Annotated in this window: 49 protein-coding genes (2 of these 49 running past the window's edge); 32 read left to right on the plus strand and 17 right to left on the minus strand. The window is 61.4% G+C overall.

Going from position 1 to position 57,671, the window contains the following annotated elements; translation table 11 throughout:
- The 9 genes from V6R85_RS17740 to V6R85_RS17780 form a co-directional block, all read left to right on the plus strand.
- On the plus strand, positions 1 to 146 hold the end of the coding sequence (locus V6R85_RS17740; RefSeq protein ID WP_111818746.1) for an ABC transporter permease. It extends 664 nt beyond the left edge of the window; 146 of the gene's 810 nt are visible here — the last part of the coding sequence; the start codon falls outside the window, past its left edge; the stop codon is at positions 144 to 146.
- Positions 143 to 895, plus strand: coding sequence for an ATP-binding cassette domain-containing protein (locus V6R85_RS17745; protein WP_336377103.1), 753 nt, complete (start codon positions 143 to 145; stop codon positions 893 to 895). The genes V6R85_RS17740 and V6R85_RS17745 overlap by 4 nt, the downstream gene beginning before the upstream one ends.
- A complete protein-coding gene (locus tag V6R85_RS17750; RefSeq protein ID WP_111817846.1) occupies positions 892 to 2,079 on the plus strand; it encodes an NnrS family protein in 1,188 nt (395 codons plus the stop codon). The genes V6R85_RS17745 and V6R85_RS17750 overlap by 4 nt, the downstream gene beginning before the upstream one ends.
- Positions 2,080 to 2,280: 201 nt before the next feature.
- On the plus strand, positions 2,281 to 2,466 hold the full coding sequence (gene napE, locus V6R85_RS17755; protein ID WP_107676969.1) for a periplasmic nitrate reductase, NapE protein: 186 nt from the start codon (positions 2,281 to 2,283) through the stop codon (positions 2,464 to 2,466).
- 7 nt (positions 2,467 to 2,473) lie between these two features.
- Entirely contained in the window at positions 2,474 to 2,974 is a 501-nt protein-coding gene (locus V6R85_RS17760; RefSeq protein ID WP_111817847.1) for a ferredoxin-type protein NapF, read from the plus strand.
- Positions 2,967 to 3,254, plus strand: coding sequence for a chaperone NapD (locus V6R85_RS17765; protein WP_060724395.1), 288 nt, complete (start codon positions 2,967 to 2,969; stop codon positions 3,252 to 3,254). The genes V6R85_RS17760 and V6R85_RS17765 overlap by 8 nt, the downstream gene beginning before the upstream one ends.
- Positions 3,229 to 5,733 carry a periplasmic nitrate reductase subunit alpha gene (gene napA / locus V6R85_RS17770; RefSeq protein ID WP_129565632.1) on the plus strand — a complete coding sequence of 835 codons (2,505 nt, stop codon included), beginning with the start codon at positions 3,229 to 3,231 and terminating at the stop codon, positions 5,731 to 5,733. Before V6R85_RS17765 ends, napA begins: the two co-directional genes overlap by 26 nt.
- Entirely contained in the window at positions 5,703 to 6,194 is a 492-nt protein-coding gene (locus V6R85_RS17775) for a nitrate reductase cytochrome c-type subunit (RefSeq protein ID WP_080814697.1), read from the plus strand. Before napA ends, V6R85_RS17775 begins: the two co-directional genes overlap by 31 nt.
- Positions 6,195 to 6,196: 2 nt before the next feature.
- Complete coding sequence (locus V6R85_RS17780; RefSeq protein ID WP_272872986.1) at positions 6,197 to 6,892, plus strand: cytochrome c3 family protein; 696 nt, start codon at positions 6,197 to 6,199, stop codon at positions 6,890 to 6,892.
- A gap of 105 nt (positions 6,893 to 6,997) precedes the next feature.
- Here V6R85_RS17780 and V6R85_RS17785 read toward each other — a convergent pair whose 3' ends face one another.
- The 6 genes from V6R85_RS17785 to V6R85_RS17810 form a co-directional block, all read right to left on the minus strand.
- Positions 6,998 to 8,911 (minus strand): PhoX family protein, encoded by a 1,914-nt coding sequence (locus tag V6R85_RS17785; protein WP_060726724.1) that lies wholly within the window; start codon positions 8,909 to 8,911, stop codon positions 6,998 to 7,000.
- 129 nt (positions 8,912 to 9,040) lie between these two features.
- Complete coding sequence (locus tag V6R85_RS17790) at positions 9,041 to 9,754, minus strand: 4'-phosphopantetheinyl transferase family protein (protein WP_111817850.1); 714 nt, start codon at positions 9,752 to 9,754, stop codon at positions 9,041 to 9,043.
- A gap of 30 nt (positions 9,755 to 9,784) precedes the next feature.
- A complete protein-coding gene (dhbA, locus tag V6R85_RS17795; protein WP_129565631.1) occupies positions 9,785 to 10,540 on the minus strand; it encodes a 2,3-dihydro-2,3-dihydroxybenzoate dehydrogenase in 756 nt (251 codons plus the stop codon).
- A gap of 13 nt (positions 10,541 to 10,553) precedes the next feature.
- Entirely contained in the window at positions 10,554 to 11,423 is an 870-nt protein-coding gene (locus tag V6R85_RS17800) for an isochorismatase (protein ID WP_129565630.1), read from the minus strand.
- Positions 11,424 to 11,513: 90 nt separating this feature from the next.
- Positions 11,514 to 13,139, minus strand: a complete 1,626-nt coding sequence (locus tag V6R85_RS17805; protein ID WP_129565629.1) for a (2,3-dihydroxybenzoyl)adenylate synthase — start codon at positions 13,137 to 13,139, stop codon at positions 11,514 to 11,516.
- An 18-nt stretch (positions 13,140 to 13,157) separates the two neighbouring features.
- Positions 13,158 to 14,333 carry an isochorismate synthase gene (locus tag V6R85_RS17810; RefSeq protein ID WP_129565628.1) on the minus strand — a complete coding sequence of 392 codons (1,176 nt, stop codon included), beginning with the start codon at positions 14,331 to 14,333 and terminating at the stop codon, positions 13,158 to 13,160.
- 81 nt (positions 14,334 to 14,414) lie between these two features.
- Here V6R85_RS17810 and V6R85_RS17815 point away from each other — a divergent pair, with 81 nt between their 5' ends.
- Complete coding sequence (locus tag V6R85_RS17815) at positions 14,415 to 18,872, plus strand: amino acid adenylation domain-containing protein (RefSeq protein ID WP_336377104.1); 4,458 nt, start codon at positions 14,415 to 14,417, stop codon at positions 18,870 to 18,872.
- A gap of 61 nt (positions 18,873 to 18,933) precedes the next feature.
- Entirely contained in the window at positions 18,934 to 20,280 is a 1,347-nt protein-coding gene (locus tag V6R85_RS17820; protein ID WP_020809016.1) for a condensation domain-containing protein, read from the plus strand.
- Positions 20,281 to 20,581: 301 nt separating this feature from the next.
- Here the strand turns inward: V6R85_RS17820 and V6R85_RS17825 are convergent, their stop codons facing one another.
- From V6R85_RS17825 to V6R85_RS17855, 7 genes are all read right to left on the minus strand, one after another.
- Positions 20,582 to 23,410, minus strand: a complete 2,829-nt coding sequence (locus tag V6R85_RS17825) for a condensation domain-containing protein (protein ID WP_111821091.1) — start codon at positions 23,408 to 23,410, stop codon at positions 20,582 to 20,584.
- Positions 23,411 to 23,472: 62 nt separating this feature from the next.
- On the minus strand, positions 23,473 to 23,751 hold the full coding sequence (locus tag V6R85_RS17830) for a phosphopantetheine-binding protein (protein ID WP_112357209.1): 279 nt from the start codon (positions 23,749 to 23,751) through the stop codon (positions 23,473 to 23,475).
- Positions 23,744 to 24,583, minus strand: coding sequence for a siderophore-interacting protein (locus V6R85_RS17835; RefSeq protein WP_020809013.1), 840 nt, complete (start codon positions 24,581 to 24,583; stop codon positions 23,744 to 23,746). Before V6R85_RS17835 ends, V6R85_RS17830 begins: the two co-directional genes overlap by 8 nt.
- A gap of 222 nt (positions 24,584 to 24,805) precedes the next feature.
- A complete protein-coding gene (locus tag V6R85_RS17840) occupies positions 24,806 to 25,759 on the minus strand; it encodes an ABC transporter substrate-binding protein (protein WP_020809012.1) in 954 nt (317 codons plus the stop codon).
- Positions 25,760 to 25,782: 23 nt separating this feature from the next.
- Positions 25,783 to 26,847 carry a FecCD family ABC transporter permease gene (locus V6R85_RS17845; protein ID WP_112357207.1) on the minus strand — a complete coding sequence of 355 codons (1,065 nt, stop codon included), beginning with the start codon at positions 26,845 to 26,847 and terminating at the stop codon, positions 25,783 to 25,785.
- The gene (locus tag V6R85_RS17850) at positions 26,844 to 27,857 is read right to left on the minus strand and encodes a FecCD family ABC transporter permease (protein ID WP_020809010.1); all 1,014 of its coding nucleotides are present in this window, start codon (positions 27,855 to 27,857) and stop codon (positions 26,844 to 26,846) included. Before V6R85_RS17850 ends, V6R85_RS17845 begins: the two co-directional genes overlap by 4 nt.
- Positions 27,854 to 28,654 carry an ABC transporter ATP-binding protein gene (locus tag V6R85_RS17855; RefSeq protein ID WP_020809009.1) on the minus strand — a complete coding sequence of 267 codons (801 nt, stop codon included), beginning with the start codon at positions 28,652 to 28,654 and terminating at the stop codon, positions 27,854 to 27,856. Before V6R85_RS17855 ends, V6R85_RS17850 begins: the two co-directional genes overlap by 4 nt.
- Positions 28,655 to 28,868: 214 nt before the next feature.
- Here V6R85_RS17855 and V6R85_RS17860 point away from each other — a divergent pair, with 214 nt between their 5' ends.
- Positions 28,869 to 30,170, plus strand: coding sequence for an NtaA/DmoA family FMN-dependent monooxygenase (locus tag V6R85_RS17860; RefSeq protein WP_020809008.1), 1,302 nt, complete (start codon positions 28,869 to 28,871; stop codon positions 30,168 to 30,170).
- A gap of 2 nt (positions 30,171 to 30,172) precedes the next feature.
- On the opposite strand, the gene V6R85_RS17865 is transcribed toward V6R85_RS17860, so the two are convergent.
- Complete coding sequence (locus V6R85_RS17865) at positions 30,173 to 30,949, minus strand: IclR family transcriptional regulator (protein WP_020809007.1); 777 nt, start codon at positions 30,947 to 30,949, stop codon at positions 30,173 to 30,175.
- Between the two features lie 295 nt (positions 30,950 to 31,244).
- On the opposite strand from V6R85_RS17865, the gene V6R85_RS17870 reads away from it, so the two are divergent.
- On the plus strand, positions 31,245 to 33,311 hold the full coding sequence (locus V6R85_RS17870; RefSeq protein ID WP_077998773.1) for a TonB-dependent receptor: 2,067 nt from the start codon (positions 31,245 to 31,247) through the stop codon (positions 33,309 to 33,311).
- An 82-nt stretch (positions 33,312 to 33,393) separates the two neighbouring features.
- On the opposite strand, the gene V6R85_RS17875 is transcribed toward V6R85_RS17870, so the two are convergent.
- Positions 33,394 to 34,581 carry an acyl-CoA dehydrogenase gene (locus V6R85_RS17875; protein ID WP_087746705.1) on the minus strand — a complete coding sequence of 396 codons (1,188 nt, stop codon included), beginning with the start codon at positions 34,579 to 34,581 and terminating at the stop codon, positions 33,394 to 33,396.
- Positions 34,582 to 34,677: 96 nt separating this feature from the next.
- On the opposite strand from V6R85_RS17875, the gene V6R85_RS17880 reads away from it, so the two are divergent.
- From V6R85_RS17880 to V6R85_RS17915, 8 genes are all read left to right on the plus strand, one after another.
- Complete coding sequence (locus V6R85_RS17880; protein WP_129565621.1) at positions 34,678 to 35,598, plus strand: LysR family transcriptional regulator; 921 nt, start codon at positions 34,678 to 34,680, stop codon at positions 35,596 to 35,598.
- A 134-nt stretch (positions 35,599 to 35,732) separates the two neighbouring features.
- Positions 35,733 to 36,794, plus strand: coding sequence for a LacI family DNA-binding transcriptional regulator (locus tag V6R85_RS17885; RefSeq protein WP_003504734.1), 1,062 nt, complete (start codon positions 35,733 to 35,735; stop codon positions 36,792 to 36,794).
- Positions 36,791 to 37,813, plus strand: coding sequence for an ABC transporter substrate-binding protein (locus V6R85_RS17890; RefSeq protein ID WP_003518109.1), 1,023 nt, complete (start codon positions 36,791 to 36,793; stop codon positions 37,811 to 37,813). Before V6R85_RS17885 ends, V6R85_RS17890 begins: the two co-directional genes overlap by 4 nt.
- Before the next feature lie 169 nt (positions 37,814 to 37,982).
- On the plus strand, positions 37,983 to 38,810 hold the full coding sequence (locus tag V6R85_RS17895) for an ABC transporter permease (protein ID WP_003504739.1): 828 nt from the start codon (positions 37,983 to 37,985) through the stop codon (positions 38,808 to 38,810).
- Positions 38,807 to 39,586: an ABC transporter permease gene (locus V6R85_RS17900; RefSeq protein ID WP_045019321.1), complete on the plus strand. Its 780-nt coding sequence runs from the start codon at positions 38,807 to 38,809 to the stop codon at positions 39,584 to 39,586. The genes V6R85_RS17895 and V6R85_RS17900 overlap by 4 nt, the downstream gene beginning before the upstream one ends.
- A complete protein-coding gene (locus V6R85_RS17905; RefSeq protein WP_129565619.1) occupies positions 39,579 to 40,604 on the plus strand; it encodes an ABC transporter ATP-binding protein in 1,026 nt (341 codons plus the stop codon). Before V6R85_RS17900 ends, V6R85_RS17905 begins: the two co-directional genes overlap by 8 nt.
- A 2-nt stretch (positions 40,605 to 40,606) precedes the next feature.
- A complete protein-coding gene (locus tag V6R85_RS17910; RefSeq protein ID WP_129565618.1) occupies positions 40,607 to 41,527 on the plus strand; it encodes a nucleoside hydrolase in 921 nt (306 codons plus the stop codon).
- The gene (locus tag V6R85_RS17915) at positions 41,524 to 43,317 is read left to right on the plus strand and encodes an adenine deaminase (protein WP_020810853.1); all 1,794 of its coding nucleotides are present in this window, start codon (positions 41,524 to 41,526) and stop codon (positions 43,315 to 43,317) included. The genes V6R85_RS17910 and V6R85_RS17915 overlap by 4 nt, the downstream gene beginning before the upstream one ends.
- A gap of 27 nt (positions 43,318 to 43,344) precedes the next feature.
- On the opposite strand, the gene V6R85_RS17920 is transcribed toward V6R85_RS17915, so the two are convergent.
- Complete coding sequence (locus tag V6R85_RS17920; RefSeq protein WP_003504744.1) at positions 43,345 to 44,268, minus strand: LysR family transcriptional regulator; 924 nt, start codon at positions 44,266 to 44,268, stop codon at positions 43,345 to 43,347.
- Between the two features lie 92 nt (positions 44,269 to 44,360).
- Between V6R85_RS17920 and V6R85_RS17925 the strand changes: the two genes are divergently transcribed.
- Positions 44,361 to 45,608: an MFS transporter gene (locus V6R85_RS17925; RefSeq protein WP_336377105.1), complete on the plus strand. Its 1,248-nt coding sequence runs from the start codon at positions 44,361 to 44,363 to the stop codon at positions 45,606 to 45,608.
- 29 nt (positions 45,609 to 45,637) lie between these two features.
- Here the strand turns inward: V6R85_RS17925 and V6R85_RS17930 are convergent, their stop codons facing one another.
- A complete protein-coding gene (locus tag V6R85_RS17930; RefSeq protein ID WP_031234007.1) occupies positions 45,638 to 46,810 on the minus strand; it encodes a M20 aminoacylase family protein in 1,173 nt (390 codons plus the stop codon).
- Between the two features lie 210 nt (positions 46,811 to 47,020).
- On the opposite strand from V6R85_RS17930, the gene V6R85_RS17935 reads away from it, so the two are divergent.
- The 10 genes from V6R85_RS17935 to V6R85_RS17980 all read left to right on the plus strand — a co-directional run.
- Entirely contained in the window at positions 47,021 to 47,728 is a 708-nt protein-coding gene (locus V6R85_RS17935) for a phosphoribosyltransferase (RefSeq protein WP_020810855.1), read from the plus strand.
- A gap of 207 nt (positions 47,729 to 47,935) precedes the next feature.
- A complete protein-coding gene (locus V6R85_RS17940; RefSeq protein ID WP_060726726.1) occupies positions 47,936 to 48,991 on the plus strand; it encodes a dipeptidase in 1,056 nt (351 codons plus the stop codon).
- 50 nt (positions 48,992 to 49,041) lie between these two features.
- Complete coding sequence (locus V6R85_RS17945; RefSeq protein ID WP_020813230.1) at positions 49,042 to 50,682, plus strand: ABC transporter substrate-binding protein; 1,641 nt, start codon at positions 49,042 to 49,044, stop codon at positions 50,680 to 50,682.
- 18 nt (positions 50,683 to 50,700) lie between these two features.
- A complete protein-coding gene (locus V6R85_RS17950; protein ID WP_003518099.1) occupies positions 50,701 to 51,768 on the plus strand; it encodes an ABC transporter permease in 1,068 nt (355 codons plus the stop codon).
- Positions 51,765 to 52,697, plus strand: coding sequence for an ABC transporter permease (locus V6R85_RS17955; RefSeq protein ID WP_003504757.1), 933 nt, complete (start codon positions 51,765 to 51,767; stop codon positions 52,695 to 52,697). Before V6R85_RS17950 ends, V6R85_RS17955 begins: the two co-directional genes overlap by 4 nt.
- Positions 52,694 to 53,530, plus strand: coding sequence for an ABC transporter ATP-binding protein (locus tag V6R85_RS17960; protein ID WP_003504759.1), 837 nt, complete (start codon positions 52,694 to 52,696; stop codon positions 53,528 to 53,530). Before V6R85_RS17955 ends, V6R85_RS17960 begins: the two co-directional genes overlap by 4 nt.
- Positions 53,527 to 54,276 carry an ABC transporter ATP-binding protein gene (locus tag V6R85_RS17965; protein WP_003504761.1) on the plus strand — a complete coding sequence of 250 codons (750 nt, stop codon included), beginning with the start codon at positions 53,527 to 53,529 and terminating at the stop codon, positions 54,274 to 54,276. The genes V6R85_RS17960 and V6R85_RS17965 overlap by 4 nt, the downstream gene beginning before the upstream one ends.
- Positions 54,277 to 54,437: 161 nt before the next feature.
- Positions 54,438 to 55,340, plus strand: a complete 903-nt coding sequence (locus tag V6R85_RS17970) for a LysR substrate-binding domain-containing protein (protein WP_035212791.1) — start codon at positions 54,438 to 54,440, stop codon at positions 55,338 to 55,340.
- A gap of 183 nt (positions 55,341 to 55,523) precedes the next feature.
- Positions 55,524 to 57,059: an ABC transporter substrate-binding protein gene (locus tag V6R85_RS17975; RefSeq protein ID WP_080865052.1), complete on the plus strand. Its 1,536-nt coding sequence runs from the start codon at positions 55,524 to 55,526 to the stop codon at positions 57,057 to 57,059.
- Between the two features lie 194 nt (positions 57,060 to 57,253).
- Positions 57,254 to 57,671, plus strand: the beginning of a protein-coding gene (locus V6R85_RS17980; RefSeq protein ID WP_080864553.1) for an ABC transporter permease. 533 nt of this gene lie beyond the right edge of the window; the window shows 418 of its 951 coding nt (coding positions 1-418); it begins with the start codon at positions 57,254 to 57,256; its stop codon lies beyond the right edge, outside the window.

Consider the following 57,671-nt stretch of genomic DNA (forward strand, 5'->3'; position numbering starts at 1 on the left):
CGCTGTTCGACATTGCGCAGGTCAGCGCCTGGCTCACCATCACCGTCGCGCTGGCGCTGCTCACCGATTACGGCCTGCTGCATCTGCTGCGCGAAGCACTGGAACGCTGGCGCGCCGCCGGGCTGCCATGGGGTGTCAAACGATGAGCGATGATTCCAGCCTGTGTTTCGAACATGTCGGCCACGCCTTTTTAGGTCGCAGCCTGTTCGAGAATTTCGACCTGAGCATAGCGCCGGGGGAAACCGTGGCGCTGCTTGGCCCTTCTGGCAGCGGCAAGACGACGATCCTGCAGATCGCGGCTGGTATCATCGATCCCGTTCGCGGCCGCGTGCATCGTCGATATCGCCGGCAGGGTCTGGTCTTTCAGGAACCGCGGCTGCTGCCATGGATGACGCTGATCGACAATATCGCCTACGGCCTTGCGGCCACCGGCATGCCGAAACGGGAACGCCGTGAAAGGGCTGGGTGTTTTGCGCTCGAAGTTGGGCTGGAAGAAGCGGATTTAGGCAAATATCCGGTCGAGCTTTCCGGCGGCATGCGCCAGCGCGCCGGTGTGGCGCGGGCGCTGGCGGTGGAGCCGGACATGCTGTTTCTGGACGAACCTTTCAGCGCCGTGGATGTCGGCCTGCGCCGCCATTTGCAGGAGCTTCTGGTGGATGCCACCCGCAGGCGCGGTTTCTCCACCCTTCTTGTCACCCATGATCTTCATGAAGCGCTGATGGTGGCCGACAGGCTGATCGTGCTTTCAGGCATGGACGGCCGCGTGGTTGCGGCTCACAAGCCTTCCGGTTCGCCGGGCGGGCGCATGGCGCGGGCGGTGTTCGATGAAGCGGAACGCCTGGCCGAGAGCCCGGCCTTTGCCGAACTGTTTTCGGCGAGGGAGCGGGTCAGATGAGGCCGCCGCCGATCCTTTCCGAAGCCCTGCGGCTGTTTTTTCCTCTGGCCGCCCTGCATGGCGCAGTCTGGCCGTTTTTGTGGGTGGTTATCGGCGGTTATGGCCTGCCTTTCGCCGATGCCCTGCCTGCCTCGCAATGGCACGCCCATGAGATGATTTTTGGCACCTATGGCATGGCGCTTGCGGGTTTCCTCGGCTCGGCGGTGCCGGAATGGACGGATACGAAACCGGCGCAGGGAAGAGCGCTGGTCCATCTTGCCTGCCTCTGGCTGCCGGGCCGCATCATCGGTTTCTTGGGGGCTGATGCGTGGAGCCTGCTGGCCGGCTTTTTCGATATGGCTTTTCTGCTGGCGCTCTCTGCCCTCATCGGCAGGGCGATGCTGGCGCGGCGTACGGTGAAGCACCTGACATTCCTCATCTGGCTTCTTCTTTTCGCTGCGGCGGAAGCGGGGGTGCGTTATGGCTGGTGGGCCGGCGATCTCGCATTCGCATCCCGCTGTCTGGAGGTGGCGTTGTGCATCTTCACCGTGCTGTTTTCGCTCTCGGCAGCCCGCATCAATGTGGTCGTCATCAATCTGGCGCTCGATCCAAGCGGAGAGACCACGCCTTACCGGCCGCATCCCGGCCGCCAGCATATGGCGGGCGCCATGGTGACGATTTATATGGCGGCGAGGCTCGTCTTTCCGCAAAGTGATGTCTGCGCTTGGCTGGCGCTTGCGGCCGGTGCGGCGTTTTTCGACCGGCTGGCCGAATGGTTCATCGGGCGCGCGGTCTTCAGGACCGAGGTGCTGCTGCTCGGGCTTGGTAATGCTTTTGCCGGCGCGGGTTTTCTGGCGCTCGGGGCGACACGGCTCGGTTTTTCCGTCACGCCCGCCGCAGGGCTGCATCTCCTTTCGGTCGGGGCGCTTGGATGCGCTGTCATGGCGGTTTTCATCATCGCCGGGCTTCGGCACACGGGCCGCAATCTGGCGTCTCTGCCTTGGCAGGCCCATGCGGCGGCGGCCCTGATGGTGGCGGCCGGGCTGATCCGCATCCTGCCTGAGTTCGATTTCGCCGCGATCCTGTCACCCTATCATCATGGCCTCAGTGCAATGTTCTGGGCGGCGAGTTTCGGCATCTGGCTGCAGGGTTTTCTGCCCTTCATGCGCGTGCCGGGCATGGACGATACGGGAGCCTGCGGATGAGAGCGAGATTCCCGCAGCAGGCGCATTCAACCGTTTTTACGTCGACTGTTTATTTTTTCAGCAAAAGCACAATGCGAAATCAGTGACTTAGGCGAGCCGTCTTGATGAATGTTAGTTTTGATAAATAATCAATAAAATCAAGTGGTTGAATATTTCCGTCTTTTAGTCGATGATGACTCGAAACGAATAGGAAACGCGAATATGCCTAAAATAGTCGCGCCTCAACACGCAGATGAAAAGCCTGGCCGGACGAGGGAACTTGTGACCTTCGCCGTTCTGGCCTTTGGAATCTGGCCCGTTCTGGCGGTCGGATTTGTCGGGGCTTATGGCTTTATCGTCTGGATGTTCCAGATCATTTACGGCCCTCCGGGGCCGCCCGGTCATTGAGGGCGCCATGATGATGGAAGCCTCTCTCAGCCGGCGCGATTTGCTGCGCGGCGGGCAAAAACATAGACCACGCATCTGTCCCCCCGGGGTCGCGTTGAGCGACCTCACCGCTTGTAGCGGTTGTGCAAAATGTGTCGAAGCCTGTCCCACCGGCATCATTGCCATGGTGGGCGGCTTGCCTTCGGTGGATTTTTCCAGCGGGGAATGCACCTTTTGCGGCAAATGCGCCGAAGCCTGTCCGGAGCCGGTGTTTGCCGCCCCCGCCGCGCAACGCTTTGATCATGTCATGGCGATCGGCGAGGGCTGTCTCGCCTTCGGCAATATTGATTGTCAGGCCTGCCGCGATGCCTGCCCGACCGAGGCCATCCGGTTTCGTCCCCGCCGCGGCGGTCCCTTCGTGCCTGAACTTATCGAACAAGCCTGCACCGGCTGCGGAGCCTGCGTGTCCGTCTGCCCGGCCGGTGTGATCGAGATCAAGGAAGCAGCCACGGAGATGCAATATGCCTGAAAATACAGGGCGGTATCATGTTTCAAGCGCCGTGGTGGCGGTGATGCCGCAGATGCGCGACGCCGTGCTCGCAACGCTTTTAACGCTCGACAATGTCGAGGTTCATGGCGAGGGCAACGGCAAGATCGTCATCGTCATCGATGGCACGAGCACCGGCATGCTGGGCGATACGCTCACTTATATTTCGACACTCGACGGTGTGATTGCCGCCAACATGGTTTTCGAACACGTCGATACAGAGGAGACAAGCGGCGATGAGCAGCGAACTGACGCGGCGTGATCTATTGAAGGCGCATGCCGCCGGCATTGCGGCGGCGACGGCGGGCATTGCGCTGCCGGCCGCGGCCCAGCCGGTGCCGGGCGGCGTTTCCGCCTTGCAGATCAAATGGTCCAAGGCGCCCTGTCGTTTCTGCGGCACGGGCTGCGGCGTCATGGTCGGCGTCAAGGAAGGTAAGGTCGTCGCCACCCACGGCGACATGCAGGCGGAGGTCAATCGCGGCCTCAACTGCATCAAGGGCTATTTCCTGTCCAAGATCATGTATGGCAAGGACCGCCTGCAGACCCCGCTTCTGCGCAAGAAAAACGGCGTTTACGCGAAGGATGGCGAGTTCGAGCCGGTAAGCTGGGACGAGGCCTTCGACGTCATGGCCGAGCAGTGCAAGCGGGTGCTGAAGGAAAAGGGACCGACGGCGGTGGGCATGTTCGGTTCCGGCCAGTGGACGATCTTCGAGGGTTATGCCGCGACCAAGCTGATGCGCGCCGGCTTCCGCTCCAACAATCTCGATCCCAATGCCCGCCACTGCATGGCGTCTGCTGCCTATGCCTTCATGCGCACCTTCGGCATGGATGAGCCGATGGGCTGTTACGACGATTTCGAACATGCCGATGCCTTTGTGCTCTGGGGTTCGAACATGGCGGAAATGCACCCCATTTTGTGGACGCGCATCGCCGACCGGCGTCTGGGGTTCGACCATGTGAAGGTGGCGGTGCTTTCGACCTTCACCCATCGCAGCATGGACCTTGCCGATATCCCGATGGTCTTCAAACCTGGCACGGATCTCGTCATCCTCAATTACATCGCCAACCACATCATCAAGACCGGGCGCGTCAACGAAGACTTCGTGAAGAACCACACGAAATTTGTGCGCGGCGTCACCGATATCGGTTACGGCCTGCGGCCGGACAATCCGGTGGAGATGAATGCCGCCAATTCCGCTGATCCGACCAAGACCGAAGCGATCGATTTCGAAACCTTCAAGGAATTCGTCTCCGAATACACGCTGGAAAAGACCGCGGCCATGACCGGCGTTGAAGCCGGTTTTCTGGAGGAGCTGGCCGAGCTTTATGCCGACCCGAAACGCAAGGTCATGTCGCTCTGGACCATGGGTTTCAACCAGCATGTTCGCGGCGTCTGGGCCAACCAGATGGTCTATAACATCCATCTGCTGACGGGCAAGATTTCCGAGCCGGGTAACAGCCCGTTCTCGCTCACCGGCCAGCCCTCGGCCTGCGGCACGGCGCGTGAGGTGGGAACCTTCGCCCACCGCCTGCCGGCCGACATGACGGTGACCAACCCCGAGCACCGCAAACATGCGGAAGAAATCTGGCGCATCCCGCACGGCATCATCCCGGAAAAGCCGGGTTATCACGCCGTGCAGCAGGACCGCATGCTGCATGACGGCAAGCTGAATTTCTACTGGGTGCAGGTCAATAACAACGTTCAGGCCGGTCCCAACACCAAGAACGAGACGTATCAGGGCTATCGCAACCCCGAAAACTTCATCGTGGTCTCGGATGCCTATCCGACCATCACGGCCATGAGCGCCGACCTTATTCTGCCCGCCGCCATGTGGGTGGAAAAGGAGGGCGCCTATGGCAATGCCGAGCGGCGCACCCATGTCTGGCACCAGCTGGTCGAGGCCTCGGGTGAGGCGCGTTCCGATCTCTGGCAGCTGGTGGAATTTTCCAAGCGCTTCACCACCGATGAAGTGTGGCCGGCGGAGATACTCGAAGCCAATCCCGCCTATCGCGGCAAGACGCTTTATGAGGTTCTCTTCAAGGACAGCGATGTCGGCAAGTTCCCGCTGAGCGAGATCAACGCGGATTACCAGAACCAGGAATCCAAGGATTTCGGTTTCTATCTGCAGAAGGGCCTCTTCGAGGAATATGCCGCCTTCGGGCGCGGCCACGGCCATGATCTTGCGCCTTACGATGCCTATCACGATGTGCGCGGCATGCGCTGGCCTGTGGTGGACGGCAAGGAAACGCTGTGGCGTTACCGCGAGGGTTACGACCCCTATGTCAAACCCGGCGAGGGCGTGAAGTTCTACGGCAACAAGGACGGCAAGGCGGTCATCATCGCCGTGCCCTATGAGCCGCCGGCCGAATCCCCCGACGACGAATTCGATACCTGGCTGGTGACGGGCCGCGTGCTGGAGCACTGGCATTCCGGTTCCATGACCATGCGCGTGCCGGAACTCTACAAGGCTTTCCCCGGCGCCCGCTGTTTCATGAATGCCGATGATGCGCGCAAGCGCGGGCTCAATCAGGGCGCGGAAATCCGCATCGTCTCGCGCCGTGGCGAAATCCGCTCGCGGGTGGAAACACGCGGCCGCAACCGCATGCCGCCCGGCGTCATCTTCGTTCCCTGGTTCGATGCCAGCCAGCTCATCAACAAGGTGACGCTCGACGCAACCGATCCCATCTCCAAGCAGACGGATTTCAAGAAATGCGCAGTCAAGATAGAGCCAGTCGCATGATCAGGAAACACGGATGGATGGTCGCCACGCTTCTGGTGGTCGCGGTGGCGACGGGTGCCGTTGCGCAGATGGTGCCGGAATTGTCCGGCCCGCGCGGCGACGCCATGCGCACCGAGCCCGCCAAACCTCTGCCGAAATGGGTGATCGACGACTTCAGGCGCATGCGCGCCTATCCGGAACAGCCGCCGGTCATCCCGCATTCGATCGATGGCTACCAGCTTTCGGTCAATGCCAACCGCTGTCTGTCCTGTCACAAGCGCGAATTCACGCAGGATTCCGGCGCGCCGATGATCAGCGTGACGCATTACATGACGCGCGAAGGCCAGATGCTGGCGGATGTTTCGCCGCGCCGTTATTTCTGCACAGCCTGCCATGTGCCGCAGGCTGATACGCGACCGCTCGTGCCCAACACGTTTCAGGACATGAGCGAAATGGGCGTCAAACCGGCGGGTAGCGAATGATGATCGCCCGAGTGAAAAAACTTCTCGCCTGGCTCTGGGCTATTCTGACGACGCCGGCCGGTACGCTCAGCCTTGCCTTCCTGACGCTTGGCGGCTTCGTCGGCGGGGTGATGTTCTGGGGCGCCTTCAACACCGCGCTTGAGATGACCAACAAGGAAGCCTTCTGCATTTCCTGTCATGAGATGCGCGCGAATGTTTATGAGGAACTGACGCGGACGGTGCATTTCTCCAACCGTTCCGGCGTGCGCGCCTCCTGTCCGGATTGCCATGTGCCGCATGAATGGACGGACAAGATCGCCCGCAAGATGCAGGCCTCCAAGGAGGTCTGGGGCAAGATTTTCGGCACCATCGATACGCGCAAGAAGTTCCTCGACAAGCGGCTGGAGCTTGCCCAGCACGAATGGTCGCGCCTGAAGGCCAATGACAGCCTGGAATGCCGCAACTGCCATTCTTCCGCCGCCATGGATTTTACCAAACAGACGCAGCGCGCCGCCGATATCCATTCCAAATATCTGCTGACGGGCAAGGCCACCTGTATCGATTGCCACAAGGGCATCGCCCATGAATTGCCGAATATGGAAGGCATCGACCCCGGCTGGAAAATGCCGCCGGCACTAGACGACCAACCGGGCCCGACGGCCTCTGCTGTGGACGACCTGAGGCGCGCGATGACGGATGTGCATCGGAACGTTTTCTGATCTGTCTGGCAAAACAAAACGCCGTGCAGGCTTCCGGATGCACGGCGTTTCCATTTATTAAACCGGACCGGGGGTTAGCCGCGGCCGGTTTGCTTCAGCCATGCGTCAGCCGATCTTCACATTGTCGTCGCGCTTGATGGCGATGAGGGCCGAGCGTGGCAGCTTGCCTTCCCCATCCGGGAAGGGGGCGTCGGGGTGCTGGATGCCGACGAAGTGGGTGCGCTTGTCGCCGGACCAGGTCTGGCCGGTGACTTCGGAACCCTTCGGGGCAGTCAGGAAGCGCTCGATGCGGCCGGTGGCCGGGTCGCCCGCCAGCATCTGGTTGTTGCCCTGGCCGGCGAAGTTGCCTTCATTGCTATCCTCGCCGTCGGTCTGGATCCAGAGCAGACCAGTGCTATCGAACATCATGCCGTCAGGCGAGTTGAACATGTTGCCTTCGTTGATGTTCGAAGAACCCGCATAGGCGTCCTTGTGGACGGTGGGGTTGCCGGCCATGCAGAACAGGTCCCACTTGAACTTGCCGTCCGCATGGTCGTCATTTTCCGGATACCAGCGCACGATCTGGCCGTATTCGTTCTTCTCGCGCGGGTTGGCGGCATTGGTCGCCATGGCATCGCCGCCGGCATTGGCGCGCAGCTTGCCGTCCTTCATTTCGCCGCGGCGGCTGTTATTGGTCAGCGCGCAATAGGCTTCGATGGCGACCGGGTTGATGGCGACCCATTCCGGGCGGTCCATCGTCGTTGCACCGACCTTGGAAGCGGCCTGTCGGGTGAAGACGCAGATTTCGTCGATCTTCATGCCCGTGGTTTCAGGGGTCAGGGCCAGCCACTCGCCGGCGCCGTCATCGGAGAACTTGGCGACGTAAAGCGTGCCTTCGTCAAGCAGCTTGGAGGTGTCGCCGCCCGGCACGTAGATGCCGTTGGAGACGAATTTATAGAGGAATTCGCCACGCTCGTCGTCACCCATGTAAACAACGACACGGCCGTCACGGGCAATCACCACGGCGGCGTTTTCATGCTTGATGCGGCCAAGCGCGGTGCGCTTGATCGGGGTGGACTTGGCGTCCGAAGGATCGATCTCGACCACATAACCGGCGCGGCGCGGTTCGTTGGGGTTCTTGGCGACGTCGAAACGCTCGTCAAACTTCTCATAGGCATAACGCGTCTCGGCCACGATGCCGTAACGCTTGTAATCATCAGGCAGCTTGAAGGTGGCGTCGGTGGTGCCGAAATAGCCGTTGAAGTTCTCTTCGCAGGTGAGGTAGGTGCCCCACGGTGTGCGGCCGGCGCCGCAATTGTTGAAGGTCCCGAGACAGTCGATACCATCAGGGTCGGCGGCGGTCTTGACGAGATCGGAGCCTGCAGCCGGGCCGGAAAGCTTCATTGGTGTGTTGTGGTGGATACGGCGGTTGAAGGGGCTGTCGAGAACGATCTTCCAGCCGTCCTTGTCTTCCGCAACTTCCATGACGGTGACGCCCTGCATGTTCTGCAGGATCTTCACATCGTCGGCCGTCTTCGGGTTGCCTTTTTCAGCGTGCGGCAGGTTGGTTTCCGGGTTCACATATTCGTGGTTGACGGCGATCAGCTGATGGCTGCCGACCACGAAAAGTTCCATACCGTCGGTGTTTTCGCCGAAGACCTTGTCGGAATTTTCAACGCTGACGCCCTTGGCGGGGTCGAGATCGGGAACGTTGGAGAACAGCGGCTGGCCCCATTTCGCCAGCGGCTTCCAGTTATAGCCTTCCGGGACATGGATGGTGTGGTCGGTTGCGGCGGCAACCGGCTTGAACGGGAAACGGCCGGCGGCGGCTTCCTGCGCCTCCGCCGAAGTGCTGCTCAACAGGTTGCCGAGTGTGCCCATGGCGGCCGCGGCCGAACCGAAGGCCAGCACGCCGCCGAGAAAGCCGCGGCGGGAAATCGCGGTTTCAACCACGCGGTCGAAATCGGTTTCGGCCGGCGGCGGGTTCTGCAGTTCGTCCCACTCGTCCCAGGACAATTTGCTCGTATCGATGTCGGTCATAGTCTGTCTCCACCGTTCAATGTTTGGAATCATTCCAACAGGCTGCGTACCTTCCGAGTGTTTCACTCGGATGACGGGAAGACGGGTTTAAAATATGATCTTCTCAGTTATGAATCTACCATTTTTCCCTCAATGCGGGAGAAGGATGCGAGTGAGCAGCAGGCCTTCGAAGCGGCAGAAGCGGAAGGGAACCTCCGTTCCGCGGCGCCAGTCTTCGCCGAGGTCGGCCGCCAGGCGCAATGATGCGGAGCCGTTTGCGTCGAATCCGGATAATTCGGCCGCCTCGAAAAAGAACAGCCGTTTCACTGTCGGATAAAGCGCCTTGAACAGGCTTTCCTTGGCCGAAAAAATCAACCCGGTCATGAAGGGATCGATATCGTTGCCGAGGTTGTGGCGCTCATTCGCGGTCAAGGCCTGCGGGGCGATATCGCGGGCCTCCTCTTCGGTCAGCAGCCTTTCGATATCGATGCCGATGCCGCGAAATCGCTGGGAAGAGCCGGCGAGCGCAATCGCCCGCCCATGGCTGTGGGAAATCGCGCCGATGACGCCCTCGGGCCAGATCGGGGCGCGATCCTCACCCATACCGGGAAAGACGGCGTAGCCGGTGAGGCGGCGCGTGGCTTCCGCCGCGCATCTGCGGCCGGCGATGAATTCCGCCTTGCGTCTTTGCGCGGCGTTTAAAAGCTGCGGCGGCAAGGGAGGGACCTCGCCGCCGCCGCCTTCTTCGGCGCTGTAACGAAGGGTGAGGCAATGGCAATCGCCGCTGTCGTCCGGCCAAGGCCAGATGGCCTCCGGTGGATCGCCGGAGACGGCTTCGCGATGAAACGCCGTTGCGACGGCCATATTCTTCACCTTCAATCCAACGGCTCGAATTTAAGCCGCAAGCGTGGCGCCGCCATCAACCACGATCTGCTGCATCGTCACATGCCCGGCCTGATCGGAGGCGAGAAACAGCACCGTATCGGCGATATCATCAGGCCTTGCGATCTTGCCGAGCGGAATGCCGAGCTTGAACTGCTCGGGCAGGCCGGCGACCAGCCGTTCCTTGCCGGCGGGATCGCCCAACATGCCGGCAAGCATCGGCGTATCGGTGGAGCCCGGTGAAACGACGTTGCAGCGCACGCCATAGGGTGCAAGCTCAAGGGCGGCGCAATGGCTGAGGCTGACCAGCGCCGCCTTGGAGGCGCAATAGGCCATCATGCCGATGCGTGGCACGACGGCGGCATTGGAGCCGACATTGACGATCGCACCGCGCCGCTGCCGTTTGAAGATGCTGCTCCATTGCCGCAGCATATAAAACGGTCCCGCTGCATTGACGTCCATGCAGGCTTTCCAGTCCGCAGGCGTCAGGCTTTCGCTGTCGCCGAGCCGCAAGATGCCGGCGGCGTTGACCAGGATATCGAGCCCGCCCCATTCGCTTTCGATTGCCTTGCAGGCCGTCTCCACCGCCGTCGCGTCGGTGATGTCGAGCGCGATCTGGCGGAAGGGCGCTTCCGTCGTTCTTGCCAGAAGGTCGAGGCCGATGACCTCGGCCCCTTCCTCGATGAAACGTTCGGCGATGCGGCGGCCGATGCCCTGGGCCGTGCCCGTCACCAGCACACGCCGCCCGGTAAATCTCTGTTGCGTCATCTTTTTCGTCCGCTCAGGCTGCGAGCCGCTTTTCTTCGATCAGCGCCCACCAGGCGGAAAGTGTGGGTACACGCGCAAGCTCGTCAAAACCGACGGTGACACCGCGTTCCTTCAGCTCGCCGGCAAGCTTCATCACCTGCAGCGAATCCAGCCCGTAGAAGATCAGGTTCTCGTCGGGGTCGATATCGCTTTCATCCTCCACCATTTGCAGGACGCGGGCTTTCAGCCATTCGCTGATATCGGTGGCTTCTCCCGCGCCGACAAGGCTTGCGGTGTCGATCACCACGCCGCAGCGTGTCGCCACATATTGCAGCGCCATGCGGTGTTCGGCTTCCGAGAAATCGGCAACGCCGTCACCGATCATGAAGGGCTGAATATCCTTCATGAAGGCTTCCACCGCCGTCATCATGCAGCCGATATGGGCGTAAACGCCACCGACGATGATCTGGTCGCGGCCCCAGCCCTTCATGCGCTCAGTAAGGTCGGAACGCTGGAAGGCGCTGTAGCGCCATTTGGTCAGCACCACGTCGTCAGGCGTCGGGGCGAGCTTATCCACGACCTTCTGCAGTTCGGGGTCGACGACGGTGAGGCCCGGTCCCCACATATCATTGAGGAGCGCACGGTCGCCAGGCGGCTGGTCATGCGGCTGGGCGGTATAGATAACAGGTACGCCGTTCTGAACCGCCCAAGCCTTCACCTTTGCGAGATTGTCGATGAGGGTGGTCATCAGCTTGCCGTCGGCCTCATAAAACCGCAGGAAATAACGCTGCATGTCGTGGATGAGGAGTACGGCGCGTTTCGCATCGGGCTGCCATTTTGTCTTGTTGGCCGGAAAGCTTGCGGCGACCGGCATCGGATAGTCGGAAATGCTGGGGATTGTCATGATGACCTCGGTGGTTTGCTGCGCCAGGGGCGCTTAATCTCGGGTTTCGGGACGCTCTTTTTGAGCGTCCCCCTTTGTTTGTGCCGCGTGTCAGGCGCTGATGGCGGCGGGTGTCACAAGCAGGTCGCGCAGACGTTTCTTGTCGATCTTGCCAACGGCGGTGAGCGGCATGGCCTCGATGAAACGGACGCGATCCGGCAACTTGTAATCGGCGACGCCGAGACCGGCGAGATGCTGGCGGATGGCCGGCGCCTTGAGCGCGGGATTGCGGGAAACGACGAAGACGCAGCTCTTTTCGCCGAGCAGTTCGTCCTGCATCGCCACGAGTGCTGCATGGGTGACGTCCGGATGCCGCAGGATAAGGTTTTCGACCTCCTCCGAAGCGACCTTTTCGCCACCGCGATTGATCTGGTCCTTCACCCGGCCGACGACCCGGAGATAACCTTCGGGCGTGCGCTGCACGACATCGCCGGAATAATAGAACCCATCCCTGTCGAAGACCCGGGCGCTATGTTCGGGCGCGCGGTAATAGCCCCGGAACGTATAGGGGCCACGGGTCGCCAGCATGCCGGCTTCGCCCTCGGGCACGTCGTTGCCGTCCTCGTCGACGATGCGGATCTCGTCATCCGGGCTGATCGGCCTCCCTTGCGTGGTGAAAACGATATGGTCGGGATCACCGGCGCGGGTGTAGTTCACCAGCCCTTCCGCCATGCCGAATACCTGCTGCAGGTCGCAGCCCAGCACTTCTGGCACCTGGCGGGCCAGGGCTTCGGCAAAGCTTGCGCCGCCGACCTGCAGGAGCTTGAGGGATTTCAGCCGTTCACGATGGGCGGGTGCAGCCTGCAGCCACAGCGCCACGGCCGGCGGCACCAGCGGCACCATGTCGATCTCGTGTTTTTCGATGAGATCGAAGCAGGCAAGCGGCTCCGGATTGGCGGCCATGACCACGGTGCCGCCGGCGTGGAAAACGCCGAGCGCGCCGGGCGAGCTCATCGGGTAATTATGCGCCACCGGAATGGCGCAAAGGAAACGGGTCTCAGGCGAGAGTTCGCAAATCTCCGCGCTGGCCCGGGCGCTGTAATCATAGTCGTTGTGCGTCCTCGGGATCAGTTTCGGGGTTCCGGTGCTGCCGCCGGAAAGCTGGAACAACGCCACCTCGTCTGACGCCGAAGGGGCGTAGGCGGGCGGGTTTTCGGCGGAATTGGCAAGCATCCGCTCAAGGCTGCGCTGCGGATCCGCTTCGCCGAGCAGCAGGGTCACCGCAAGCTTCGGGGAGACTGCTTTCAGCGTCTCCACAAATGCGTCATCGGCGAAAAGCTCGTGGCTGCGCGAGGCAATCACCAGCTTCGGTGCAATCTGCTCCGCATAGGAGGTCATTTCCAGCCGGCGATGGCTGAAAAGTGCGTTGACGGGGGCTGCGCCGATTTTCATCAGCGCGAAAAAGACGAGATAAAACTCGGCGATGTTAGGCAATTGCACTAGCGCAGTGTCACCTTTGCCAACGCCCGCGGCGGAGAGATGTCCGGCAAGATTGGAGGATTGCCGGTCGAGATCGGCATAGCTGAAGCGGCGGTCGCCGCAGATCAGCGCCGTCGCATCCGGCCGGCGCTCCACCTGTTCGGTGAGGATGCCGCTCAGCGGCCGGTCGGTCCAGTAGCCGCGTTCGCGGTATCGGCGAACGAAATCCTCGGGCCAGCGTTCAAATTCGATTGTCATGGTTCGTTCCTGGGAAAATTAGGCAGAAAGACCGCAGGCGTTCAGCATGGTCTTGAGTTTGGTCTGCACCTCGGCCCATTCGGATTCGGGCTCCGAGGCCTCCACGATGCCGGCGCCGGCGAAGAGCCGCACTGTTTCCCGCTGCACGGTGCCGCAACGGATGGTCACCACCCATTCGCCATTGCCTTCAGAATCCGTCCAGCCGACCATGCCGGTGAAGAGCCCGCGCTCGAAAGGCTCGACGAAGCAGATGAGGCGATGGGCGCGCTCGGTGGGGAAGCCGCAGACGGCCGGTGTGGGGTGCAGCAGGCAAGCAAGCTGCAGCGCATTGGTCTCGGGATCGGCAAGGCGGCCTTCGATACGCGTTGAAAGATGCCAGAGTGCAGCGGTGTTGATGAGGGAGGGTTTTTCAGGAACATCGAGTTCGACGCAGACCGGTGAAAGCAGCGAGCGGATATCCTCGATCACCAGGCTGTGCTCGTAATGGTCCTTTTCGGATGCCGAGAGCCGATCCGCATTGGCCTTGTCCGCCGCCGGATCAACCATGCGTTTTGCGGATCCCGCCAGCGGGTTCGAGATGATTTTCCCGCCCTGCTTGCGGATCAGGAGTTCCGGGCTGACGCCGATCAGGTCGCCGCCATCGGGAAGCGGAATGCGGAACTGGTAACCTTCGCGGTTCTGCTTGGCGAGGCTCGCCAGCAATCTTTCGACATCCACCTCGGAGGCGAAAGTCAGTTCGCGCATGACCGAAAGCACCGCCTTGCGGACTTCGGAATGACGGAAATTGACGATGGCATGCTCGACGGCACGCTTGAAACCGGTCTCGTCCGGCAGGCTGTTCTGACCGATAAGCGCCGGCATGGCCGAATCGGCGACGATCGGCGCGGCATCCCTTGAATTCCATTCATGGTTGTATGGAATATACAGGCATGAAGGTTCACTGACATCGAAGGGGATTGCGCCGATGGCGATGGGGTTCTGCTCGCCGTCCCGGCGCGCACGCTCGAAGGCGCCGGCCAGTGCCTGCTGCAGCGGGCTCGATATGTCTTCGCCGCCACGGGCGGGAATCGCGATCCTTTCGCGAATGCCCCTGGCGCGTAATTGCCCGCTGCCGGAAGTAAACAGAAATTCTCTATTAAATTCAGTAATTTCGTCGGATTCGACGTCATTCGTCCTGAGTGCTCCCGTTTTCATGGGATGCCTCCTGTGCGAGTGGTTGACGATGGCTTATACTTGAGTATGCTAATCATGTTTTGTCAACCGGTTCAAACTCACATGCTAAATTTAACCCCGATGCAGGTGGCCTATTGGGTCGGCCGCGAGGCGGATGGAATACTCGGGAAAGTTACGCCCCATCTTTACCTCGAATTCGAGGGGCAGGCGGTGGATGCGGAAAAACTGGCCGTTGCCGTCGAAAGTCTCTGCCGGCGTCATCCCATGCTGAGCCTCCGTATCGACGCGGAAGGGCGTCAGTCCGTCGATCCTGTCGGCCGGCCGCTCCGCCTTGATGTGGAAGACATGACCGCGCTTGATTCGGAGGCGCTTGCGCGCCGTCTTGAGACGAAACGCGAGAAGTGGAGCCATCGCGGGGCTGATCTTCGTGCTGCCGCACCGGCGGCGATTTCGCTCAGCCTGTTGCCGGAAGGGCGTTGCCGTCTGCATGTGGACACCGATATGCTGGCCATCGATCCGGCCAGCGTGCGGATCGTGATGGAAGACCTTGCCCGCTTCTACGAGACGGCGGCAGGCGTAGACAAAACACAGACGTTCGAATCAGTCCCCCCGTCGTTTTTCGACTGGGCGGAACGGCTTGCGTCCGATCCTGACTTGAGGGGCCGGCGCGAAAGGGACCGTTTATGGTGGCGGCAACGGCTTGCCGATGTTCCGGACGCTCCGCCGCTGCCGTTTCTGCCCGATGACCCCTCGCGCGCCGTTCGCACGGACCGGCTCGCCACAATGCTCTCAGCGGCTGAGCGCGGCAGTCTGGAGCGGACGGCGCGGCGCTGCTCCGTGACGCCATCGACCCTTCTGCTCGGCGTTTTCGCGGTGGCTCTGTCGCAGGCGGCGGGGGCGGAGAAATTCCGGCTTTCCGTGCCGGGTTTCTGGCGCGCGCCGCTGGTGCAAGGGGTCGATGAGATCGTCGGCGAATTTTCCAACGTGCTCGTGCTCGGCGTGGAAATCAGGCCTGAAGAAAGCGTCGAGGCGCTGCTCGGCCGGCTGTTCGATGAAATGAACGGCCTTCTCGCGCACCAGTCCTATCCGGGCGTCAGCGTCATGCGCGATCTTTCCCGCCAGCGCGGTGATTTGCAGACCTCGCCGGTAGTCTTTACCGCCGGAGTCGATCTTCCGGGCGGAGAGCTGTTTTCGGAACGCGTCGGGCGGTTGTTCGGCCCGATGGTCCACACCGTCTCGCAGGGGCCGGGCGTCGCGCTGGATGCGCAGGTGGCGGCTGTGGATGGCGGCCTGCTGATCAACTGGGACGTGCGGCTCGATGCGCTGCCGGAGAGCTGGCTGCGCGCTTTGTTCGAAACCTACGTCGCTCTTCTCCGCCGGCTCGCGGAAAGCCCCGATCTTACTTCTGCAAGGGTGAAGCGATTGGTCGCACGGCAGCCGGAAGCGGCAGCCGAGGCAAAAGGAAAACCCATGGAACGTCCACTCTCACCCCTGCAACAGGCCTATCTGCTCGGGCGCGGCACCCATCTGCCGCTCAGCGGTGTGGCGATGCAGGAGTTCCGCGAATATCGCGGCAATATCGACCCGGAACTGTTGCAGTCGCGCCTTGCCGCAATGGTCGGGAGACATGAAAGCCTGCGTACCCGCATCGATGAGCGGCGTCTGGTGCAGATCGTCTCCGACGAGCCGAAGATCAATCTCGATCGTGTCGATCTTTCGGCCCTGTCTGTTCCGGAAGCCGAGGCAAGGATCGAGGCGGCGCAACGGGATTTTTCCCATGCACATTTCGATCTCGCAGCCTCGCCATGGCAGGTCACGATCTTCCATATGCCGGATACCGGGACGGCGGGGCATAAAGTTGTCGTCTTCCTGCGTTTCGACGCGCTTATCCTTGATGGGCGGGCCATTGCCAGCCTTGCGGCGGAACTCTTCGATGGCGTCCTGCCGCCAGAAACCGCCGCCACGATCGGAACGCCGAAGGAGGACATCGCGGCGGCCCGCGCCGGGGACGCTGCCTATTGGGCGGACAAGCTGAAAGATGCCGAGGTGCCCTCGCAACTGCCGTGGAAAGCACCGCTCGAAACCATTCCCGCATCGCGTTACAGCCGCCAGAGCCTGCTCGTCGAAAAGCAGCGCTTCATCGCCTTTTCGCGGATCGGCGCGAAAGAGCGGCTGTTCAAGAATTCGGCGCTGACGGCGGTGATCCTCGATGTGCTCTCACTCTGGCTCAATGAGGGCGCTCTTGTCGTCGGCATTCCCGTTGCGCCGCAGGTGGAAGGGGCCTTCGCCAACCGCTCGAGCTTCATCGCCGTCCAATGGGATGCAGCCAAGGGCAGCTTTGCGGAGCGGGCGGCAGGCCTGCAGACGGATGTGCTTGATGGGCTGAACCATCTGGCTTTTTCGGGCATCGATCTCAATCGCGTGCTTCTGAATGCCAATCCGGGCGGGCTTGCTTTGCCCGTCGTGATTACCAACGGCCTTACCTGGCCGACGCTCTCACCCGAATCGGAGATGCGATGGGTGGGTGGGCTTACGCAGACGCCGCAGGTGGCGATGGATTTCCGCTTTTCGCAGAATCCGCAGGGCGATCTTGTCCTCGATATAGACTATGCGGAGCAGGCGATCGATGCGGCGATGGTGGCGGATATTCTCGCAGCCATCGAGCGTGCGATTGCCGGGATCGCGGATAGCGGCGCTTTCTCCTTCAATAGACGCGATATTGTCGACCTGTCCCATTACAGGCTGAATGGTGACGAGCGCAGCTTCGTCTGCCCGCCATTTCTGGAGCGGATTGCCGGCCATCTTTTCGAGGGTGACCCAGCACGCACGGCACTTGTCAGCGGCAAACGGCGCATCGCTTATGGCGAACTCGGTCAGATGGTGGCAGGGGCGATGGCGGGCCTCAAGGCGCGCGGCATCGGCCGGGGCGATGTCGTGGCCGTATGCCTGCCGCGCAGTCCCGAACATACGGCCATCACGCTCGCCGCAGCATTTATGGGAGCGGTCTGGGCGCCGGTCGATGCCGGCTCGCCGGAAGATCGCCTGCGCTACCTGCTGACCAATTGCCGCCCGGCCGTCATCGTCGCCCGCAGCGTCCCGCAAGGTTTCGACGCTGTCGATCCGGCGGAGCTTCTGTCCGTGCCCGCACCGGCTGGTGCGCCAGTTACCATGGCTGACGTAGCAGCACTCTCCGGAAGCGAGGAGCCTGCCTATTATCTCTACACGTCGGGCACGACAGGCAAACCGAAATGCGTCGTGCTTTCCAACCGCGCCACGGCCAATGTCATCGGCAGCACGCTTGCGGAATGGGCGGTGACGGAGGGTGACGTGTTCATGTCAGTCACCCCGCTGCATCACGACATGTCCGTCTTCGATGTTTTCGGCGCGCTTGTCGCCGGGGCGACGCTGGTGCTGCCGGAACCCGGCGAGGAAAAGGATGCGGTGCGCTGGAATGAGTTGGTGGCTGAACATGGCGTCACGCTCTGGTGCTCGGTGCCGGCCATCCTCGAAATGCTTCTCTCCTGCCGCCGTGGTGACCAGCTCTCTTCGCTCCGGCTCGTGGCGCAGGGCGGCGATTACATCAAGCCCGTGATTATCGAAGAGCTTCGCAGGCTGAAGTCCGATCTGCGGCTGATATCGCTCGGCGGGCCGACGGAAACGACGATCTGGAGCATCTGGCACGAGATCGTTGCGGAAGATATCGCGGCCGTGCCCTATGGCCACCCGCTGCCCGCCAATCGATATTTCGTCCTTAACGATCAGGGCGAGCATTGCCCGGCCGGTGTCGTTGGCCGCATCCACACGGCGGGCGTGAATGTGGCGATCGGCTATCTCGAAGATGGCGCGATTACCCAGACGGATTTCGTGACGGTCAACGATCCCGAGGGAAAGCCGGTGCGCGCCTTCCGCACCGGAGACCGTGGCCGCTACCGGCCGGATGGCAAGATCATGTTTGCAAGCCGCGTCAATGGCTACGTCAAGGTGCGCGGCGTGCGCGTTTCGCTGCCGGATGTGGAAAACGAGCTGATCCGCCATCCTTCCATCCAGCGCGTTCTGGTGGTGGATTACGGTGTCGAGCAAAAGGGCGAGGCGGCCATCGGTGTGCTCTACGTCGTTTCGTCCGGCCTCGAGCTCTCCACCGCCGATCTGCGCAATTTTGCCCGGGGCCATCTGCCGGAATCGCATGTGCCCGGCCGGTTTCTCAAGGTCGACGATCTGCCGCTCTCGGCCAATGGCAAGCCGGATCGCCGTCGCGCCCGCGAATTGCTGACCGGCGCGACGGGTGGTGTGGAACCGGCAAAAATCTCCGCCCCTGTGGCTCCCGCCGCCGATCAGGGCGACCGCCGGGTGCTGGATATCTATCTTGGCGTGCTGGGTAAAAAACCGGCGAATGTGGATGCGAACAGCGACCTGCTGGCGCTCGGTCTTTTGCCTTCGCATCTGAAGATCGTTTCGGCTGAAATCCGCACTGCCTTCGGCGTGGAACTGACGCCGCAGCAGCTTCTGCGGTGCCGCAATGCCAGACAGGTGACCTCGCTTTTGGCCGCCCGGGCGGCGTGAACCCAAATCATTTCGGGCGGGATTTCGCGCCCGATAACAGGAATTGTTCAAGGAAAAACAGATGGCGCATATCGATCCTGCCGGCGACTGGCTTCCACTGACGCAGCCGCAACTCGATTTCTGGGAGGAGTTTTCCTTCCATCCCGACGAGCCGGTTTCCACCGTCGCCCATTACATCGATCTTTCCGGTGCGGTGAACGAAAGCGCGCTCCTTCAGGCAATTACACGCACCGTGCGCGAGTCCGAAGTCCTGTCGATCCGTTTTCGTATCGGCGACGATGGCGAGACACCGCAGCAATGCTGCGATCCAAGCCATGCCCCGGTGGTGGAACTAATCGACCTGCGCACCAGTCCCGCTCCCCTGGAAGAGGCGCTGCGGCGCATGAACGCGGATGTGGAAGCAAGGCTTGATCTCAGAACCGACAGGCTCTCTGCGCAGCTGCTCTATCGCATCGCGGATGACCGCTATCTCTGGTACATCCGCGCCCATCATATCGTCGTGGATGGTTATGGCCTGACGCTGGTCGAGCAGCGCTGCGGACAGCTTTACGGGCACTATTGCGGCAAGGGCGAAGCGGGTCCGGATTTCCACCCCTTCGGTGATTTCCTTGCCGAAGAGGATGCCTATAAGCAAAGCCGGCGTTTCGAGAAGGACCGTGATTTCTGGGCGGCCTATCTCGCCGCACCCGCCGATCTGCCGGTGCTGGACAAGGATTGCGAGGACTATGGCGGCGGCGGCCTGCATGCCGATGCGGCCTTGCCGCAGGGGTTCAGCACGCGGTTGCAGCAGGTGGCGGGTGCAATGGAGATCGGCTGGCCGGATCTTCTGGTGCTGCTCTCAGGCCTTTATCTCCACCGTGTCCTGCCGCGTCCGGATCGCAATGTGCTGACCTTGTGGCTGCCTTTCATGAGCCGCTGGGGCAGCGTCGGCGCGCATATGCCGGCGATGCTTGTCAATATCCTCCCCTTCCATCTCACCATCGAGTCGGGCGAGAGCCTCGGTGCATTTCTGAGGCGCAACGCCACCAATCTGCGCAAGCAGCGTCTGCATGGCCGCTACCGCATCGAGCAGATCGCCGCCGATCGGGAAATCCCTAAGGGCCGGCGCTTCTTCTTCTCGCCGCTCATCAATGTCCTTCCCTTCAGCGCACCGGTCTTTGCCGGGCTCGTCGTTATCAGGCACATTCTTGCCAATGGTCCCGGCGACGGGTTCAATCTTACCTTCCGCGGCGAAGATGACGGCAGCGAACTGAACCTGCATATCGATGCGGATTCGGCGCTGACGCAAGAGGAGGATTTCGCCCGCTACCGTGAGGAACTGCCATTGTTCCTCGATGCCATGCTGCGCGAGGAGGCGCTGACGCTTGCGGCGGCGGAGGCGTCCACGGCATTCCGTCTGGCGGTCTGAGGGGGGACTGTGGGCGGATGCCAGGCCGGCTTCGGGGTGTGAGGCTGGACATGCGTTATCGATAATGACGAAAAATCCGTGTTCCGTCATGCCGGACTAGATCCGGCATCCAGCCACGGCGCGTCTGCGCCGTGAAAGGACTTTTTGGCGATCAGGACTTGATCGCACTGGACCCCGGACCACGCCCGGGGTAACGGCGTGCGGATGCAGGGCGCGCGCCAATACATTCTCAGCAGCACTCATAGGTAAAAATAACCCGGCTCCGCCAGGCGAAGCCGGATTTTCCTTGCCCAAGTCCGGTTCAGGCGAGTGTCGTCAGCACGCGGCTCGAAGCGCCGGCTTCGGCAAAACGGCTGAAGACACCGCTGGTGGTGTTGCGCAGCCGCTCGACATCGTCAGGGCCGTAACGATCGGAGCGATAGCTCATCAGCACGCGAATGGAGCGCTCGCCGCCTATCGTCTCTTCCATCACCTCGAATTGCAGTCCCAGCATGGATTCGTGCTTGTCAGGGTCGATCTGGCGGAACTCCACCGGCTTGCCATCCGGCCCGGCGAGGGTGCCGTTCAGCTTGTTCTTGGCGTGGATCTGGATGAAGACCTCGAACAGATGATCACGGCCCGGCGTCATGCCCAGCGCTTCCTCGACGAGATCGATCGGGATTTCGCTGTGTTCCAGCGAACCGTTGATGGTGTTCTTCACCGAAGAAATCAGTTCGCCGATGGTCATGGTCTCGCCGAAACGCACACGATGGGCGACGACAGTGGTGAAATAACCGATCGTATCGAAATAACCGCTGTCCGTGCGGCCCGAAGCCGAGGTGCCGACCACAAGATCGCTCAACCCGCCGAGATGGCGCAGCGATGCGGCAATTGCGGCATAGACCACGTTGAACAGCGAGGCGCTGTTCTGCCTGGCAATGGCGTAAAGCCCGTCGCTGACATGTTTTTCCAGCTTGAACTCGATCCAGCCGCCTGCCGGGGCTTCATCCTGCGACGCCTCGTGCGGCGTGCCATCCTGTCCGTTGAGGGTAAGGCCTTTCGGCGCATCCCGCAGCATGTCCGTCCAGTAGGCAAGATGGCCGGCATTCACACCTGACGCGACCTGTTTTCTCGCAAATTCATGGAAGGGCGCCGGCCTGGTCGCAAAGACCGGGGCCTTGCCCGCAGCCCTTGCCCTGTAGGCCTCGGTCAGCTCGTCCATCATCAGGTTCACCGACCATTCGTCCAGCACGATGTGATGGAAGAGGAAGGAAAGCACCTGGCGGCCGGTCTGCGCATCCCGCAGGAAGCGTAGGCGCATCGGCAGTTCACGCGCAAGATCGAATCGCCAGCCGGCCTCCGCGTGCCGGTCGACACCTTGGCTTTCCTCGCTGGTCCAGAACCATTTGTAACCGGGCAGATCATGCATCGGCACGATCTTCTGCAGAACCGTATCGTTTTCGACGTAGAAATGGGTCCGCAGGCCGGGATGGCGCTCGATGATATCGAGGAAGGCACATTCGAAGGCATTCTCATCCACGGGATCGCGGAAATCGAGCGCGAAGGGAATGTTGAAGATTTCGCCGAAACCGAAGGCGGCATAGGCCTTCCAGAGCGACATCTGCGCCAGCGAGAGCGGCGCAGTCAGAGAGCCGTTCGCCGTAGCCTCGGCCTGCGCAGGTGCGGCGGTTTCAAGCCGGGTCGCCTGTTTTGCGAGCGAGGCGGCGGTCGGGTAGCTGAAGAGATCGTTGAAGCGCAGCTCGATGCCGTGATTGGCGAGAAGACGCCCGATGATACGGGTGGCGATCAGCGAATGGCCGCCGAAATCGAAGAAATCGTCATCCGGTCCCATGTCGGGCGAGACGAGCGCTTCACGGAATTCGGTAAGGATTGTCGCGGCGGTGTCGTCGTTCTGACCGGAAGCGGCGGGCGAAAGGGCTGCCTGTTCCGATGCTGCCGCGGCGTTTTGAGGGACGATGCCGGAAAAATCCGCGCCGCCTTCAAGATGGCTGACGAAGCGCTCCAGCAGGAAGGCCGTCGCATGTGGCGATGTCTCCTTGCCACCCGTCAGTTCTAGGCGGATATCGCCAGTTGAGGTCGGACCGGTAGCAAGGGTCAGGCCGAGACCGGATTGCAGGGAGGGCAGGGGCAGGTGCTCAAACTGGAGGCCATGCTCCGATATGGCCTGAACGGGTGTCGCAAGCGCCTGCAGCGTGAAGGTGGCCGTTCCACCTTCATTGTCGTTTCGCTGTTCCAGCCCCGCCAGCACGGCCTTTTCAGCCTGTTCGGGCGATTGGCCGCGGGAGATCGCTACCCGTGCTGCGGCTTCAGCTGAAATCGGCATGGCAACGCCGGGCTGCAGGCGCAGGGTTACGGTCTCTGGACCACCGTTTTTTGTGAGGAAAAGGGCGAAACGCGAGCCGGCGCGGGCGAGAAGCGCATTCCCCGCCGTGGAACTGTTGAGGCCGAGCAGGGGTGCGGGAAGATCGACACCGTGGCTGTGGCTCGCCGGCCTGTCGATCCCGTTTTGCCGCAGCGCCACGACGGTCGAGCCGGAGGCCGGCCGTTGCAGCCAGCTGAGCGGAAGTGGGTCGACGCTGCCGTTTTCGACCGCGCGCGGCGAAAGCGGCTTTGGCGTCTCACCGGCATAGGCCGCCGTGATACCTTCCAGCAGGATCTGTGGCGAGAGGACTTCGCGGAGCAAGCCGTGGACCAGAAATGCCAGCAGGATTTCTCCTTCGCTCAAAAGCACGACGGCCTGAAACGGCGGGTCGGTTTCGGCATCGAAGGGTCTTGCCTGGAGGGCGTGCAGCAAGGTGAGGGCCTCGTCTGCCGAGGGAACATGCAGCAATTGCACGATGGATGCGGACGGGGCTTCGATGCTCTTGGCAAGAGTGCCGTCCTCGCCGAAGGCAAAGCGCGCACGCAGCTCGGGCCAGACCTCGCAAACCGTCTTCAGCGCCGAGGTCAGGCGCAGCAGATCGCATTCTTCACCGATGCGATAGGCGAGAAGCTGCCGGAAGACCTGATCAGGATCCTGAAACTGCTCGAACCAGACCCGTTCTTCGTATTGGCTCGGCGGGGCTGCGTTTCCCTTGTCGAAGGTTTCTTCGATGCGACGTGCGAGCACACGTGTATTGTCTGCTGCCATGGTCCTCTCCTTGGAAATATTCGGCGGCCGCCCTGGGAAAGCGGCTGATCTTTCTCGCGGGATCAATGTCCCGCGCGCGACCGTTCGATGAGCGCCTGCCAGGCGGCAAGCGTGGGCTGCCGGGCCAGATCGTCATAATCGAGCCGCGTCCCGGCAAGCTGTGAAAGCGGCGGCATCATGCGCATGAGGGCAAGCGAATGAAGCCCGCGGCCGAACAGGTTGTCCCCCGGTTCGATATCGCGCACCTCATCATCCAGAACCCTGGCGAGAAGGGCCTTGAGTTCCGTCATCATCGTTTTCGCTTCCAGCATGGCACCCGCCGCGATTACCGGTTCATTCATCGAAATGATCGTGAACGCCGCTGGCGCCGCGACGCCAGTAACCGGAAGCGCGAGTCCATTTGGGGTTGGCGCCGAACTCCTCGACCAGAAGGGCGCGAACCTCCTTTGCGGTCCTCGATTCGCAGGCGACCCAGCTGAAGAAGTCGCCCTTCGGCAGCTCCAGCTTGCGCAGCGCGCCCGCCAATGCATCGTGATCGGTTCCGTTTTCCGTCTTTTGCGTTACCCAGACAATCGAGGCGTCCGCCTTCGTCGTAAGTTCCAGCCGATCCGCATCCGTCTCGACCTCGATCAGCGCCACGACACGGGTACCCTCGGGCATTTCCTCCAGCCGCCGCGCCAGCGCGGGAAGGCCGGTATCGTCGGTAATCAGCAGATGCCAGTCATAGGTGAAGGGAACGGTGAAGGAGCCGCGTGGACCGGCGATCCATGCCTTGTCACCCACCTTTGCGGCTTTCGCCCAGTTGCTGGCGGGGCCGTCATGATGGGTGGCGAAATCGATGGCGAGTTCGCCTTTTTCGGCATCGAAGCTGCGCGGCGTGTAGTCGCGCGCCAGCGGGCGCGGCGCGCCTTCCGGGAATTCAATGCCGTTCGGGCCGATCACCGGCAGGCTCGGTTCGGTTTCGCCGGGCTGGGGGAAGAACATCTTGACGTGGTCGTCAAAACCGAGGCTCGCAAAGCCCTCCAGTTCCGGTCCGGTCAGGACGATGCGGACCATGGACCGGCTGAGCTTTTCGACGCGCGCGACATTGAGCGCGCGCAGCGCGACGGCGTGGCGATGGCGTTTGGGAGTGCGATCCGGTGTTGCGGAACCTATCGTTTCTGGCATGCTCATGCTGTTGTCTTTCCTGGGATATTGCCGATGGGGTCGGCGGTGTCGCAGTCCCGGATCGGCGGGCCGGACAATCGCGCGTCGGGATTTTTCCGGCACGCGATCCGGCGTCGTTGCGTCAAGATGCGCGAACCATAACAGGCGGTTTTCGCTGTCGCAATATAACTTTCTTCAAAAACTCAAGTTTATATCGCTGCGGATTCAAACTGCATTGCCGCCGACTGATCAGCGGCGACCGGCCCAGCTTTCGACCTCGTCCAACGTGTGCAAGGCGCTCGGAATGGAAGGCGTCGTGACCCTGGTGGAATCGAGGAAGACGATCCTTTTCTCGCGCGCCGGTTTTACGAAACGCTCCCAGCCGGGAATGATCTTTTCAAGTGCAGCGCGCGTTCCTGCCTCGCCGCGGACGGGGCTGGTATAGCTGTTCATCACGACAAGCAGATCGGGATTGAGCTTGCCGAAGGCATCGGCGCTGAGCGGCATCACCAGGGTCGAGCCCATTCCGCCCGAAGAGGCGGCGCTGTCGATTTTCAGCCGGGCATATCCCAGATCCTCCAGCGCCTGCACCGCGCCGGACATGTCGCCCACCGCATTGATCTGGTCGGTCAGCAGGATCGCCAGATAGGTCTTGCCTTTCGCCTCTTCGCCCAGCGCCTTTTTGACCGCGGCAAGCCTGGTGTCATAGGTCTTATGGCGCTCGGCGTAGACGTCGCTTCGCCCGACCAGAGCGGCAAGATCCTCCTCCACGCTGAAGCCATAGGCTTTGCCGGCGCTTGCCTTTTGCAGATAGACGGGTGCGACGGTGGAAAGCTGCGCGGCCTTGCCACTGTCCATTTCGGTGGCAACGATCAGGTCCGGTTGCAGCGCCCGCAGCTTTTCAAGGTCGATCTGGCCGACGGCGCCGAAACCTTTCGGTTTTGCGTGGCCTTCACCCAGAACCGTATCGATGAAATCGACGGCGGTTGCGAATTTGCCGTCGCTGTTGCGGCCATAGGCGCCGACCACATTGGCGCCGAGATCCATCAGCGGCACTCCCAAGAGCGGCTCGTGCATGACGACGATGCGTCGCGGCTTTTCCGGAACGGAGACGCTGCGGCCGGCGGCATCGGTTACACTGCGCTCGGCGGCGAGGCTTGTTCCGGCGGCCAGAATGGCGGCGATGAGGATGGCAATTCGCATGGCATTCCCTTTATTCGATATCTTCAGTGGCTGTTGGTTCTGCGCAGCGCCTGCAGGCGCAGCGTGAGGATGAAAAGCGGCACGCCGATCAGCGTCAGCGCAAGGCCGATCGGCATCGGCGTATCGGCCACCAGCCCGCGCGACAGCGTATTGGCGGTTACCACCAGAATACCGCCGGTGAGACCCGAGAGGAAAAGTCTGGCGCGGCCGACTGCCGGCGAAACGAAGGTGGCGAGATGTGGGGCGATGACGCCGAGAAAAGTCAAAGGACCGACAGCCGTGACGGAAGCGGCGCTGAGGATCACCGCAAAAACAATGACGAGCGGGCGCGAATGCCTGACCGTTTCGCCAAGCGCCATGGCCATTTCATTGCCGAGATCGAAAACGGCGAGCGCCCGGCCGATGAGAAAAATACCCAAAAGACTTGCACCGAAGAGGGGCGCGAAAACGAGGATGGTCGGCCAGCTTGCCTGAAACAGCGAACCCGCCATCCAGTCCGCCAGGGCCAGCGAGGTTTCGGCCGGCGTATAGAGCAGAAGCACCGATGAGACGGAGGAAAGCGCTGATTCGATTGCGATCCCCATCAGCAATATGGCTAGACCGCTCGAGCGTTCGCGCCCGACGAGCGCGATGAGAAGAAAGGCCACGGCAAGACCGCCGCCGATAGCCGCAAGCGCCACCAGGGTCTTGGCGGCGGCCGGCACCAGCACCAGAAGCAGCATGATGGTGGTCATTGACCCCTGGCTCAGTCCGAAGAGCCCGGGATCGGCCAGCGGATTGCGGGCGACGGATTGCAGCATCGCGCCTGCCAGCGCCACGCTCCAGCCGGCCATGAAACCGAGCAGGATGCGCGGCAGCCGCACCGTCCACAGCGCATAGGCCTGATCGTCGCTGAGATGCCCGCCGGCGAGGCCGCGGAGTAGATCGATGAGGCCGGTTTCGGTATTGCCGAGGCTGGCGGACAGGGCGGCGAGCACCAGCACCAGCGCAATCAAGACAAGGCCGGCTTTCAGATTGCCGATGCCGATCTGCAGGCCGCTTGGCAGCCGCAGCACCGCTTTGCCGTCGGTGGCGAAATGCCGCTTCATGAAAGCCCCCTTGCCGAGGGCGAAAGATAGAAGCGTTTGACGATGACGATGAAAACGAGGCCTCCAAGCAGGTCCATGAACAGCCCGGTATTGACCACATAGGGCGCAAACAGGGTTTGCGCGCCAAGATCGGCCAGCACGCAGAGGCCTGCCCCGACAAGGGCGGACGCCGGCAAGGCGAGCGTGAAATTCACACCCACCAGCGGCCTGATCATATGCGGCACGATGAGGCCGACGAAACCGATCGGGCCGCAGATCGCCACCGCCGAGCCTGAGGCCAGCATGGTGGCAAAAAGCGCGATCCGGGAAATGCGCGTGACATTCACACCGGCGGAAGCGGCCTTTTCCGCGCCCAGCAGAACAAGCGTCAGCGGCCGGGCGACCGCCCACAATATCACCAGCGCAATGGCGCCGATCCACCAGAAATCGAACAGGCGCTCGGCATAGACGTGGTTGATATTGCCACCCACCCAGCTCAGGAATTCGGCGCGCCGCGTGGGGTTGGAGAGAAGCAGGGCATTCGTCACGCCGATCAGCAGCATCGAAACCAGCGCGCCGGAAAGGATGAGCGACAGGCCGCGCGGATCGTTTGATCGTCCGGCGAGGCGCGCGACGAAAAAGCAGGCGGCAAAGCCGAAACCGGCGCCCGCGAGCGCCACAAGCCCCTGCACCTCGGGAGAGAAATCGAACACCAGTGCGCCGGCGATCACAAAAAGCGTCGCCCCGGCATTCAGCCCCAGCGTGGAGGGCGAGGCGAGGGGATTGCGGACAAGCCCCTGCAGCACGCAGCCGCTGACGGCGGTGGTGGCGCCCACATAAATCGCAATCAGCGACCGCGGGATTTGCTGATAGAGAAGCACCGACTGCTGATAGGTATCGGCCTCGCCACGCCAGAGCGTCGCCGCGATTTCGGCAAGCGGCATCTCGGCAGCCATCACCACCAGATTGAAGATGAGGATGGCGGCCAGCAGCAGCGCGGCGGCAAAAATCAGCGTTATTTTAGAGGTCATGCCGGAATGGCCTGTTCCTGCCGCTCCAGCCGGGGCACGCAGATGAGCCGTCCCTGACGGGAGAAGATATCGGCTTCGAGATCGAAGACCTCGGCGACATTGGCTGATGTGACCGTACTCGTCACCGGCCCGGACGCCAGAACCCGCCCGGCCTTCAGCATGATGACATCATCGGCGAAAGTGGCGGCGAGGTTGAGATCGTGCAGCACGACGATAACCGTCTTGCCGTGCCTGTCGCTCAGTTCGCGCACGAGGCCGAGAACGGCATATTGGTACTTCATGTCGAGATGGTTGACCGGCTCGTCCATCAGGATCACGTCCGTGTCCTGCGCCAGCACCATGGCGATGAAGGCGCGCTGGCGCTGGCCGCCGGACAGCGTGTTGACCTGTGCTTTCGCCTTGTCTTCCAGCCCGACGGTCTTCAGCGCCTCGGCAAAAAGCGCCCGGTCGCGTTCGGTCGGGCCGCCTGCAAGACCGTAACGGGCGTAACCGGCAAGCTCGATCAGCTCGCCAAGCGTCATATAGTCAGGGCAATGGCATTCCTGCGGCAGATAGGCGATGCGGCGGGCGAGGTCCCGGCGTCCGATCTCGCCGATCAAACGCTCGCCCAGGCTTATCCTGCCTGATGACAAAGGCAGGAAACCCATGATGGTCTTCAACAGCGTCGACTTGCCGCAGCCATTGGGGCCGACCAGCGCGGTAACGCGACCGGCTCGGAAGCGGGCGGACAGTCCTCTCAAGACGGGAACATGGCCATAACTGGCGTGAAGGTCCGTGGCGTCAAGCACCGGATACAACTCCTGTTATTCATGCGGCCATGCGTCGAGACGCCGCACGGCCGTTATAACTATTTGAATTTAAACATCGAACTAGCAGAAAACGTGTTTCTTTCCGGCAAGGGCGATGGTGTGGTCTTGAAGCGACACTAAACTATAGTAAAACTCTCCACAAATCGAAATTTGCCGATTCAGGGCGTGAATTTCTTACCGGTTATTTCAGTCGAGGTGCATCATGTCAGTCGCGACCAAGCTTCATGTCGGCATGTCGCTGGCCCCAACCTGGCTCAGCGGCGAGGCGTGGCGGCGTGCCGACAGCGGTATAAACGGGGTGTTTTCCAGCGATTATTTCGTCGATCTGGCGCAGCGTGCGGAGGCCGCGCATGTGGATTTCGTGTTTAGGCCGGATACGCTTTTCCTGCGCACCGAGGGGCTGGAAACCGGCGGCGGATTTGCCAGCATGGACCCAACCATGCTTCTTTCCGCCATCGCCCGGGAAACCAGCCATGTCGGCCTGTTATCCACCGTATCGACCACGTTTCTGCCGCCCTATGTGGTCGCCCGCCAGATACAGTCGCTGAACTGGCTGAGCAGCGGCAGGGCGGGGTGGAACATCGTTACGGCGCTGGAGGGGCACGAAAATTTCGGCCTGAGAGAGATGCCTTCACCGCAGGAGCGCTATGAGCGCGCCGCCGAATTCACGCAGGTCGTACAGCAGCTCTGGGCGAGTTTTCCAAACGAAGCTCTTAAACTCGACAGGGAAAGCGGGCGGTTCGCCGATTCCTCGCTGGTGCATCCGGTCGCGCATGAGGGCAGGCATTTCAGTGTCAAAGGCCCGCTCAACCTGCCGGCCCATGCCAGCCGTATTCCGCTGGTGCAGGCGGGCGCTTCGCCCGAAGGCCGTGATTTCGCCTCGTCGGTGGCGGACGCCGTCTTTGCCTCAACGCCGGATATGCAGGCTGCCATCGAGCTCCGGGCGGATTTGCGGCGGCGTGCTGAGGGCCATGGCCGCAACCCCGACGGTGTGAAGCTGATGCCGGGCCTCAGCCTTTATCTGGCGGATAGCGGCAAGGAGGCGCTGGAGCTCTTTGCGGAAACCCATGCCCGCGCCAACCGCGGCCGCGCCGTTGCCTCCATCCGCGATATGACCGGCCTCGATCTTTCGGACTGGCCATTGCAGCGGGTCGTGACTGCATCTGACCTGCCGCCGCCACCGGAGACACCGAGAAGCCGTACCCACGCAAATCTGCTGCGCCGGCTGATCGAACGGGAGACGCTGAGCGTCGCCGATTTGCTGCGACGGCCAGAGGTGATGGGTTCCGGCCATTGGCAGATCATCGGCACGGTTGACGATGCTTTCGAGACCATCCGCGAATGGGCGGCGGCCGGCGCCTGTGACGGTTTTGTCGCGGTGCCCGGCGGTTCGGTGGCATCCATGCGGCTGGTGCTGGAGCGGTTGCTGCCGAAACTCGCCGATGCCGGGCTGTTCCGCACGGCCTATTCCGGCTGCACCTTCGCGGAACATCTGGCCGAATAGGCTTATGCGCCGCCGGATTCGGCCGTCGCCTGTCTGGCCGCCTCGATCAGTCGGGAAAAATGCTGTTCGGCCTCGGCGTTGGCCACGAAGGATACGGTGGTGACGACGCAACAGAGTTCGCCCTGGGCGTCAAAGACCGGCGCGGCCTTGCCCGTCAGGGCGGAGAACAGATGTTCATTGAGTTCCGCACCACCCACCTCGCGAATGGTTTCCAGAACTCTGGCATCCGGGCGGGAGCCACGAAAGGCCGCCGGTTGCAGCTTGCGCACCGCGGCTATCCTCTCCGGCGGCAGGTAAGACTGGAAGACCAGCCCGCAGGCGCTGTTATCCAGCGGCAGAACATCGCCGAGCGCCACGGTGCTGATGGAAAAACTGGCGCTTCTTGCCCATCGCACCACGGTCGGGCCGCGTTCGGTCCAGATCGCCACGCCGCAACTGGCGCCGATTTGGGCGGCGAGCGCTTTCATCTGGCGACCGGCGGTTTCGACCGGATTGATTCGCCGGAGCGCACTGATGCCGATCCCCAGCGCCGCCGGTCCAAGATCGTAACTGCCGCTTGCGGGGTCCTGCGTCACCAGTCCCTCCCGCACCAGGCTCTGCATATAACGATGGGCGGTGGAACGGCCGGTGCCGGCGCGTTTGGCCAGTTCGCTAAGCGCAAGCGCCGTATCCGATCTGGCGAGAAGGTTGAGAAAACGCGCCGCGATCGATACGGATTGAATAAGCGCCGAGCGCTTTTCGCCCTCGTTTTCGGGCGCTTCGTCCGCTTCGTCATCCATGGCGTTCAAGCTTGTTCCCCCGTGTATCGAGAAATGCCTAACGCATCCGGGTGAAAATCGGAATCGATTTCTGCGGACTTTTCAGTGGCTTTCATTCGCAACGCCGTGATTGCCGACGAGGCGCTGATTAAACTTTGTTGTAAATATGGCACATCCCGTTACGGAAGCCTTTTTGTCCGCAATACAGAACGCATTCTCTATTGCGAAACGGATAACGCTTCCGTTACTTGAATATGACTTTAATACTCATGTTTTTTAGGGGTGTGTGATGGGGTTTAGCTCTAGCGGTCGTTTGATGAGCGGGGTCAGCGCTCTGACGCTGGCGACGATGTTTGTGACGCCGGTTCTCGGTCAGGATCAGCAGGCTGAGGCGGCGGGCACGACCGTGTTGAAACCGATCGTCGTGACCGGTGAAAAAGTGGCGCGCGACATGAAGAACACGGCTTCGTCCGTTTCGGTCAAAACCGCCGAGGAAATCAGGAAGGAAAAGACCGGCGACCCGACCGTGTCGGAAGCGATCAAGGATATCCCGAACATCGTTTATACCGATAATGTCAGCGCTCCCATCATCCGCGGACAGGATACACAGGGACCGAATACCGGCTCCATCGCCTTCTTCACCGGCACGGTGCCGCGCGCCACGATCAATGTCGACGGCCATTATCTCGGTTATAACGAGTTCATCTATGGCGCGAGTTCCATCTGGGATGTCGACAGCATCGAGGTCTTCCGCGGCCCGCAGACCACCTCGCAGGGCGCCAACGCCATCGCCGGCGCGATCCTCGTCAACACCAAGGACCCGACCTTTACGCCTGAGGCTTCCTATCAGGCCGAAATAGGCAATTATCACCAGAAGCGGGCGTCATTTGCCTTTTCCGGACCGTTGATCGAGGATGAGCTGGCGGCGCGCATGGCGATCGATTATTCCGGCCGCGATACCTTCATCGATTATATCAATTCCGCATTTGCCCATGACGGCACCGATCAGGATTTCAAGGAATTCAACGGCCGCTTCAAGCTGCTGTGGGAGCCGTCGGAAATCCCCGGCCTTTCGACGAAGCTGACCTATTCCTATAATGCTTCGAACCGGCCGAGCCAGGAGGCGGCGTCGCGTCCCTTCGAGGATCTCAACCACATCACCACCACGATGCCGAATTTCAGGCAGTACACCAATACCGGCATTCTCGATATCAATTACGATTTCGAGAACGGCGTGAAACTGTTCAACCAGACGCAGTTTTCCGCCTCCACCGCCAAACGCCGGGTTGGTATTGCAAATAACGGCGATGCGGATGTCGATCTCAAGAACACCTCGCACGAAACGCGCGTCACCTTTGGCGATCAAGAGGATGTGCTGAGCGGTGTCGCGGGCATTTATTACGCGCATACGAAAGCCGACGAGGTGCTTTATCTGCGCGGAACATCGCGCTTCAACGACACCAAAGATAATCTCGGCCTCTTCAGCGAGTTGAGCTATCGCCTGACCGACCAGTGGACCCTGACGGGCGGCCTGCGCTACCAGCAGGACCAGATCCAGCGCGCCGGTTACCGGACGCTGAGCGCCACCAGCAGAAGCTCGGTCAATTATGACGAAACCTTCTCGGAAATCCTGCCCAAGGCGTCGCTGGCCTATGCCATCAACGACGACTGGACAGTCGGCGGCCTCGTCAGCCGTGGTTATAACCCCGGCGGCGTCGCATTCGACCTGACCACCAGCAAATGGCGGAGCTTCGACAAGGAAACAATCTGGAACTACGAGCTCTTCACCCGCGCCAGCCTGCTGGACGATACGCTGACGGTGAACGGCAACCTGTTCTACATGGACATGAAGAACGCCCAGTTTAACGTGCCGGTCGTCGTCTCCACGGGTATCAGCGAATCCTACACCGTCAATGCCGAAGAGGCTCATGCTTACGGTCTGGAAATCGGGGCTGATTACCGGGTTCTCGACAATCTGACGCTGAAGGCCAGCGCCGGTCTGCTGAAGACGAAAATCGACGAGATTTCCAGCAACGCCGCCTATGTCGGCAAGGAATTCGCCAAGTCGCCGGGTTACAGCTTCACCATCGGCGCAAGCTGGGATGTGACGGACAAGTTCACCGTTTCAGGCCAGGTGCGCCATCTCGACGGTTATTATTCCGACACGGACAACAAGGCCGTTTATGCGATCGATCCCTATACGATCGCGGATGTGCGGGCGAGCTACAAGTTCCAGGACGAGCTTGAGTTCTACGCCTACGTCAAGAACGTCTTCGATGAGCGCGCCCCGACGCTGATGAAGGAAAACCGCGGCATTGGCGGCATCGAGGCCAGCATGACCGAACCGCGCATGTTCGGCATCGGCGTGCGCGGCACGTTCTGAGCCAAACAGCGAACTCGAAAAAAAGGCCTTCCAAGCGATCTTCGAAGGCCTTTTTCTTGATGAAAACGATGCAGATAAAGCCTCAGAAAAACGCCTGAATGCCCGTCTGCGCCCGGCCGAGGATCAGCGCGTGGACGTCATGCGTGCCCTCATAGGTATTGACCGTCTCGAGGTTCTGCGCGTGGCGCATGACGTGATATTCGATCTGGATGCCGTTGCCGCCATGCATGTCGCGGGCCTGGCGGGCGATATCCAGCGCCTTGCCGCAATTGTTGCGCTTGATGATGGAGATCATTTCCGGCGCCATTTTATGCTCGTCCATCAGCCGGCCGACGCGCAGCGATGCCTGAAGGCCAAGCGCGATCTCGGTCTGCATGTCGGCGAGCTTCTTCTGGTAAAGCTGCATGCCGGCCAGCGGCTTGCCGAACTGCTTGCGGTCGAGACCATATTGCAGGGCGCGAAACCAGCAATCTTCGGCAGCACCCATCACACCCCAGGAAATGCCGTAGCGGGCGCGGTTGAGGCAGCCGAACGGGCCTTTCAGGCCGGAAACATTGGGCAACAGCGCGTCTTCGCCTACTTCCACACCGTCCAGAACGATCTCGCCGGTGATGGAGGCGCGCAGCGACAGCTTGCCGCCGATCTTGGGGGCGGAGAGGCCCTTCATGCCCTTTTCCAGCACGAAACCCCTGATCTGGTTGTCATGGGCTTCCGATTTCGCCCAGACGACGAAGACATCGGCGATCGGCGCGTTGGAAATCCACATCTTCGAACCGCGCAGACGATAACCGCCGGCGATCTTTTCAGCACGGGTCTTCATGCCGCCGGGATCGGAACCGGCATCCGGCTCGGTCAGGCCGAAACAGCCGATCAATTCGCCGGAAACGAGGCCGGGCAGATATTTCTTCTTCTGCTCGTCCGAGCCATAAGCGAAGATCGGGTGGATAACGAGCGAGGATTGCACGCTCATCATCGAGCGGTAACCGCTGTCGATCCGCTCCACCTCGCGGGCGACGAGGCCATAGGCGACGTAGCTCGCATTGGCCGCGCCATATTCTTCCGGCAGGGTCACGCCGAGCAGGCCTTGCCGGCCCATCAGGCGGAACAGTTCCGGTTCGGTGGTTTCGGAAAGATAGGCCTCGGAGACACGCGGCAAAAGTTCCGATTTGCCGAAGGCGGCGGCGGCGTCGCGGATCATCCGCTCGTCATCGGTCAGTTGGTCTTCGAGCAGAAAAGGGTCCTGCCAATTGAATGCTGCGTGTTCGCTCACTTTATGCCTCCGGATTTGCTGGCCGGATTATTCGTATTGGAGCGCGCACGCACAAGCCATGTTTACTCATTTTTGCATTACATATAGTAATGGCTCATGACGTCTCTTAGCCGCAAACTTCTGCCCTCCACCAGCGCGCTCGCCGCCTTCGATTCCGTTGCAAGGCTCGGCAGCTTTTCCGCCGCCGCGGAGGAGTTGGCGCTGACGCAAGGGGCGATCAGCCGGCAGGTTATGTCACTGGAAGAACAGCTTGGCGTGCGCCTGTTTGAACGCGGTGCGCGCGGCGTGGCGCTGACGACCGAGGGTCGCGCTTATGCGAAATCGATTGCCTCCGCCCTCGGCGAGATACGGTCCGCGTCGCTGCAGATCATGACCAAAACGCATGGCAATACGCTGAACCTCGCCATGCTGCCCACCTTCGGCACCCGTTGGCTTCTGCCGCGTATCCCGGATTTCGTGGCGAACCACCCGGAAATCACCATCAATTTCGCCACCCGCATCGGCCAGTTCGACTTCGAGCGCGAGCAGCTGGATATGGCGATCCATATCGGCCAGGCGGACTGGCCGGGGGCGGAAAGCACCTTTCTGATGCATGAAATGGTTGCGCCGGTGTGCAGCCCGCAATTTCTCAGTGCTCATCCCGTCGAAAAGGGAGAGGACATCGCCGTCCTGCCGTTGCTGCACATGGCCTCGCGGCCGGGCGCGTGGGGCCACTGGTTCGAAAGCCTCGGCCTGTCGCTTGCCTTGCCGCAAGGCATGCGCTTCGAGCAGTTTTCCAGCGTGGCGCAGGCCTGTATCGCCGGCCTCGGCGTGGCGTTAATGCCGCTTTTCCTGATCGATAACGAGTTGAAGTCTCGGCAACTGGTGAAAGCCTTCGATCATCAGGCCAAAAGTCCAAGCTCTTATTATGCGGTAGCGCCGCTTTCGCGCGCCAATCACGTTCCGGTCGTGCTGTTTCGTGACTGGCTGGTGCGGCAGGTGGAGGCCTATCGTGCGGCGAGCATGACAGCCTCATAAAAATAATCGCACTTTTTTCGGGCATTTAGACTTTATGCCCAGGTTTTCGCCGTGTTTTGCCGTCTTGCGGACTCGACAGGAGAGCTTAGCTGGATTATCTTGATTAAACGTTTAATCAGCCCTTCCGGACCATCATGGCGTCTTCACGGCCTGCCACCAATCTGAGCGCGATAGCAGCGGCACTCGGCGTGTCGGTGGCAACCGTGTCCAATGCGCTCTCCGGCAAGGGTCGTGTTTCGCCTGAACTGGTGGAGCGTATCCGCAAGACCGCAAGTGAGCTTGGTTATGTGCCGAGTTCGGCGGGCAGGGCGCTGCGCACCGGCAGATCAGGCGTTCTGGGGCTGGTTCTGCCTGACATCGCCAATCCGCTTTTCCCACAGATCGCGCAGGCCATCGAAAAGGCGGCGGTCTCTGCCGGTTACGGTGTGCTGATTGCCGATGCGCGCGGCGAGATCGCCATGCAGACGGATGCCATCAACCGGCTGATCGAGCGCGGTGTGGATGGCATGGTGGTCGTTCCCCGCCGCGGCACGCGCATTGCCGATGTCGATTGCCCTGTTGCGGTGATCGACAGTCCCTCGACACCCGGAAACACGGTTGCCGCCGACCATTGGGATGGCGGCCGGCAGGTTGGCGAATATCTGGCGGGGCTTGGCCATCGCAAGGTGGTGCTGGTGGGCAAAAACCGGGATTCCAATGTGCAGAACGACCGTCTTGGCGGTATTCGCGATGGTCTTGGCAAGGCATGCGTGACGCAGACGCTCTGGGTGGACGCCATTGAACAGGCGGACGGCGCGGGTTGCCGGCTTGGTCTTGCCGACAGGGTTTCCGAAGGTTTCACCGCCTTTGCCGCGGTATCCGATCTGCATGCGCTACGCGCGCTCACCGAATTGCAGCGTGAGGGCATCGAGGTGCCGGAAGAGGCGAGCGTCACCGGTTTCGATGATCTCATCTTTTCCGCGGTGGTCACCCCGCCCTTGACGACCATGCGCATGGATATGGGCCGCATAGCCGATTTGGCCGTCGGCGCGCTGCTGCGCGCAATCGACGGTGCGGGTGAAAACGGCGTCGCTGTCGATGTGACGGCGGACATCTCGAAAGTACCGATGGCGCTGATCATGCGCGGCTCCACCGGCGAAAAAAAGCATGATGCGATTGAAGCCAAAAACACGACAGCAGGAGAACTCACACCATGAAAAAGATCATTCTTGCATCGGGCACCGCCCTGATGCTGACGATGGGTGCCGCGCAGGCGCAGGACAAGACGCTGACGATCTCGGTCTACGCCTTCGCGCAGGACGAATTCAAGGAACTGGTCTATACACCGTTCGAAAAGCAATGCGGCTGCAAGCTGGTCGTCGAGACCGGCAACAGCGTTGAGCGCCTCGCCAAGATGGAGGCCAACAAGGCCAATCCGGTGGTCGATCTCGCCATTGTTTCCATGGCGGATGCGCTTTCCGCCACCCGCAAGGACCTGATCCAGAAGATCGATGCCGCCAAGGTGCCGAATATCGGCAAGCTCTATGACATCGCCAAGGATCCGAATGGCGACGGCATGAGCGTCGGCGTCAATTTCTACGCCACGTCAATCGTTTACCGCACAGACAAGATGAAGATCGATAGCTGGGCCGATCTTTTGAAGGACGGTATCGTTGACCACGTCGCTTTCCCGAATGTCACCACCAATCAGGGCCCGCCGGCGCTTTACATGCTGGGCAAGGCCATCGGCAAGGATACGCCTGATCTCTCCGGCGCTATCGAAGCCGTGGGCGAAAAGAAGGACGATATCGTCACGTTCTACGTGAAATCGTCGCAGCTGGTGCAGCTCATGCAGCAGGAAGAAATCTGGGCCGCCCCCATCGGCCGCTTCTCCTGGGCGCCGTTCACCAAGCTTGACCTGCCGCTCGCCTGGGCGACACCCAAGGAAGGCCAGACCGGCGGCATGAACGTGCTCGTGGTGCCAAAGGGCACGAAGAACGAAGATCTGGCGCTGCAGTTCATGGATTTCTGGCTCTCGACCGACGTTCAGAAGGCGCTGGCCGAAAAGCTCGTGGACAGCCCGACCAACAAGGAAGTCAAGGTGTCCGACGAGGTGGCGAACAATATCACCTATGGGGACGAAACCGCAAAAAGCCTGCAGCTCATTCCTTCCGCCGTGACGCTCGACAACCGTGACAAGTGGCTGTCGGAGTGGAACGCCAAGGTCGGTCAGTAAGTCCTTATCAAGGTTTGGAATGGGGCATTTAAAACGTCCGAAAGGGCGGCTCCATTCCCGGAAAAGCGGTTTGGTCGTCCCCTGACCGCTTTTCCACCTCTTAATTCCGCAAGCTGGCCCTGGCCGCTTGCAGTAACAATCGGCCGCAGGCCGTTCGGGGAATAAAGCGATGTTTCAGAACCGGGCCGAAGCGCTGGCGCTTGCCTTGCCCGCCGCTATTTTCGCGGCGGCGGTCTTTCTTGTGCCGGTCTTCATGCTCCTGTCGGAAGGCTTTCACACCACTGACGGCTGGACATTGTCCGCTTACGCCGATTTCTTCTCCGATCCGCTGAACAGGGCGGTTTTCCTGCGCACCCTGAAGCTTGGCGCGCTTGTCACCATCGTATCTGCGGTGGTGGGTTATGCGGCGGCTTTCGCCATCGTCAATCTGTCGCAGGGCGCGAAAGGACATGTCGTCAATCTGGTCGTCTTGCCGCTGATGATCTCGCCGGTTGCCCGCACCTATGCCTGGATCGTCATTCTCGGCAGAACCGGCATCGTCAACCAGGCGCTTCAGGCGGTAGGACTGAGCGATGCGCCGATCCGCATCCTGTTTTCCGAAACGGCTGTTTTCATCGGCCTTCTGCAATTGTTCCTGCCATTGATGATCATTTCCCTCATCAGTGCGCTGGAGAATATGCCCAAGGATACGATCGCAGCCGCCCGCGTTCTCGGCGCAAACTGGCTGCAGGTGTTCTGGAAGGTCATCCTGCCGCTCACCAAGGAGGGGCTTGTTGTCGGCGGCACGCTGGTCTTCACCGGTTCACTCACGGCCTATATCACGCCGGCCATTCTCGGCGGCTCCAAGGTGCTGATGCTGGAAACCCTGCTCTATCAGCAGGTGACGGTCTCCAACAATTTCGTCGCCGCCAGCGTCATCGCCTTCATCCTGATCGTCATGAGCTTTGCCGCCAATATCCTGCTGAAGCGCATCGCCACCGCAAGGAACAAGAAATGACCCGGCAGCTCTTCATTCCGCTCACGCTCCTGCTCGTTGTCGGCTTCCTGATCGGGCCGTTCCTCATCATCGTTGCGGCCTCGTTTTCGGCGGGCGATACGCTCGCCTTTCCGCCGCAGGGCTTTTCGCTGAAATGGATCGCCAAGGTCTTTACCGTGGAAAGCTTCCGCGAAAGCTTCGCGATGTCGATGTTCCTTGCCATCGGCGGCACATTTACGGCGCTTATCCTCGGCATTCCGGCCGCCTACGCCATGTCGCGCTACAAGCTGCCTTTTGCGGAAACCGTGCGCACGATCGTTTCGGCGCCGATCATCGTGCCGGGCATTATCGTCGGTCTAGCGCTGTTGCGTTATTTCGTCGTGCCCTTCGGCATCGGCATCACGCTTGCCCTGTTTCTCGCCCACACGGCGCTCATCCTGCCCTATGCGGTGCGGGTGGTTTCGGCCAGCCTCAACAATCTGCGCTCGGATATCGAGGAGGCGGCAGTGCTGCTCGGTTCGTCGCGGCTTGGCGCGTTTTTCCGGGTGGTGCTGCCCAATATCCGCGGTGGCATCCTCTCCGCCTTCATTCTCGGTTTCGTGACGAGTTTCAATCAGGTGCCGGTGTCGCTGTTCCTGTCCGGCCCCGGCGTGCGCACGTTGCCCATCGACATGCTGGGCTACATGGAAATCGTCTTCGATCCGTCCGTCGCCGCACTCTCCTCGCTGCTCGCCTTCCTTTCCATCGGCATCGTCTTCATGGCCGAACGTTTCCTGGGGTTCTCCCGTTATGTCTGACGCAAAATACCTTTCGCTCCAAAAAGTCTCGCTCGCCTATGGCGGCAATGTCGCCGTCAGGGATCTCGATCTCGATATCCGCAAGGGTGAGCTTCTGGCCTTGCTCGGGCCTTCCGGCTGCGGCAAGACCACGACGATGCGCGCCATTGCCGGGCTGATGCCGGTGGCGGGCGGGCGCATCGATCTCGATGGCGTCGACATCACCCGCGTTGCTGCCAACAAGCGCGCCGTCGGGCTGGTGTTCCAGTCCTACGCACTCTTCCCGCATCTGACGGTCTATGAAAACGTCGCATTCGGCCTGAAACTCAAGGGCATGAACGGCAAGGCGCTTGATGACAAGGTCGCCTCCGGTCTGAAGTCCGTGGGATTGTCGAACTTCGCATCGCGCAAGCCGGCCGAGCTTTCCGGCGGCCAGCAGCAGCGCGTGGCGCTGGCGCGCTCCATGGTCATGGAGCCGAAGGTGCTGCTGCTCGATGAGCCGCTCTCCAACCTTGATGCGCGCCTCAGGCTTGAAATGCGCACCGAATTGCAGCGCGTGCAGAAGGAAACCGGTGTGACGATGATCTTCGTCACCCATGACCAGATCGAGGCGCTCGCACTGGCCGACCGTATTGTCGTCATGAAGGGCGGCAAGATTGAGCAGATCGGTACACCGGAAGAGATCTATAATGCGCCGGTTTCCGCCTTCGTGGCGGATTTCGTCGGCTTTGAAAACATCTTCGCGCTGGAAGGCGGCGCGTTGAAAACCGAAAACGGCACAACACCGCTTACCGGACCAGTCCCTTCAGCATCTGGACTGGCCTGGCGGCCGCGCATGGTCACCCTTGGTTCAGGTCCTTTCCAGGGAACCGTGCGCGGCACATCCTTTGCCGGAAATACCCGTGAGTACCTGCTGGATACGCTGCTTGGTCCCATCAAGGCGGAGACCGATGCTGCGCTGACCGCCCATACGATCGGTGATACGCTCGCCTTCGACCTTCCGGTCGAAAAGGCGGCAAGCCTCAAGGTGTTTGGCTGATCATGGGTGTGTGGATCGATACCGATATGGGCTTTGACGATATCGCCGCCATCATGGTGGTGCAATCGGCAGGCCTTGCCATAGACGGCATTTCGCTGGTCTTCGGCAATGCGACGCTGGATGTTGTCTGCAGCAACGCCGCAGGCGCGGTCGCCGCCTTCGGCTGGTCCATGCCCCTCCATCAGGGCCGTGCCAAACCCGTCCTTGGCGCGCTCGAAACCGCACAATGCATTCTGGGTAACAGCGGCATTCCGACCGTCGGCCGTAGCCTGCCGGATGCGCCCGCTCTGCCGCAAAGCGACGCTTTCACTGCGCTGTGCGGCTGGCTTGAGGGGGCAGGCGAAAAGCGCATCCTCGCGCTCGGCCCGCTTACCAATATCGCCGCCCTTTGCCTTGCCCGGCCCGATCTTGCCGCGAAAATTTCCGATCTGACCTGGATGGGTGGCGGCGTGACGAGCGGCAACCACACCGCATCTGCCGAATTCAACGCCTTTGCCGATCCGGAAGCGCTGGCCATCGTGCTTTCTCACGGCCTGCCGCTGCGCATGGTCGATCTGGACGCCTGCCGCAAGGTCACCGCCTCGCCAGCCGATGTGCTGCCGATCCGAAATGCTGGCGGCAAAAACGCCGGCATGATTGCCGACCTGCTGGAAGGTTTCATCGGCATCGCCACGAGACGCGGCAGACCGGCCATGGCGCTTTACGATCCCGTTGCCGCTGTCGGCTTCACCTCCGAGCTGCTTGGCTGGCGCTATACGCGGATCGATGTCGAGCTTCACGCGGCGCTAACGCGCGGGCGAACGGTGGTTGAGCCGCGCGCCGACAAGGTTGCCGCCTTCAACGCGCATTTCGCCGACACCGTGAATGCCGAAGCGGCAAAGGCTGCGGTTCTCGAGGCGTTGCGCCGCGAGGCTGCCCGATGAGTGCACAATCCCCGATACGCGAGCCGGTCGATCTCAACGACGATGCGCTGCGCGCCCGCGCGGTTGCCGCTGCGCGCGGCGATGCGGCTTTCGATGTTCTCATTACCGGCGGAACGCTGGTGGATGTGGTGACGGGGGAGCTTCGCGCCGCTGATATCGGCATTGTCGGTCCGCTAATTGCCAGCGTTCACGAACCGGCAAGCCGCAGCGATGCTGCGCAGCTCGTCGACGCGTTGGGCGCCTTTGTCTCGCCCGGCCTCATCGACACGCATATGCACATCGAAAGCTCGATGATAACGCCCGCTGCCTATGCGGCAGCCGTGGTTGCCCGCGGCGTCACCACTATCGTCTGGGACCCGCATGAATTCGGCAATGTCCATGGTGTCGAAGGGGTGCGCTGGGCGGCGAAATCCATCGAAAACCTGCCGCTGCGCGCCATTCTGCTTGCACCCTCTTCAGTGCCATCAGCACCGGGGCTGGAGCGCGGCGGCGCTGATTTCGATGCCGGAATTCTCGCTGATATCCTGTCATGGCCGCAGATTGGCGGGGTTGCGGAAATCATGAACATGCGCGGCGTCATCGACCGCGATCCGCGCATGAGCGGCATCGTACAGGCCGGTCTCGTCTCGGAAAAGCTGATCTGTGGCCATGCGCGCGGCCTGAAGGACGCCGATCTCAACGCCTTCATGGTGGCCGGTGTTTCTTCCGATCACGAGCTGGTCTCGGCTGAAGACCTGATGGCGAAGCTTCGGGCGGGGTTGACCATCGAGCTGCGCGGCTCGCACGATCATCTGCTGCCGGAATTTGTGGAGGCGCTGAATGCGCTCGGCCACCTGCCGCAGACGCTGACGCTCTGCACTGACGATGTTTTCCCGGACGATCTGTTGCGGGGCGGCGGGCTGGATGATGTGGTGCGCCGCCTTGTCCGTTATGGCCTGAAACCGGAATGGGCGCTGCGCGCCGCAACACTGAATGCTGCGCAAAGGCTTGGCCGTGCCGATCTCGGCCTCATCGCCGCCGGTCGCCGCGCCGATATCGTCGTCTTCGAGGATTTGAGTGGTTTTTCAACCCGTCATGTCTTGGCCGGTGGCAGGGCGGTTGCGGAAGCCGGGCATATGCTCGTCGACATTCCAGCCTGCGATGCGACGGCGCTCGAAGGCTCGATGAAGCTGCCGCTGCGCGCAGCCCATGATTTCAGGGTTGCCTGCGAGGGCGCAAGGGTGCGCCTTGCCACCATCGACCGCCCACGCTTCACGCAATGGGGCGAGGCGGAAGCCGAGGTGAAGGATGGTTTTGTCGTTCCCCCCGAAGGCGCCACGATGATTTCCGTCACCCACCGCCACGGCAAGGCCGAGCCAATTACCAGGACCGGCTTCCTTACCGGCTGGGGACGCTGGAACGGCGCCTTCGCCACCACCGTCTCGCATGACAGCCACAACCTCACTGTCGTCGGCGGTAATGCCGAAGACATGGCGCTGGCCGCCAATGCGGTGATTGCGACAGGCGGCGGCATGGCTGTCGCCTCTGAGGGTAAGGTGACCGCGCTTCTACCCCTGGCGCTCTCCGGCCTCGTTTCCGATGCGCCGCTTGAAGACGTAGCACAGGCTTTCGAGGAATTGCGCGCCGCTGTCGGCAAGGTGGTCGAATGGCAACCGCCCTATCTCGTTTTCAAGGCCTGTTTCGGTGCCACGCTCGCCTGCAATATCGGTCCTCACCAGACGGATATGGGCATTGCCGATGTGCTTACGGGACGGGTGATGGAAAGCCCGGTGCTTGCGGTTCTCGAATAGCGGCGGTTCGCATCTGCGGGCTGCGATTTATTCCACCTTGGGCCCGTCAGGCGTCTGTGTTTCACGCGCGGCAATGCGCGCTGCCATCACGAAATTCTTCACCACGGGCGATGTCGTTCCGCGCCGATAGGCGAGCGATATGGAAAGCTGTGGCGGCGGACCGCTGGAGGGCAGCAGGACGATGTTGTGCATTTTGACTTGTGCGACGGATTCCGGAACGAGGGAAACCCCGAGTTCGGCCGCGACCAGCGACAATATCGAGACGATTTGCGGTGCAGCCGGCCCGAGACGCGGCGTGAATCCAGCCTCCTCGCAGGCTTTTATCGATGCATCGTGAAGGCTCGTGCCGATGCTGCGTGGCGTCAGAATGAAAGGGTCGTCGCGCAGTTCCATCAGGTCTATGGCGGTTCCGCGCCGCGCGAGTGGATGGGATGCCGGCAGGGCGACCAGAAGCGGTTCGTCAGTGAGCACTTCCTCGAGCAACGTATCAGGGTCGGATTGTGAGGGGCGCAGCAGCGCCACGTCCAGCCGATCTTCAAGTAGGGCCGGCGTCAGTGCGAGAGCAGCTGCCTCCATCACCTGAAGTTCTACGTCAGGGTATTTGCGTCTGTAAGTGCGGATGCAGGCCGGAACCAGAGGGTTGAGCGCCGCCGTGCCGGTAACGCCTATTCTCAGGATACCGGTTTCACCGGCCGCCGCCCTGCGTGCAAGCCGGATACCTTCGCTCACCTGATGCGGAATATGGGTCACCGCGATGCGAAACGCATGACCCGCCGGCGTTAGTTCCGCGCCATGCGCGAGACGCCGGAATAGCCGCACGCCGATTTCCTGTTCCAGAACCTTTATCTGCTGGCTGAGCGGCGGCTGCGCGATTCCCAGATGTTCTGCCGCCCGCGTAAAACTGCCTTCATTGGCGATGGCCAGAAAATAGCGGATGTGCCTGAGTTCCATGATATTAGATCCAGATATGACAGGAACGCATTCCATATATTAGAATGAAAGACGGAGCTGCGCTATAGCTGGGAGCGAAAAGGACAAACCCGATGCGCCAGCTCAAAAAACAGGATTTCGCCCCGCCGATCGTCATGACGGAGGAGCCGCCGGATGTGCTCTGGATCCGGCAGGGAAGCCGCCAGTTTCGCCGGGCGAGTTGGGCGCTCTTTCTGGCCGGCTTCGCCAGCTTTTCGCTGATTTATTGCGTGCAGCCGCTGCTGCCGGAATTTCCGGCGGAATTCGGCATAAACCCCGCAACCGCATCGCTCGCCCTGTCGCTGACGACGGGAACGCTGGCCTTCGCCATTCTTCTCAGCGGTGCTTTTGCCCAGCTCTTCACCCGCCGAAATCTGATGTTCGTTTCGATGATGCTGGCCGCTATCGCCAATATCATTGCAGCAAGCACGGAAGGTTGGGCATGGCTGCTTGCCGCCCGCGCGCTGGAAGGGTTCGTGCTCGGCGGCGTTCCCGCCGTCGCCATGGCTTATCTTGCCGAGGAGATCGAACCTTCCAGTCTCGGCAAGGCGATGGGGCTTTATGTCGGCGGCACGGCCTTCGGCTCCATGGCCGGGCGTGTCGGCATGGGGCTGGTGTCCGCCTATACGTCCTGGCAGGTCGCAATGTATGCGCTGGGGGCGGTCTGCATCCTTGCGGCCATCGGCTTCCTGCTGCTTCTTCCGCCCTTGCGGAATTTCCGGCCGCAGCACATGCCGCTGAAAAATCATCTGAGAATATGGGCGCAACATCTTGGAAATCCTGAACTTCGGCGGTTCTATTTCCTTGGCGCGATGCTGACGAGCGTGTTCACCACCGTTTTCAACTATTGCGCCTTTCGCCTCGTCGCGCCGCCTTACGAATTGGGCCGCACCGCCGTCAGCATGATCTTCCTGACCTTTGCCCTGGGTATCGTCGCTTCCTCCTATGGCGGTGCTCTGGTCGACCGGTTCAGCCGGCGGATCATGCTGGTGGTTGCCTTTTCCACCATCCTTGCCGGTATCCTGCTGACCTTCGCCTCAAGCATCATCCTCATCGTGGCGGGGATTGCGGCGATAACCGTCGGATTTTTCATTGGGCATTCGGCTGCCAGCAGTGGTGTGGGTGCCAATGCGGGAGGCGCCAAAAGCCATGCTTCCGCGCTTTATCTGCTGTTTTATTATTGCGGAGCGAGCATCACCGGTTGGATCGGTGGCTGGTTCTGGATCCATGCCGGCTGGCCCGGCATCATGGCGATCACCGCCGGCTGCGCGCTTGCCGGAATTTTCGCCAGCCTTGCCGGTCCGAGCGCGCGGCGCGTCTGAGCGGCCATCGCCGATGCATCCGGCCGTTTTTACTCCGCCGCCAGTTCCTGCTCCACCAGTGTTGCCCAGAAAGCGACGCCGGGAACGATTGCCGCGTCGTTGAAGTCGTAGGAGGTGTTGTGGTGCAGCGCGCCATCCACCGCGGGGCCGTTGCCGAGCCAGACGTAGCAGCCGGGGGCCTCGCCCGCGAAAAAGGCGAAGTCGTCGCCGGCGGTCGAGGGCGGGAAGGCGGTGCGGGATTTGTTGCCGAAGACGGTCTTGGCGGCTCGGAGCGCCCGTTTCGTCGCATCGGCATCGTTGATGACGGGCGGAATGCGGCGGATGAATTCATAGCTTGCCTCGATGCCGAACATCGCCGCCGTACCCTTGGCGAGCCTGCCGATTTCCGTTTCAAGCTGGCTGCGCACCTCAGGCGCGTAGGCGCGTGCGGTGCCGCCGATTTCGACGAGATCGGGAATGACGTTGAGCGCCTTGGGGTCACCCGCCTGCACCGAGCAGGCGCTGACGACGGCAGGTTGCAGCGGATCGACGACGCGGCCGACGATGGTTTGCAGCGAAGCGAGGAAGGTGCCCGCCGCCGTTACCGGATCGCGGCCGAGATGCGGCTTGGCGCCATGGGTGCCGATGCCCTTGAAGGTGACGCGCCAGCTGTCGGACGAGGCCAGCTGTGGGCCTTCCACCACGGCCATCTCGTCGAGCCCAAGCCCCGGCATATTGTGCAGGCCATAGACCGCATCGCATGGGAACAGCGTGAAAAGCCCGTCCTCCACCATTTTCTTCGCGCCGCCTCGGCCTTCTTCGGCCGGCTGGAAGATGAAATGCACGGTGCCTGAGAAGTCGCGGGTCTTTGCGAGGTAACGCGCGGCGCCAAGCAGCATGGCGGTGTGGCCGTCATGTCCGCAGGCATGCATCTTGCCGGGAAATTTCGATTTATAGGGCCGGTCGGGCACCTCAGGCATGGCAAGCGCATCCATATCGGCGCGCAGGCCAATGCTGCGGGTGCCATTACCCACCTGCAGCGTGCCGACCACACCGGTGCCGCCAAGACCGCGATGTACCTTCAGCCCGGCGCGCTCGAGAAGATCGGCGACGATGGCGCTGGTTCTCTCCTCTTCGAAACCCAGTTCCGGATGCGCGTGCAGATCATGACGAAGCTCCGTCAGGAATGGCAGATCCTCGCCGATGCGATCCAGCAGTCTCATGGGAAGCTTGTCCTTGAATATGGGAAAAACCCGCGTCATAGGTGGGTTTGTCCGAATGCCTGTTGCTTTGTTTCCGTTCTAGCGGAAAAAGCCAATGAAATGAACCCGCCGCGTATTCGCGGTTGTTGAAATGCCTGATGCGCCGAACGGGATCGGCGCGGCCGAAAACCGCGTCCGCCTTGCGCGATCCCGATCCTGAAAGGAAAACCGATGCCGCCATCCGCATCGCCCGCCGCCCATTCTCCCGCCGCGCCGCATGAGTTCTGGCAGGATATTCTTCCGCCGGCCACCTTCGGTACGGCGGGTCCGCATTCCAGCTTTTTTCCGGCGGAACTGGATGATGGAAGGCAGATCTGCCTGCCCGTCCGGCCGCTTGCGGATGGGGAGCACGCGCTGGCATCGCTCATCGTCAATCAGGCGTCGTTCGCGGTGCTGGAGGCGCTGGCCGCCGATCTCGCCGCCAAGCTCGCGCCCTTCAATCCGGATGTCGTTATCGGCCTGCCGACGCTGGGCTTGACGCTCGCCGCCGCCGTTGCCCGGCATCTCGGCCATTCCCGTTACGTGCCGCTCGGCACCTCGCGCAAATTCTGGTATCTGGAGGAACTGTCGGTGCCGATGTCCTCCATCACCACCCGGCAGGAAAAACGGCTCTATATCGATCCCCGCATGCTGCCGCTCATCGAAAACAGGCGGGTGGCGCTGGTGGATGATGTGATCTCCAGCGGCAGCTCCATCGTATCAGGTCTTGCGCTTCTCGCCGCCTCCGGCATCCGGCCCGCTGTCATCGGTGCGGCCATGCTGCAATCGGATCGCTGGCGGGAAAAAATCGCCGCTTTCGGGCCGGAATGGCCGGAGCGGGTGAGGGGCGTTTTCGCCACGCCGCTGCTCACCAAAGCGGAAGACGGCTGGCGCGCCTGACGAAGCGCAAATTCCGGCAAAAGGCAAGTGGTGATAATTTCACCGCTGCCTAATTTGTGTCTTGCGAAGCTCGAAGAGATCGTCCTAAGATCACTTCCGACAGACAATAGCGGTCGGCGAACAATGCGCCGGTTTGCTTTCGCGCGGTGTCATCCCGGCGTCTGCCCGCCCCCGTTTTGTTCTTTCCGATGACTGGAATTTCTTCCCATGCATGCAGTGTTCGACGGTCATAATGATGTGCTGCTTCGGTTGTGGCGCAACAGCAAGGCCGGTGCCGATCCGGTGGCCGAATTTAAAAGCGGCACACGTGAGGGTCATATCGATGGCCCCCGGGCAAGGGCAGGCGGCCTCGGCGGCGGCATCTGCGCCATCTATATTCCTTCCGGCGACCTTATTCTGCAGGAACCGGATGAAAGCGGCCACTACAACACGCCGCTCGCCGCTCCGCTGGAGCGGCTGCCTTCGCTGGATATCGCCATGGAGAAGGCGGCGATTGCGCTGAGGCTCGATCGTGCCGGCGCCTGGCGGCTGTGCCGCTCCACGGCCGATATTCGCAAGGCCTTTGCCGAGGATATTTTCGCCGCGGTGCTGCATATGGAAGGCTGCGAGGCGATCGGCGCCGATCTCGACGCGCTGGAGGTGTTTTACGCCGCCGGCCTGCGGTCGCTCGGCCCGGTCTGGAGCCGGCACAATATTTTCGGCCACGGCGTTCCTTTCTCTTACCCCATGTCGCCAGATACGGCGCCCGGCCTCACCGATGCCGGTTTTGCGCTGGTGAAGGAGTGCAACCGGCTCGGCATTCTCATCGATCTCGCGCATATCACCGAAAAGGGCTTCTGGGATGTGGCCAAGACCACCAACCAGCCTTTGATCGCCAGCCATTCCAATGCGCATGCGCTCACCCCCGTCGCCCGCAATCTCACCGACAGGCAGATGGATGCCATCAAGGAAAGCCGTGGTCTGGTGGGTCTCAACTATGCCGTGACCATGCTCAGGGCAGATGCGCGCGACATTGCCGATACGCCGCTTTCCGACATGGTGCGCCATATCGACTACATGGTGGAGCGCATGGGCATCGATTGCGTGGCGCTGGGATCGGATTTCGACGGTGCGACGGTACCCGTTGGCGTTGCCGATGCCAGCGGCAACCACAATCTGGTTGCGGCGCTGAAATCGGCGGGCTACGGTGATGGAGAACTTGCTAAAATATGCCGGGAAAACTGGCTGCGCGTCCTATCCCAGGCCTGGCACGAGCCGGCCTGAAGGCAAATAAAAGCGAACTAAATCAATCTCATAACAAAAGGGGAGATCCTATGATCAAATCGCTCAACAAGTCCATGCGTATCCTCAGCACCAGCGCTGCTCTGTCGCTGATGATGCTGTCTGCGCCGCACGCTTTTGCCGCCACGCCGGCCGATACGCTGGTTGAAGGTTTCGCCATCGACGACATCATCACGCTCGATCCGGGTGAGGCTTTCGAACTCTCCGCCGCCGAAGTCACCGGCAACACCTATAGCAAGCTGGTTTCCATCGATCTCAACGACACGTCCAAGGTTATCGGCGATCTCGCCGAAAGCTGGACGACCTCCGAGGACGGCCTGACCTATACGTTCAAGCTGAAATCCGGCCTGAAATTCGCCTCCGGCAATCCGGTCACCGCTGACGACGTCGCCTTCTCCTTTGAACGCGCCGTGAAGCTCGACAAGTCGCCCGCATTCCTGCTGACGCAGTTCGGCCTCAAGAGCGATAACGTCACCGAAAAGGCGAAGGCTGCGGATGCGAACACCTTCGTGCTGACGGTCGACAAACCCTATGCGCCGAGCTTCGTGCTGAACGTGCTGACCGCGACCGTCGCTTCGGTGGTCGACAAGAAGCTCATCACCGAAAAGGCGAAGTCGGTAACGCCGAGCGCCGATTACAAATACGACACGGATTTCGGCAACGAGTTCCTGAAGACGGGTTATGCGGGTTCCGGCCCCTACAAGATCCTCGGCTGGAAGGCCAACGAAGCGGTCATTCTGGAAGCCAACCCGAATTATTACGGTGAGAAGCCGAAGCTGAAGCGTGTGGTCTATCGCCACATGAAGGAAAGCTCCGGCCAGCGTCTGGCGCTTGAAAATGGCGATATCGATGTTGCCCGCAACCTTGAGCCCGGTGACATGGAAGCCGTTTCCAAGAAGGAAGGCCTCGCCGTCACGTCTGCGCCCAAGGGCACCGTCTATTACTTCAGCCTCAACCAGAAGAACGAGAACCTGAAGAAGCCCGAGGTCATCGAAGCCTTCAAATATCTCGTCGATTATGACGCGATCGGTGAGACGATCATCAAGGGCATCGGCGAAGTTCACCAGACCTTCCTGCCGAAGGGCCAGCTCGGCGCGCTTGATGAGAACCCCTACAAGCTCGACGTCGCCAAGGCGAAAGAGCTTCTCGCCAAGGCCGGCCTGAAGGACGGCTTCACCGTGACCATGGATGTGCGCAACACGCAGCCGGTAACCGGCATTGCCGAAAGCGTACAGCAGACGCTGGCGCAGGCTGGCATCAAGCTCGAAATCATCCCGGGCGACGGCAAGCAGACGCTGACCAAATACCGCGCCCGCACCCATGATATCTATATCGGCCAGTGGGGTTCGGACTATTTCGACCCGAACTCGAATGCGGAAACCTTCACCATCAACTACGACAATTCCGATGAGGGCAAGAACAAGACGCTCGCCTGGCGCAATGCTTGGGACGTTCCTGATCTGACCAAGGAAACCCAGTCGGCGCTTTTGGAGAAGGATAGCGCCAAGCGCGCCGCCATCTATGAAAACCTGCAGAAGGAAGTTCTGGCGAAGGGTCCCTTCGTCATCATCTTCCAGCAGACCGAAGTGGCCGGTTACTCGAACAAGCTCAAGGGCCTGAAGCTCGGACCGAGCTTCGACACCAACTACGTCTATACGATCTCCAAGGAATGATCCGGAAGGATCGGTCTCTTGAGCATCGTTGAAGCAAACAGCCGGGCGAGGCAGGGCAAACGCCGTGCCAACGCCCGCGCGAAGGCCATTCTCGGCTTCGCCGTCACCGTCATCACCACCTTTCTGGGGCTGATGGCGGTCACATTTTTCATTGGCCGCGTTGTGCCGATCGATCCCGCACTGGCGATTGTCGGCGACCGCGCTCCTGCGCATGTGGTCGAGCGCGTGCGTGAGCAGCTCGGCCTCAACCTGCCGCTCTGGCAGCAGTTCTTCATCTATCTGAAGCAGGCGCTGTCGGGTGATTTCGGCATCTCAGTCCTCACCACCAACCCGGTGATGGAGGATATCAAGCGGGTTTTCCCGGCAACCATAGAGCTTGCCACGCTTGGCACCATCATCGGCGCCGTTTTTGGCATTCCGCTCGGCGTGCTTGCCGCGGTCAAGCGCGGCAGCTTTGCCGACCAGGTCGTGCGCGTCATCGGCCTTATCGGCTATTCCGTGCCGATTTTCTGGCTTGGCCTCCTGGCGCTGCTGGTGTTTTACGCCAGGTTGCAATGGGTCGCCTATCCCGGCCGGATGGATATCGTCTACGAATTCACCTTTACGCCGGTCACGGGTTTCTTCCTGATCGACGCGATCTGGCAACGGCAATGGGACGTATTGTGGGATCTGTTCCGCCACATCATCCTGCCCGCCTCGCTGCTCGGCTATTTTTCGCTGGCCTATATCAGCCGCATGACGCGTTCGTTCATGCTGAATGAGCTCGCCCAGGAATATATCGTTGCGGCGCGCGCCAAGGGGCTTTCGGAAACGCGCATCATCTGGTTTCACGCTCTGCGCAACGCCGCCGTGCCGCTGGTGACCGTGATTGCGCTATCTTACGCCGGTCTGCTGGAAGGTTCGGTGCTGACCGAAACCATCTTCGCGTGGCCGGGGCTCGGCCTCTACATCACCAATTCCCTGCAGAATGCGGATATGAATGCCGTTCTTGGCGGCACGATCGTGATCGGCGCCATCTTCGTCGGCATCAATCTCTTCTCCGATCTGCTTTACCGGACGCTCGACCCAAGGACGCGCAGCCGATGACGATTTCGACCGATACACTCAAACCCTACAGCCGCGAATGGCTGCTCTCCGACCGGCCTGCCTCGCGCAAGCAGGCGCGTCTTGGCCGTGCTTATGTCATCTGGCGGCGGTTTTCGGAAAACCGGCTGGCGTTGCTCGGCCTCGGCATCATTGTTGCGCTGCTGTTCGTCGCGCTGTTTGCCAATGTGCTGGCGCCGCATAATCCGGTGCAGGGCGATCTGCGCAATGCCCGGCTTCTGCCGCCCGGTACGGCGGGATACTTGCTCGGCACCGACGATCAGGGGCGCGATATTCTCTCGCGCCTCATCCACGGTTCGCGACTGACCCTGTTCGTGGTGCTGCTGGTGGCCATCATCGCGGCGCCCATCGGGCTCATCGTCGGCACCGTCTCGGGTTATGCCGGCGGCTGGGTGGATGCCGTTCTGATGCGCATCACCGATATCTTTCTGGCCTTTCCGAAGCTGGTTCTGGCGCTGGCGCTGGTGGCCGCACTGGGGCCGGGCATTGAAAACGCGGTGCTCGCCATCGCGGTGACGTCATGGCCGCCCTATGCGCGTATCGCGCGCGCTGAAACCATGACCTTCCGCAATTCCGATTTCATCGCGGCGGTGAAGCTCATGGGGGCCTCGCCCTTCCGCATCGTCCTGAAACACGTCATGCCGCTTTGCATGTCGTCGCTCATCGTGCGCGTCACGCTCGATATGGCGGGCATCATCCTCACCGCCGCAGGTCTCGGCTTCCTAGGCCTTGGCGCGCAGCCGCCGTTGCCGGAATGGGGCGCGATGATCGCTTCGGGGCGTCGTTTCATCCTCGACCAATGGTGGGTTGCGGCCATGCCCGGCGTGGCGATCCTCATCGTCAGCCTCGGTTTCAACCTGCTGGGCGATGGGTTGCGCGATGCGCTTGATCCCAAGGAGGCGGGCCAATGAGTGCGCCGCTTCTGACCGTTCAGAATCTTCGCGTTTCTTTCCCCACCCGCACCGGGCTGGTGGAGGCGGTGCGCGGTGTGTCCTTCACGCTTGGGCGCGAACGCCTCGGCATCGTCGGCGAATCCGGCTCCGGCAAGTCGCAGACGGGCCGAGCCATCATGGGGCTGACGCCGAAAAGCGCGCGCATCGAGGCCGATGCGCTCCGTTTCGGCGATATCGACCTGCTCAAGGCGTCCGCAAAGGAGCGGCGGATCATGCGCGGCAAGCGCATGGCCATGATCCTGCAGGACCCGAAATATTCGCTGAACCCGGTCATGACCATCGGCCGTCAGATCATGGAAACCTTGCGCACCCATGAAAAGATCGGCGGCAGCGAGGCGCGCCAGCGCACGCTTGCCATGCTCGAAGCGGTGCAGATCCGCGATCCCGAGCGCGTCTTCGATCTCTATCCGCATGAGGTCTCCGGCGGCATGGGCCAGCGCGTCATGATTGCCATGATGCTGGTCTGCGGCCCGGAACTGTTGATCGCCGACGAACCCACCTCGGCGCTCGACGTCACGGTGCAACTGGAAGTACTCGACATTCTCGACAAGCTGGTGCGCGACCGCGGCATGGGGCTGATCTTTGTCAGTCATGATCTGAGGCTCGTCTCCTCCTTCTGTGACCGCGTTCTCGTCATGTATGCGGGCAAGGTGGTGGAAGAGCTTTCTTCCGCCAATCTGAAGGAAGCGAAACACCCCTATACGCAGGGGCTTTTGAACTGCCTGCCGGAAATTGGCGGCCACCGGCATCCGCTGCCGGTTCTGGAACGCAAGCCGGAGTGGCGCGCATGAGCACAGTTCTTTCTATCAGAGACATGGTGGTCGATTTCGACGGTTACATCGCGCTCGACAGCGTCAGCATCGATGTGGCCGAGGGTGAATCCTTCGGCATCGTCGGCGAGTCCGGTTCCGGCAAGTCGACCCTGCTGCGCGCCATTGCCGGCCTCAACCATTTCGACGAAGGTTCGTTGATGGTGGCGGGGCGCTCCTATTCCAGCAAGCACCGCGACAAGAGCTTCTACAGCGACGTGCAGATGGTGTTTCAGGACCCTTATGGCTCCCTTCACCCGCGCCAGACGGTGGATGCGCTGCTGCTTGAACCGCTGGTCATCCACGGTCTCGACAATCGCGAGCAGCGTATTGCCCGCGCATTGGATGAAGTCGGCCTCGGTTCAGGCTTCCGTTTCCGGTATTCGCACCAGCTTTCCGGCGGCCAGCGGCAGCGCATTGCCATTGCCCGTGCGCTGATCGTCGAGCCTAAAATCCTGCTGCTGGATGAGCCGACTTCGGCGCTCGATGCCTCCATTCAGGCGGAAATCCTCAACCTTCTGGAACAGGCCCGCAAGGATCGTAACCTTACCTTCGTCATGGTCAGCCACGATCTCGGCGTCATCAGCCATATGTGCGATCGCCTGGCGGTGATGAAGAGCGGCAAGGTGGTGGAAATGCTGGAGGCGGAAGCGCTGGAAAGCCGGGAATTCAGCGCGGATTATACCCGCCAGCTGTTGGTGGCGAGCGAGGGTTTCAAGCGCGTTTGATTGGCGAGACGGTGCGCCCGTTCCTTCTCCCCACCTGGGAGAAGAAACAGGCGGCGCGCGTTCGTTCCACAGGTGATCTTCCCGGGCGAAGTATTCTCTCATCGCGCTGCGATGATATGGTGAACCGCCACACCGGCATTTCCGCAACAGGTACCCACCCCATGCAATTGCGCGCCTTGATGTATTTCGACGAACTCGTCCGCACAAATTCCATGCGCGCCGCTGCGGAAAACCTGAATGTCGCGCCGACGGCGGTGAGCCGGCAGATTGAAAACCTCGAATATTATTTCGGTTCGCCGCTTGTGGAGCGCTCCAGCCGGGGCGTGAAGCTGACGGCAGCGGGGGAGCTGCTCGCCGCCCGCGCTGGCAAGACGCTGCGCGAACTCGACCATGTGCACCAGCTGATAGACGATCTCAAAGGCCTGCAGCGCGGCCGGGTCACGGTCTATGCCAATGGCGCCACGGTGGCGAACCTTCTGGCGCCGGTGCTGGCGCAGTTCAGCCTGAAATATCCAAAACTGCGTTTCGAGGTGCATATTACCAGCGCCCGGCAGGCGATGGAGGCGCTGGGTGCGGCGGAAGCGGACCTTGTCGTCAGCCTGTTTGCGCCAAAACTATCAGGCGTCAAGGTGCGTTCGCGCACCCGCATCAGTTATGATGTCATCTTCCCCGCTGGCCACGCGCTCGCCGCCCAGCCGGAAGTCTCGCTGAAGGAACTGGCGGGCCTGCCGCTTGCGCTGCCGGACAAGAGTTTTGCTGCGCGTCAGGCCTTCGATACGCTGTTTGCCGATGCGGGCATCGAACTTGACCCTGTCTTCATCACCAGCTCGCTGGAAATGCTGAAGGAACTGGTGCTGGGCCACGCCGCCGCCACGCTGTTGCCGGCGCTTTCGGTGGCGCGTGAAATTCGCAGTGGCCAGATGGTCGCCGTTCCGCTCTCCGGCAAGAAGGGCATCCACACCCAGATCGATCTCTGTGTTGCTCCCGACCGGCAATTGTCCTTCGCCGCCTCCAAGCTTGCCGATTTCATCGAGCGCTTCATGCGCGAGGCGACGGCGGGATAAGCGAGACGGTTTGGCCTTTCCGCCCGGAAGGTTGATTTCCATCCGCATTTCCGTGTAGCCATTTCAGCTACACGGAGCACACAAAAATCGAGATTGTGTGTGCGCCTGCAACATGACACTCTTTTTGCAACGGGTGGTCTTTGGAAGGGCAAAAATGCCCCGGCCGCCAGACAGGGGACAATGATGCCACGCATTTATCTTTCGCAGGCGGCAACGCTTTCGCGCCGCGCCGCGCTGAGCCTCGCACTGGGCACGGCGCTTTGGCTGCCGCTTTCGATAACGGCGGCGGATGCCGCGCCGAAAACCGCGCTGACGCTTGGCATGGCCGTCGAGCCCGCCGGGCTCGATCCGACCATTGCCGCCCCCGTCGCCATCGGCCAGGTCACCTGGCAGAATATCTTCGAAGGTCTGGTGACGATCGACCGCGAAGGCAAGGTTAGGCCGCAGCTTGCCGAAAGCTGGGAAATTTCCCCTGATGGCAAGACCTATACATTCAAGCTGCGCAAGGGCGTCACCTTCCATGACGGCGAGGCCTTCGATTCCTCCGTTGCGAAATTTTCGCTGGATCGGGCGCGCGGCGAAAGCTCGGTCAATCCGCAGAAGCGCTTCTTCGCCGCCATCGACAGTATCGAGACCCCGGATGCCGCAACGCTGGTGCTGAAGCTGAAGCAGCCGGCCGGCAGCCTTCTCTATTGGCTCGGCTGGCCGGCATCCGTGATGGTGGCGCCGAAAAGCGCTGAGAATAACCGCACCACGCCCGTCGGCACCGGCCCGTTCAAATTCGTGAACTGGGCCAAGGGCGACAGGGTCGAGCTGCAGAAGAACGACGGCTATTGGGACAAGGCCGTGGCGGTCAAGCTGGACAAGGCGACCTTCCGTTTCGTCTCCGACCCGCAGGCGCAGGCGGCGGCGCTGAAGTCAGGCGATATCGATGCCTTTCCGGAATTCGGCGCGCCGGAGCTGATGACCTCCTTTGAGGGCGACAAACGCCTTGGCACCTTCGTCGGCAATACCGAACTGAAGGTCGTGGCCGGCATGAACAACGCCCGCAAGCCCTTTGATGACAAGCGCGTGCGCCAGGCGCTGATGATGGCGGTGGATCGCGGCACCGTCATCGAAGGCGCATGGTCCGGCTTCGGCACGGCCATCGGCAGCCATTACACCCCGAATGACCGCGGTTACATCGATACGACAGGAGTGCACCCCTACGATGTCGACAAGGCGAGGGCGCTGCTTGCCGAAGCGGGTTATCCTGACGGGTTCAGCTTCACCATCAAGGCGCCGCAGATGGCCTATGCCCAGCGGACCTCGCAAATCCTGCAGGCGATGTTTGCCGAAATCGGCGTGACGATGACCATCGAGACGACCGAATTTCCGGCGAAATGGGTGGCGGATGTCTTGAAGGGCGCGGATTACGACATGACCATCGTTGCCCATGCGGAGCCGATGGATATCGATATCTATGCGCGCGATCCCTATTATTTCAATTACAGGAACCCGGCCTTCAACGAGGTCGTCGGCAACGTTGAAAAGACGGCGGATGCGGCCCAGCAGGAAGCGCTTTACGGCGACGCCCAGAAAATCCTCGCAGAAGATGTGCCGGCACTTTACCTTTTCGTCATGCCGAAGCTCGGCGTGTGGGACAAGAAGGTGAAGGGGCTTTGGGAAAACGAACCCATTCCCTCGAATGTGCTGACGGATGTGCATTGGGAAGAGTGACGTTTGTCGATACCGGTTTCTTCCGTCATGCCGGACTTGATCCGGCATCCAGCCAGCCCAAGTCCTTCGGCTGAAAGGGCTCTCTCCGCCGCGCAGACGCGCGCCGGCTGGATTCCGGCTCGGGGCCGGAATGACGGGAGAGAGGTGACTGGACGCTCGACCGCAGGTGAAACAAAGCAAGGAGAAGATGCCAGATGTTAGCCGTCCTCATCCGGCGTCTCGTCAGCCTCGTCATCACGCTGTTTGCCGTTTCCCTCATCATCTATGTCGTCATGGGCCTGCTGCCGGGCGATCCCGCGGCGATCATGCTTGGAACCTCGGCGAGCCCTGATACGCTCGCCGCGCTGCAGAAGCAGATGGGTCTCGATCAGCCGCTGCCGCTGCGTTATCTCCACTGGCTTGCGGGCGTATTCCGGGGTGATTTCGGGCAATCCTATACCTATGGCGTGCCGGTGGCGGGGCTGATCCTCGAGCGGCTGGCCGTCACCCTGCCGCTTGCGCTGCTGGCAGTCTGCCTGTCTGTCGCCATCGCCATTCCACTCGGCGTGGCGGCGGCGCGGAACCGTAACGGGGCGCTGGATTTTGTGGCCGGGCTGTTTTCCCATGTGGGCA

The organism is Agrobacterium sp. CCNWLW32, from assembly GCF_037083425.1.
Taxonomy (GTDB): domain Bacteria; phylum Pseudomonadota; class Alphaproteobacteria; order Rhizobiales; family Rhizobiaceae; genus Agrobacterium; species Agrobacterium radiobacter.

Bases quoted from the DNA above. Each gene is read 5' to 3' on its own strand.
- V6R85_RS17915 (WP_020810853.1), top strand. From the start codon at position 41,524: ATGAGTGCACAATCCCCGATACGCGAGCCGGTCGATCTCAACGACGAT.
- V6R85_RS17830 (WP_112357209.1), bottom strand. From the start codon at position 23,751: ATGAATGAACCGGTAATCGCGGCGGGTGCCATGCTGGAAGCGAAAACG.
- V6R85_RS17885 (WP_003504734.1), top strand. From the start codon at position 35,733: ATGGCGTCTTCACGGCCTGCCACCAATCTGAGCGCGATAGCAGCGGCA.
- V6R85_RS17895 (WP_003504739.1), top strand. From the start codon at position 37,983: ATGTTTCAGAACCGGGCCGAAGCGCTGGCGCTTGCCTTGCCCGCCGCT.
- V6R85_RS17805 (WP_129565629.1), bottom strand. From the start codon at position 13,139: ATGACAATCGAATTTGAACGCTGGCCCGAGGATTTCGTTCGCCGATAC.
- V6R85_RS17900 (WP_045019321.1), top strand. From the start codon at position 38,807: ATGACCCGGCAGCTCTTCATTCCGCTCACGCTCCTGCTCGTTGTCGGC.
- V6R85_RS17825 (WP_111821091.1), bottom strand. From the start codon at position 23,410: ATGGCAGCAGACAATACACGTGTGCTCGCACGTCGCATCGAAGAAACC.
- V6R85_RS17810 (WP_129565628.1), bottom strand. From the start codon at position 14,333: ATGAAAACGGGAGCACTCAGGACGAATGACGTCGAATCCGACGAAATT.
- V6R85_RS17850 (WP_020809010.1), bottom strand. From the start codon at position 27,857: ATGACCTCTAAAATAACGCTGATTTTTGCCGCCGCGCTGCTGCTGGCC.
- V6R85_RS17800 (WP_129565630.1), bottom strand. From the start codon at position 11,423: ATGACAATCCCCAGCATTTCCGACTATCCGATGCCGGTCGCCGCAAGC.
- V6R85_RS17820 (WP_020809016.1), top strand. From the start codon at position 18,934: ATGGCGCATATCGATCCTGCCGGCGACTGGCTTCCACTGACGCAGCCG.
- V6R85_RS17925 (WP_336377105.1), top strand. From the start codon at position 44,361: ATGCGCCAGCTCAAAAAACAGGATTTCGCCCCGCCGATCGTCATGACG.
- V6R85_RS17945 (WP_020813230.1), top strand. From the start codon at position 49,042: ATGATCAAATCGCTCAACAAGTCCATGCGTATCCTCAGCACCAGCGCT.
- V6R85_RS17840 (WP_020809012.1), bottom strand. From the start codon at position 25,759: ATGCGAATTGCCATCCTCATCGCCGCCATTCTGGCCGCCGGAACAAGC.
- V6R85_RS17940 (WP_060726726.1), top strand. From the start codon at position 47,936: ATGCATGCAGTGTTCGACGGTCATAATGATGTGCTGCTTCGGTTGTGG.
- V6R85_RS17970 (WP_035212791.1), top strand. From the start codon at position 54,438: ATGCAATTGCGCGCCTTGATGTATTTCGACGAACTCGTCCGCACAAAT.
- V6R85_RS17930 (WP_031234007.1), bottom strand. From the start codon at position 46,810: ATGAGACTGCTGGATCGCATCGGCGAGGATCTGCCATTCCTGACGGAG.
- V6R85_RS17745 (WP_336377103.1), top strand. From the start codon at position 143: ATGAGCGATGATTCCAGCCTGTGTTTCGAACATGTCGGCCACGCCTTT.
- dhbA (WP_129565631.1), bottom strand. From the start codon at position 10,540: ATGACGCAACAGAGATTTACCGGGCGGCGTGTGCTGGTGACGGGCACG.
- V6R85_RS17965 (WP_003504761.1), top strand. From the start codon at position 53,527: ATGAGCACAGTTCTTTCTATCAGAGACATGGTGGTCGATTTCGACGGT.
- V6R85_RS17935 (WP_020810855.1), top strand. From the start codon at position 47,021: ATGCCGCCATCCGCATCGCCCGCCGCCCATTCTCCCGCCGCGCCGCAT.
- V6R85_RS17870 (WP_077998773.1), top strand. From the start codon at position 31,245: ATGAGCGGGGTCAGCGCTCTGACGCTGGCGACGATGTTTGTGACGCCG.
- V6R85_RS17960 (WP_003504759.1), top strand. From the start codon at position 52,694: ATGAGTGCGCCGCTTCTGACCGTTCAGAATCTTCGCGTTTCTTTCCCC.
- V6R85_RS17955 (WP_003504757.1), top strand. From the start codon at position 51,765: ATGACGATTTCGACCGATACACTCAAACCCTACAGCCGCGAATGGCTG.
- V6R85_RS17775 (WP_080814697.1), top strand. From the start codon at position 5,703: ATGCGCAGTCAAGATAGAGCCAGTCGCATGATCAGGAAACACGGATGG.
- V6R85_RS17845 (WP_112357207.1), bottom strand. From the start codon at position 26,847: ATGAAGCGGCATTTCGCCACCGACGGCAAAGCGGTGCTGCGGCTGCCA.
- V6R85_RS17920 (WP_003504744.1), bottom strand. From the start codon at position 44,268: ATGGAACTCAGGCACATCCGCTATTTTCTGGCCATCGCCAATGAAGGC.
- V6R85_RS17790 (WP_111817850.1), bottom strand. From the start codon at position 9,754: ATGGCCGTCGCAACGGCGTTTCATCGCGAAGCCGTCTCCGGCGATCCA.
- V6R85_RS17815 (WP_336377104.1), top strand. From the start codon at position 14,415: ATGCTAAATTTAACCCCGATGCAGGTGGCCTATTGGGTCGGCCGCGAG.
- V6R85_RS17890 (WP_003518109.1), top strand. From the start codon at position 36,791: ATGAAAAAGATCATTCTTGCATCGGGCACCGCCCTGATGCTGACGATG.
- V6R85_RS17860 (WP_020809008.1), top strand. From the start codon at position 28,869: ATGTCAGTCGCGACCAAGCTTCATGTCGGCATGTCGCTGGCCCCAACC.
- V6R85_RS17865 (WP_020809007.1), bottom strand. From the start codon at position 30,949: ATGGATGACGAAGCGGACGAAGCGCCCGAAAACGAGGGCGAAAAGCGC.
- V6R85_RS17750 (WP_111817846.1), top strand. From the start codon at position 892: ATGAGGCCGCCGCCGATCCTTTCCGAAGCCCTGCGGCTGTTTTTTCCT.
- V6R85_RS17760 (WP_111817847.1), top strand. From the start codon at position 2,474: ATGATGATGGAAGCCTCTCTCAGCCGGCGCGATTTGCTGCGCGGCGGG.
- V6R85_RS17835 (WP_020809013.1), bottom strand. From the start codon at position 24,583: ATGAGCATGCCAGAAACGATAGGTTCCGCAACACCGGATCGCACTCCC.
- V6R85_RS17975 (WP_080865052.1), top strand. From the start codon at position 55,524: ATGCCACGCATTTATCTTTCGCAGGCGGCAACGCTTTCGCGCCGCGCC.
- napE (WP_107676969.1), top strand. From the start codon at position 2,281: ATGCCTAAAATAGTCGCGCCTCAACACGCAGATGAAAAGCCTGGCCGG.
- V6R85_RS17880 (WP_129565621.1), top strand. From the start codon at position 34,678: ATGACGTCTCTTAGCCGCAAACTTCTGCCCTCCACCAGCGCGCTCGCC.
- V6R85_RS17765 (WP_060724395.1), top strand. From the start codon at position 2,967: ATGCCTGAAAATACAGGGCGGTATCATGTTTCAAGCGCCGTGGTGGCG.
- V6R85_RS17910 (WP_129565618.1), top strand. From the start codon at position 40,607: ATGGGTGTGTGGATCGATACCGATATGGGCTTTGACGATATCGCCGCC.
- V6R85_RS17785 (WP_060726724.1), bottom strand. From the start codon at position 8,911: ATGACCGACATCGATACGAGCAAATTGTCCTGGGACGAGTGGGACGAA.
- V6R85_RS17905 (WP_129565619.1), top strand. From the start codon at position 39,579: ATGTCTGACGCAAAATACCTTTCGCTCCAAAAAGTCTCGCTCGCCTAT.
- napA (WP_129565632.1), top strand. From the start codon at position 3,229: ATGAGCAGCGAACTGACGCGGCGTGATCTATTGAAGGCGCATGCCGCC.